Origin of the sequence: Rhodopirellula europaea 6C (genome assembly GCF_000338295.1) — a bacterium.
In the GTDB taxonomy this organism is placed as follows: domain Bacteria; phylum Planctomycetota; class Planctomycetia; order Pirellulales; family Pirellulaceae; genus Rhodopirellula; species Rhodopirellula europaea.
This window is the reverse complement of sequence record NZ_ANMO01000011.1, coordinates 1-57,671: the sequence shown is the minus strand read 5'-3', so window position 1 is coordinate 57,671 and position 57,671 is coordinate 1. Positions and strand designations below refer to the sequence as shown.

34 protein-coding genes (1 of these 34 running past the window's edge) are annotated in these 57,671 nt (G+C 55.5%); 25 read left to right on the top strand and 9 right to left on the bottom strand.

What is annotated here, in order from left to right; all coding sequences use genetic code 11:
* Both nqrF and RE6C_RS00800 read left to right on the top strand, forming a co-directional pair.
* Positions 1-359: the end of an NADH:ubiquinone reductase (Na(+)-transporting) subunit F gene (gene nqrF, locus RE6C_RS00805; protein WP_008652918.1), read on the top strand. 901 nt of this gene lie to the left of the window's left edge; only the last 359 of its 1,260 coding nucleotides appear in the window; the start codon falls outside the window, past its left edge; the stop codon is at positions 357-359.
* 451 nt (positions 360-810) lie between these two features.
* Entirely contained in the window at positions 811-2,019 is a 1,209-nt protein-coding gene (locus tag RE6C_RS00800; RefSeq protein ID WP_039960876.1) for an FAD:protein FMN transferase, read from the top strand.
* 61 nt (positions 2,020-2,080) lie between these two features.
* Here RE6C_RS00800 and RE6C_RS00795 read toward each other — a convergent pair whose 3' ends face one another.
* Positions 2,081-2,893, bottom strand: a complete 813-nt coding sequence (locus RE6C_RS00795; RefSeq protein WP_236617837.1) for a 4'-phosphopantetheinyl transferase family protein — start codon at positions 2,891-2,893, stop codon at positions 2,081-2,083.
* Positions 2,894-2,994: 101 nt separating this feature from the next.
* Here RE6C_RS00795 and RE6C_RS00790 point away from each other — a divergent pair, with 101 nt between their 5' ends.
* Positions 2,995-3,390 (top strand): hypothetical protein, encoded by a 396-nt coding sequence (locus RE6C_RS00790; protein WP_037254518.1) that lies wholly within the window; start codon positions 2,995-2,997, stop codon positions 3,388-3,390.
* 26 nt (positions 3,391-3,416) lie between these two features.
* Here RE6C_RS00790 and RE6C_RS00785 read toward each other — a convergent pair whose 3' ends face one another.
* A complete protein-coding gene (locus RE6C_RS00785; protein WP_008652913.1) occupies positions 3,417-4,418 on the bottom strand; it encodes a PEP-CTERM domain protein in 1,002 nt (333 codons plus the stop codon).
* 232 nt (positions 4,419-4,650) lie between these two features.
* Between RE6C_RS00785 and RE6C_RS00780 the strand changes: the two genes are divergently transcribed.
* The gene (locus tag RE6C_RS00780) at positions 4,651-5,034 is read left to right on the top strand and encodes a hypothetical protein (protein ID WP_008652911.1); all 384 of its coding nucleotides are present in this window, start codon (positions 4,651-4,653) and stop codon (positions 5,032-5,034) included.
* Between the two features lie 24 nt (positions 5,035-5,058).
* Positions 5,059-5,532, top strand: coding sequence for a hypothetical protein (locus tag RE6C_RS00775; RefSeq protein WP_039960875.1), 474 nt, complete (start codon positions 5,059-5,061; stop codon positions 5,530-5,532).
* Positions 5,533-5,694: 162 nt separating this feature from the next.
* Here the strand turns inward: RE6C_RS00775 and RE6C_RS00770 are convergent, their stop codons facing one another.
* The gene (locus tag RE6C_RS00770) at positions 5,695-7,239 is read right to left on the bottom strand and encodes a 3-keto-alpha-glucoside-1,2-lyase-like domain-containing protein (RefSeq protein ID WP_008652909.1); all 1,545 of its coding nucleotides are present in this window, start codon (positions 7,237-7,239) and stop codon (positions 5,695-5,697) included.
* A 197-nt stretch (positions 7,240-7,436) separates the two neighbouring features.
* On the opposite strand from RE6C_RS00770, the gene hemB reads away from it, so the two are divergent.
* From hemB to RE6C_RS00735, 6 genes are all read left to right on the top strand, one after another.
* The gene (hemB, locus tag RE6C_RS00765) at positions 7,437-8,468 is read left to right on the top strand and encodes a porphobilinogen synthase (RefSeq protein ID WP_008652908.1); all 1,032 of its coding nucleotides are present in this window, start codon (positions 7,437-7,439) and stop codon (positions 8,466-8,468) included.
* 84 nt (positions 8,469-8,552) lie between these two features.
* The gene (locus tag RE6C_RS00760) at positions 8,553-9,290 is read left to right on the top strand and encodes a class I SAM-dependent methyltransferase (protein ID WP_008652907.1); all 738 of its coding nucleotides are present in this window, start codon (positions 8,553-8,555) and stop codon (positions 9,288-9,290) included.
* A 629-nt stretch (positions 9,291-9,919) separates the two neighbouring features.
* On the top strand, positions 9,920-10,327 hold the full coding sequence (locus RE6C_RS00750) for a GntR family transcriptional regulator (protein WP_037254513.1): 408 nt from the start codon (positions 9,920-9,922) through the stop codon (positions 10,325-10,327).
* A gap of 85 nt (positions 10,328-10,412) precedes the next feature.
* Positions 10,413-11,420: an ABC transporter ATP-binding protein gene (locus tag RE6C_RS00745; RefSeq protein ID WP_039960874.1), complete on the top strand. Its 1,008-nt coding sequence runs from the start codon at positions 10,413-10,415 to the stop codon at positions 11,418-11,420.
* The gene (locus tag RE6C_RS00740) at positions 11,417-13,918 is read left to right on the top strand and encodes an ABC-2 transporter permease (protein WP_008652901.1); all 2,502 of its coding nucleotides are present in this window, start codon (positions 11,417-11,419) and stop codon (positions 13,916-13,918) included. Before RE6C_RS00745 ends, RE6C_RS00740 begins: the two co-directional genes overlap by 4 nt.
* Positions 13,915-15,315, top strand: coding sequence for a hypothetical protein (locus RE6C_RS00735; protein ID WP_173401755.1), 1,401 nt, complete (start codon positions 13,915-13,917; stop codon positions 15,313-15,315). The genes RE6C_RS00740 and RE6C_RS00735 overlap by 4 nt, the downstream gene beginning before the upstream one ends.
* 159 nt (positions 15,316-15,474) lie before the next feature.
* On the opposite strand, the gene folK is transcribed toward RE6C_RS00735, so the two are convergent.
* The 3 genes from folK to RE6C_RS00720 form a co-directional block, all read right to left on the bottom strand.
* Positions 15,475-16,551, bottom strand: coding sequence for a 2-amino-4-hydroxy-6-hydroxymethyldihydropteridine diphosphokinase (folK, locus tag RE6C_RS00730; RefSeq protein ID WP_008652898.1), 1,077 nt, complete (start codon positions 16,549-16,551; stop codon positions 15,475-15,477).
* 21 nt (positions 16,552-16,572) lie between these two features.
* On the bottom strand, positions 16,573-16,992 hold the full coding sequence (locus RE6C_RS00725) for a hypothetical protein (RefSeq protein WP_236617835.1): 420 nt from the start codon (positions 16,990-16,992) through the stop codon (positions 16,573-16,575).
* A gap of 134 nt (positions 16,993-17,126) precedes the next feature.
* A complete protein-coding gene (locus RE6C_RS00720) occupies positions 17,127-18,995 on the bottom strand; it encodes an AAA family ATPase (RefSeq protein ID WP_039960837.1) in 1,869 nt (622 codons plus the stop codon).
* 140 nt (positions 18,996-19,135) lie between these two features.
* Here RE6C_RS00720 and RE6C_RS00715 point away from each other — a divergent pair, with 140 nt between their 5' ends.
* From RE6C_RS00715 to RE6C_RS00695, 5 genes are all read left to right on the top strand, one after another.
* The gene (locus tag RE6C_RS00715) at positions 19,136-20,017 is read left to right on the top strand and encodes a class I SAM-dependent methyltransferase (protein WP_008652894.1); all 882 of its coding nucleotides are present in this window, start codon (positions 19,136-19,138) and stop codon (positions 20,015-20,017) included.
* Positions 20,018-20,032: 15 nt separating this feature from the next.
* Entirely contained in the window at positions 20,033-21,499 is a 1,467-nt protein-coding gene (locus RE6C_RS00710; protein WP_039960871.1) for an aldehyde dehydrogenase (NADP(+)), read from the top strand.
* A 106-nt stretch (positions 21,500-21,605) separates the two neighbouring features.
* The gene (locus RE6C_RS00705) at positions 21,606-24,824 is read left to right on the top strand and encodes a serine/threonine-protein kinase (protein WP_008652892.1); all 3,219 of its coding nucleotides are present in this window, start codon (positions 21,606-21,608) and stop codon (positions 24,822-24,824) included.
* A 240-nt stretch (positions 24,825-25,064) separates the two neighbouring features.
* Positions 25,065-28,286, top strand: coding sequence for a serine/threonine-protein kinase (locus RE6C_RS00700; RefSeq protein WP_008652891.1), 3,222 nt, complete (start codon positions 25,065-25,067; stop codon positions 28,284-28,286).
* A gap of 139 nt (positions 28,287-28,425) precedes the next feature.
* On the top strand, positions 28,426-31,650 hold the full coding sequence (locus RE6C_RS00695; protein WP_008652890.1) for a serine/threonine-protein kinase: 3,225 nt from the start codon (positions 28,426-28,428) through the stop codon (positions 31,648-31,650).
* An 8-nt stretch (positions 31,651-31,658) separates the two neighbouring features.
* On the opposite strand, the gene RE6C_RS00690 is transcribed toward RE6C_RS00695, so the two are convergent.
* The gene (locus RE6C_RS00690; protein WP_008652889.1) at positions 31,659-33,863 is read right to left on the bottom strand and encodes an AAA domain-containing protein; all 2,205 of its coding nucleotides are present in this window, start codon (positions 33,861-33,863) and stop codon (positions 31,659-31,661) included.
* Between the two features lie 35 nt (positions 33,864-33,898).
* On the opposite strand from RE6C_RS00690, the gene RE6C_RS00685 reads away from it, so the two are divergent.
* Entirely contained in the window at positions 33,899-34,219 is a 321-nt protein-coding gene (locus RE6C_RS00685; protein ID WP_008652888.1) for a DUF1294 domain-containing protein, read from the top strand.
* Positions 34,220-34,307: 88 nt separating this feature from the next.
* On the opposite strand, the gene RE6C_RS00680 is transcribed toward RE6C_RS00685, so the two are convergent.
* The gene (locus tag RE6C_RS00680; protein ID WP_008652887.1) at positions 34,308-34,958 is read right to left on the bottom strand and encodes a hypothetical protein; all 651 of its coding nucleotides are present in this window, start codon (positions 34,956-34,958) and stop codon (positions 34,308-34,310) included.
* A 141-nt stretch (positions 34,959-35,099) separates the two neighbouring features.
* Here RE6C_RS00680 and aroB point away from each other — a divergent pair, with 141 nt between their 5' ends.
* The 6 genes from aroB to RE6C_RS00650 all read left to right on the top strand — a co-directional run bounded on the left by aroB (position 35,100) and on the right by RE6C_RS00650 (position 41,971).
* Positions 35,100-36,263, top strand: a complete 1,164-nt coding sequence (gene aroB / locus RE6C_RS00675) for a 3-dehydroquinate synthase (protein ID WP_008652886.1) — start codon at positions 35,100-35,102, stop codon at positions 36,261-36,263.
* 101 nt (positions 36,264-36,364) lie between these two features.
* Positions 36,365-36,919 (top strand): transcription termination/antitermination protein NusG, encoded by a 555-nt coding sequence (gene nusG, locus RE6C_RS00670; RefSeq protein ID WP_008652885.1) that lies wholly within the window; start codon positions 36,365-36,367, stop codon positions 36,917-36,919.
* Positions 36,920-37,311: 392 nt separating this feature from the next.
* Positions 37,312-39,321, top strand: coding sequence for an FAD-dependent oxidoreductase (locus RE6C_RS00665; RefSeq protein ID WP_008652883.1), 2,010 nt, complete (start codon positions 37,312-37,314; stop codon positions 39,319-39,321).
* Position 39,322: 1 nt separating this feature from the next.
* Positions 39,323-40,708 (top strand): ammonia-forming cytochrome c nitrite reductase subunit c552, encoded by a 1,386-nt coding sequence (locus RE6C_RS00660; protein WP_008652881.1) that lies wholly within the window; start codon positions 39,323-39,325, stop codon positions 40,706-40,708.
* A 112-nt stretch (positions 40,709-40,820) separates the two neighbouring features.
* Positions 40,821-41,444, top strand: a complete 624-nt coding sequence (locus RE6C_RS00655) for a Tll0287-like domain-containing protein (protein WP_008652879.1) — start codon at positions 40,821-40,823, stop codon at positions 41,442-41,444.
* Between the two features lie 17 nt (positions 41,445-41,461).
* Positions 41,462-41,971, top strand: a complete 510-nt coding sequence (locus RE6C_RS00650; RefSeq protein ID WP_039960869.1) for a globin family protein — start codon at positions 41,462-41,464, stop codon at positions 41,969-41,971.
* 170 nt (positions 41,972-42,141) lie between these two features.
* Here RE6C_RS00650 and RE6C_RS00645 read toward each other — a convergent pair whose 3' ends face one another.
* Positions 42,142-42,420 carry a hypothetical protein gene (locus tag RE6C_RS00645; RefSeq protein ID WP_008652875.1) on the bottom strand — a complete coding sequence of 93 codons (279 nt, stop codon included), beginning with the start codon at positions 42,418-42,420 and terminating at the stop codon, positions 42,142-42,144.
* Between the two features lie 689 nt (positions 42,421-43,109).
* Here RE6C_RS00645 and RE6C_RS00640 point away from each other — a divergent pair.
* Together RE6C_RS00640 and RE6C_RS00635 are read left to right on the top strand one after the other, a co-directional pair.
* Entirely contained in the window at positions 43,110-56,876 is a 13,767-nt protein-coding gene (locus tag RE6C_RS00640) for an SdrD B-like domain-containing protein (RefSeq protein WP_236617830.1), read from the top strand.
* Positions 56,877-56,881: 5 nt separating this feature from the next.
* Complete coding sequence (locus tag RE6C_RS00635; protein ID WP_039960836.1) at positions 56,882-57,430, top strand: PEP-CTERM sorting domain-containing protein; 549 nt, start codon at positions 56,882-56,884, stop codon at positions 57,428-57,430.
* Positions 57,431-57,671 lie beyond the last annotated feature (241 nt).

The window sequence follows — 57,671 nt, the reverse complement described above, 5'->3', positions numbered from 1 at the left end:
GTCACATCTTCGAGTTGTTCAAACGTCAAAAGACGGACCGCAAGGTCAGCTACTGGTACGGTGGTCGTAGTCTTCGCGAATTGTTCTACATCGAACATTTCCGTGAGATCGAAAAGGACTTCCCGAACTTCAAGTTCAACATTGCGTTGTCCGAGCCACAACCGGAAGACAACTGGGACGGCTACGTTGGATTCATTCACCAAGTCTTGCTGGACAACTACCTCAGCAAACACCCCGCACCGGAAGACATCGAGTACTACATCTGTGGTCCACCCATGATGAACGCAGCCGTGTTCCGTATGCTGGATGACTTGGGCGTGGAACCTGAAAACATCGCCTACGATGACTTCGGCGGCTGATCAGGCAGTGAGTGGCTTACATTGCCAGCCAGTTTGAAGGCAACTGAGGGCCTCAGTTGCCTACGAGATTGATGCGACTGAGAGCCTCAGTCGCCTACGAGTGAGCCACCGTCCGAGTCTCTCGGTTGCGACGCGTTTATGTAGACAACCGAGGCCCTTCGGTTGTCATGTTTCACGTCGGCAACCGAGGCCCTTCGGTCGCCTTCCTGATTGCGAGTGCAAACGATTGTATTCGGGATGGTCACCAATCTCGTTGGCCAAACCGCTCACGCAACACGGACTGATCGCCGAACGGATTCTTCGCTCAGGACTCCAGCTCCAACCCAATGCGAATCTTTCGATGAGAACTCATTCCAGCGTTGTCGCTTTCTTTGGAGGTTGGTTCCTCGCAGCGTGTTGTTTGGCGGCGACCGCACATGCCGCCGATCCACTGACCTTTCGCGGTGCAACGATGGGCACGACCTACATGGTCAAAGTCCACTCGCCGCCGGAGCAACCGGATTGGGCGTCGGAGACCGAAACGGCGATCGACCGTGAGTTGCGTTCGGTCAACGATCAAATGTCGACGTATTTGAAGTCGTCTGAGTTGAGCCAATTCAATGCATCCGAATCCACGGATTGGTTCGAGGTCAGTGCCGACACCGCTCGTGTTGTCGCCGCCGCGTTGGAACTGTCTGAAAAAACAGATGGGGCGTTTGACGTTACGGTGGGACCGCTGGTGGATCGATGGAGCTTTGGCGCCGGCGAACGCAAAAACGACGTCCCCAGCGAAACGGAGTTGGACGAGTTGCAGAAGAGCGTTGGCTATCAGCATTTGGAAGCACGTTTGGATCCGCCGGCACTGAAGAAGGACATCGCGGATCTGCGAGTTGACCTGTCTTCGATTGCCAAAGGCCATGGCGTGGATCGGATCGTCGATTTGTTGGCTGGTCGTGACGCTGAAAATGTGTTCGTCGAAATTGGCGGCGAGGTTCGTGTGACCGGCGACAAGTCCGGTGAATCATGGAAGGTTGGGATTCAACGACCCGACGCGGGTGGGCAAGAATTGATGGTCGCTCACAAGATTCGCGATGCTGCGATGGCAACCTCCGGTGACTATCGAAACTTCTTTGAGGTCGATCAGCAGCGTTACTCTCATACCATTGATCCACGGACCGGACGCCCCGTCACCAATGGACTGGCGTCAGTCAGCGTGATCACGGATAGCTGTATGCTTGCCGATGGTTGGGCGACGGCGCTGAATGTTGTTGGGCGCGAAGAAGCGATGCGTTTGGCTCGTGAGAACGACCTCAGCGTGTTGATCGTGCAGCGATTGAGCGACCGCTTAGTATCCAGTGGGACGGGCGAGTTGGCTGAATACGCCGATGTTGATGTTCCTGCTGATGTGTCCGTCGTGGATGACGCTGCCAATAAGTCCGAGAAGGCCGAGGCGAAAACGTTCGCTCAGCGAATGGCACCAGTGCTGTTGATGACCGGGATCACGTTTGGCGCCGTGTTGTTGGCGATGGCGGTCGGGGTGATCTTCGGCCGGCAAGCGATCAGCGGATCCTGCGGCGGCTTGAATGCCAAGGTTGACGAAGACGGCGTTTCTCGCTGCACGATGTGCAGCACCCCTTCGGAAGCCTGCCAAGAGCTTCGGGACAAGATGGCTGCGAAGTAGGCTGGCTTAGAAGTAGGTCGTAGGCGAGATGCCGATGCCTCGGCTGTTCGCCGAGCTGGAGCTAGCAGTCTTGCATTCGTTTTCGGAAATCGGAGAGTTCGATTTTGGGAACGATATCGCTGGTTTTGGTGCCGAGTGCGACCGCGGCGATGTAACCTTGCCGAGGAATCACGTTGCGGATCTGCCAATGACGACCCTGCGCGAGTGATTCGTCTTTCAGGACCAAGCGTGGGGAGTTGGACGACGCGTTTACAAACGCAAATTGGTCCAGCGGTGTGTTCAGGCCGGTACCGATCGCTTTGATGAACGCTTCTTTCAGCGTCCAGATTTTCAGGAACAAAGCTTGTTTTGCGTCGTCGTTTTTGACTCGGTCGAGCTGCTCGATTTCTTCCGGAGCGAAATACCGCTGAGCGAGTCCGGGATCGGTTTTTCGGTCCAGGCCTTCGATATCGACGCCCAGCCATTCATCCGCTGCTTCGGCACCGATTCCGCAGATCACCAGGCCTTTTGTGTGTGCGATGTTGAACGGCCGACGCAATTGCTCGGGCGTTTCCACGATGGGTTTGCCGTGGTCCAAGTTTCTGAATTGGATCTGATGCGGGGCGGTGTTCGTGTCGGCGATCAAGAAACGAGCCATGCCCCGGCCGATCACGTGTTGATGCCGTGCCGAGGCGACTCGGAATTTGGCGGCCGATTGATGTTCTTCTTGCGGCAGCCACCTCATGCAAAATGATTCGATTTTGCCGGGTGTGTCGTGGGCCGCCGAGGCGTACCAAAGCTGGATCGGAGATTGTTTGGTCAGCGGGCGATTCGGCGCAGCAGAGGGCTGTTGCGAGTCGGCGGCGTTCGATTGTACGGGGGGCGTTTTCGTCATGGCTGCCATGATCGACAAAACTGGGCCCACCCGTCAATCACGCTGACGGGGATCTGCAGAATCGTTGTTCGCAAGTGCGGCGATCACACGATGAGAACAATATGATCCGCCACCCACTTTCAGTGCCGCGTTTGCTCGCCGAAGACGCTCTCGAAGCGATTTCGTTTGACCGAGGGACGTTGTGGTTGGTCGCAGGATTTTTGCTGTTGGGTTGGGTTTTGGCGCGAATGACGATTTCGCGAAAGAAGAAGGCCATTCAGCAACGGGGCGAAAGCCGCGAAACTCAGCGGCGTTTGGATTCAGAGGTCAAAACAGCTCTTCCGCTCAGCGACGCTCCGATAGAGACCCAGCGTTGGCAGGTCGCGATGTTCGACTTGCAACGCGAATTGACCGGCGACCTGGATACCCGCATCGCGGTCGTTCAAAACCTCATTCGACAAGCCGACCAACGAATCGCGGTGCTGCAGGAGTTGGAGCGTCGCCAGCAGGCGGGGTGAGCGTCGGATAGCGGGCAATGAACGGTTCAGGCTGCAGTTTTGGCCAGAGGAAAGCTGCGGTTGGACCGTCGCCAGGCAAGCACACAAAATAGTGAGGCGAGGACCAAAACAAGTGATGTAGGTTCAGGTACCGCGGTCGCGCTCGCGTTTGCGTAACCGATGTCCTGCAAAATCCCAATCTCGATTTCTGAGTAGGTACGTCGCGTAACCTGGGGGGCGATGCTGAACTGCATCACGCTGTTCGAGTCTAAAATGTGCGAAATACTTGAGCCATCATTGAATGTCGCTGGGGAATAGATGTCGACGACGGAGGCTGCATTGGCGACAGAGGCATTCACGCCATCAAAAACCACTGAGTTAGAAGTGAGGTCCGCGGGAGTTCCGATGAATTCACCGGATGCGTTGAAGAGTTCAGTACCGTCGTCAAGTCGCAGAAATTGATCGTAGGTGGAGTAGGTATTGCTTGTTGAATCTGATACGCCAATCGGGCTAGTTCCGTCCGAGTTCATCAGGCTTGCAAAACCGATTGCGTGACTGATTTCATGAAGCGAAACGCTAAACAGGTCAAATTCGCCAGCATCGGGCGCCGCCAGTGATTCATTCCATGAATACCCAAAATCAAAACGTGCTGAGCCATGCGATCCTGTGATCGAGGTTCCGGGCCCGACATTCAGAATGTTCTGCTGGACGATCCCCTGCTGAAATCCACCGCCAAAGAAATATGAGGAGCCTGCCGATGCGAGAGAACCGGTGCCAGATGTCAGCGACTCACGGATGGTCAGATTGACCGTTCCAGATTCATTCAATACATCGGATACGTAGCTCAGTGCTGATTCAAAAACTGAACGACGGGCGGCACCGGTAGAGCTGTCATCAAAGCCAACACCCGAGTCATTGCTGATGTCTTCGTAGGTGAGGTTCCAGGTAATTGCTGCGAAAGACGATTGTCCAATTACCAGGCAAAATACGAAAGTAGCACCTGCAATGCATCGAAGAGAGAAGCTGTTCTGGGTGTAGATCTGCTGCATCCACCTGGCCACTGACTGAATGTTTAGAATAGCAGTGCGAGTTGTATGCACCGCTTGCTCGAAATGCACTCAGCAACCTTAGCCGCACGACGTTTTGAAAACAATGAATTGGGAAGAATGAGCCGGGTGCATATTGCAGCGAAGGGCGTCATTCGGGGGATGGTGTCGGGATGGTTTTGAATTGTCAGTCCTGAGTCATGGCAATCATGGTAGGCTCTTTTCGGAGAATCGCTTGTTTCGCTTCAGTCTCGCCACGCTGATTGCTTTGCCGATCGTGGTGGCGTCGTTTGACTTTGCGGTCGTTCATCCGGTGATCGCGACGGTTGTTTACTTCGCCATCGCAGCGATGTTGTTTCTCTACGGGGTGACCGCGAAGCAGGTTGAAACGCAATTGGACGTGAAGTCCAGGCCCGGGTTCGTTTTCGCGACGGGCTGTTTGATTGCATGTGTGTTGGTTCTGATGTCCGTGCAAACCCTGAGAAAAACGTCTCGGAAGTTTCGTGAATGGTCGGTGGCACATCGCATGGAACGCTCGGGCTATCGAAAGGTTTGGGATGAGCCGACCTACGGGCGGAACGGGCAGGTCCTTTCACGAGGGTACCGTTGGGAAAAGTGATGTTTGCGAACGCTCAGTGGAGCCATGACGAATCCATATGAGAATCAGTCGCTGATTGAAGATCGCTATCAGGTGGATGTCGTTCGCACGCCCCTGACGTACATGCATGCACTGTCGGTCGGAGTTGGGGTGTCGATCATCACCCCGGTCTACTTGTCCGTGAGTTGGCATGTTCGATCGGGAACCCTCTGGGTTTCCGACATAACTTTCTTGCTGCGTGAGTTCACGATCCCGGTGACCTTCGGAATCGCCTTGGCGTTGTTGGGGGCGTGGTTGGTGCCTTCCCGTGTGAGCCGATGGCTGACGGCCTACCGCCTCTTGGTGCCATTCATCGTGCTCACTGCATTGTTCTCCACGATGTTCACGTTGCTGGGCTACGGTTACCTCAACCAGTCCATCCAGATAGGCCGTATTTACCTGACGTCGCTGTCGGCGTTCCATGCCGTGATCGTCGCCACCGCCGTGTTCTTGCACCTCGCCTGCCGCCCGCGACCTTGATTGCGTAGGTCAGGTCCTACCTGACGATCATAGAAGGCCGGTGATTGATGGGCTTGTGAGGGGACGGGGTGTCGCCTCGCTTTGTTCCAAAGCATCGGCTTGATCGCCAGGTACAACCTGGCCTACCGATGCTGTGTCGATTCTGCGTGATGCAAACTGTGACTAGTTCAGGTCGCGAATTTTGATGTCGCGCCAGCTGACTTCGTAGGGGCCGGTGCCGGCTTTGATGCCGTGCACCTGCAGACCAAGGAAACCGTTGGTGGAGGACTCGGGATCTTGGATGTCACTGATCTTTTGATCGCCGATCCAAACTTGAATACGGTTGCCATGGGCTCGAACCAAGTAGCGGTTGAATTTGCCGTTCTTGTACGCATCCTTGATCGGTTGTTCTTTGGTGATCCAGCCTCGGCCCGTGGCTTCCGAGTAGATGTAGCCGGCTTCACCTGGAGCCGACTCAATTTCGACTTGTGGCCCGTAGACTCGTCCGCCCTTTTCACGTGACTGCGAACGAATTTGAACGCCGCTGTTGAGGCCTTCGTCCACGTTGACTTCGAAGGTCAATTCGAAGTTGTCGTAGTTTTCGTTGCTGCACAGGAACGAGTTTGGGCTGCCTTCGGATGTTGTGCCGACGATCGTGCCGTCTTCAACGCGATATTTCGCGGTGCCATTTTTGCGGTTCCATCCGTCCAGGCTCTTGCCGTCAAAAAGTGATTTCCATCCTTCTGCTTTCAAGTCCGGTGCAGCGTCGAAATTGACGTTGCTGTTCGACGAGGCAGATTGTCCGTCGCCTTCGACATCGGACGCGTTTGCAGGGGCACCGGTCGCGGCTTCGTCGCTGCCCATCTTCGCAGCAGGAACGGCTGGCAGAGTCACTTCGCCGTTCGCGGCCCATTCGGTTCCGCGGCGAAGCGACGTTTGGAACGCGAGTCCATTCATGGCGGCAACGTCGTGTCCAAGTGTTGTGTGAAAGACTCGGCCCTTTCCGAATTCGATCGTCATCAAGATGGGCTCGTGTTCGCCAGTGCCGCCCGTTGCCGGGTTGCTGTAGGCGGTCGCCAGCACGTTCATGTTCTCGGCTGGGCCACGCAGTTTGCCGTACAGTTCGTCAGCGACTTGCAAGAACGATTTGGGCAAACCAGCGGTGATTGGATGCGAAGCATCGCGAACGACCATCATGAAGGGCACGCGTTTGCCGTGTTGTCCGCCGCCACCTTTTGACATGTCGCGTGTGAATTTCTTTTGGTCTTCTTTCCAACGAACATATGGGCCGTCTTTTTCATTCCGACCGCCCCAGCCGCCCAGGCCGATCATGCGGTTGTAAGCGTCCCATTTGGGGAACGAATTGTCGGCAGCGTGAACGGTCACAAATCCGCCACCTTCACTGACGTAGGTCTCGAAAGCCTTTTCGGTTTCGGTCGACCAAGCTTCGCCGTTGTAGTTGGACACCACGACGTCGTAATCGGAAAACTTGGGTGCAAAGCCAGCCTTGTCTTCGCCCTTGCCCGGTGCGGTCGCGACGGTGACTTTGGCGAAGTCACCCGATTCCAGTGTGGCTTGGATCAGGGGTGTGGTTTCTTTCCACTTGTGATTGTTTTGACCGTCGATCAACAACACGTTCAGCGGTTTGGCTGAGTCTTGTGCGACGGCAATGGTGGACGAGGTGAGCACCGCGAAAGCGGCGAGGAGAGTGCAAAGTCGAAATTTCATCGGCGTTGAATCTGTGGGGTGGGTGGAGCTAGGTGAAATTCGAAAAACGTCCCTTTCCGGACGTGATTGAGCGGGGGATTAGTTTAGCAGATCGGTCGGGTAGGCTTGGCACGATCTGTGACGCAAAATGGAAACATCTCGCAGCGGACCAGTGACCAAGCATCGCGTCCGCCGCCGTTCCTCTATCGATTCCATGGGTGTTCGTTTTGTCCCAATTCTCCGGCTCTCCCGCTCCTCGTGCCGCTTTTCCCGCCACCCGATTGCGTCGCGTTCGTGCGACGGACTGGTCTCGCCGCCTCGTCCGGGAAACGACGTTGTCGGTGGACGATTTGATCTGGCCGCTCTTCGTGATGGATGGTTCTGGTCAGCAGCCTGTTGGTTCGCTGCCCGGTGTGAATCGGCTGGGGGAATCCGAGGTCGTTTCGGCGGCCAAGCGTGCCGTCGACTTGGGCATCCCCGCGATCGCATTGTTTCCAGCGACAGATCCGAAACTCAAATCCGAAGACGCGGCCGAAGCTTACAATCCGGACAACTTGGTCTGCCGAGTCACACGGCAGATCAAGGATGCGGTGGGCGATTCGCTGGGCGTGATTTTGGATGTCGCCTTGGATCCCTACAGCAGCCATGGGCAGGACGGGTTGGTGCGGGATGGACAAGTCATCAACGACGAAACCGTCGATGTGCTGTGCAAGCAAGCGATTGTGCAAGCCGCGGCGGGATGCGATGTTATCGCGCCAAGTGACATGATGGATGGACGCATTGGAGCGATCCGATCGGCTCTGGATGGAGCCGGGCATTCGGGCGTGCAGATCATGTCGTATGCGGCCAAATACGCCAGCGCGTTTTATGGACCGTTCCGAGATGCGGTCGGATCCGCGGCCAATCTTGGGGCGGCGGACAAGAAGACTTACCAGCAATCACCGGCTCAGTCCGATGAAGCGATTGCGGAAGTTGCATTGGATTTGGCCGAAGGCGCCGATAGCGTGATGGTGAAACCGGGAATGCCCTACCTGGACATCGTCGCTCGAGTGAAGCAAACCTTTGGTGTGCCAACGTTTGCCTATCAAGTCAGCGGCGAATACGCGATGCTGCGTGGTGCCGCCGATGCGGGGTGGCTCGACGGTGACGCCGTGATCCTGGAAAGCTTGCTTTCGTTCAAGCGTGCTGGTGCCGATGGCGTGCTGACTTACTTTGCCGCCGATGCAGCGGAGTTGCTTCACCGCAGTTGATCTTGCTCAACAACTTCCCCCGTAGGATGGTCTTCCAAGACCGTCCTGCAAATTCCGCAAGTCGATCTTCCAAGACCATCCAAGTTGAACGCGACGGTCTTGGAAGACCATCGTACGGGCGATAAACCGCTTCTTTCTTTATTCGATCTTTCGCAAACACAATTCAGCATGGCCGATTCACTTTCATTCGCTTGGCACTGGGAAGACACCTTGATCGCCGGCCAGGAACGACCTTTGGCGGTGGCTTCCGATCCCGACGCGATGTTGATCGAGGCTTGCGAGCGACAAGACGCTGGTGAAGAGGGCGTGATCGATCCCTTTTGGGCGACGACTTGGCGGGCGGCGTCGGGGCTCGATCGTTTTTTGGATCGAGTTCCCATTCACAACCAAGACGTGTTGGAAGTTGGCTGCGGGACCGGGCATGCTGGGATCGCGGCCTTGCTGCGCGGGGCTCGTGTGACGCTGACTGATGGCGTCGAGGACCCGTTGCAATTGGTGCGACTCAGTTTGTCTCGATTGGGTTTGCACGCTGACGTCCGGGTCTTCCGGTTGGGAGAGGATTCGCTGGCACCGAAGAAGTTTCCGTTCATCCTGGGCAGCGATGTCACCTACCTGAGAACGCTGTGGCCGGAGTTGTTGCAGTCCGCCGCCGAACATTTGACCGAGGATGGGCAATTGATCTTGAGTGACCCTCAACGATTGATCGCGACCGAGTTTTCTCAGTGGGTGAAGGACAAGCCATGGGATTACACCGAGCACACGGTGGAGATGGATGATGATCCAGAGCATCCCATTCGCATCATGGTTTTGACGCAAGGATAAGGTGCTGTTTCGGGGGCGGTGTAGCCGGATTCGCCAGAATTCGGACTCACCTGATTCAACGCTCAGTGCGGATGCGTTCCCCTTTTGACACAGAGGCGGAGAGACGCGGGGGCGCAGAGAGGTTCTCCCGGTTTTTGGCATCCTCCTGCCGACCTTCGAAGCCACGCACTCCCGCAGGTCCCACTCGAACTTCTCGGTAGGCCCCTGCGTCTCCGCGTCCTGGCGTCTCTGCGTCAACAAATTCCCGACCGAAGACACGGGCAACGTCCTGCGTTTTTCTGCAAAGCAACAGAGTAGAACAGTTGTCCCCAACTGTTTGCGTGCCAGGGACGAAAGCTTCGAGCCGCGCAAAGCGAACGCGGTAAATCTTTGACATTGGATGTGGTCCCGCGAAGTCATGCGTCATGACGGAACGATTGGGGGTCAATCGTTCTACTCTGGTGACGTCTCGTGGTCGCCTCGCTTTGTTCCAAAGCATCGGCTTGATCGCCAGGTACAACCTGGCCTACGGCAGCGTACGCATCTCGGCCTACCAAAACTTCTTTTGCAAATTCGCTTGACTCTCTCTTGTGACCGCTGTACCGTGTAACCAGTACACCAGTTAACCAGGTTTGGGCATCGGTGCGAATATGTTTTTTACAGTCGACCCTTCCAATGGCGTGGCGATCTATTCCCAGATCGTTCGCCAAGTGAAATTCGCTGTCGCGGAGCAAACACTGCGTCCGGGGCAGCTTCTTCCCAGCGTTCGGCAGCTTAGCCAGCAATTGGCGGTCAACCCAAACACCGTGGCTCGGGCGTTCCAGGACCTGCAATCCGAGGGCGTGATTGAAACGCTTCGCGGACGCGGGGTTGTGGTCTGCAAAGGCGCCGTCGAGCGTTGTCGCAAACAGCGGCAGTCGCTCCTTGCGGAACGCCTATCCGCGGTATTGACCGAAGCTCTGCAAGCGGGGCTGTCAGCCAAAGAGGTCCGCAAGCTCGTCGATGAGCAACTTCGGACTCTCGACGGAACCATCGAAGCGATTGCCGAATTGCAATGAGCTTGCCATGCGGGCGAGCAAGATGCCTCGGCCGCGTTTGATTCGACGCACACTGAACCCATCTCATCGAAGCAGGATCGTCATCATGAACCCCGTCATCTCGACCGATCAACTGACCATGCGTTTTCGAGGCTGCGACGCCTTGCTGGGCGTGGATCTGACCATCCAGCCCGGGACCGTGTTCGCCTTGCTGGGTGAAAACGGAGCCGGCAAAACAACCCTGATCCGAATCCTCACCGGGTTCCAGAAACCGACGTCTGGATCCGCCTGCGTCTGCGATTTCGATCCGCTGAAACAGCCCTTGGAGGTTCGTCGGCGGGTCGGCTACGTCTCTGACAATCCCGCGCTGTACGACTGGATGACCGTTGGCCAAATCGGCTGGTTCACGGCTTCGTTTTATCCCGATGGCTTCTATGACGCGTACCGTGAATCGGTCGCGAAGTATGAGATCCCCGAAGATCGTAAGATCCGAGTGCTCAGCAAAGGCCAGCGTGCCAAGATCGCGTTGTCATTGGCTCTGGCGCACGATCCCGAACTTTTGATCCTGGACGAACCAACGTCCGGCTTGGACCCAATGGTTCGTCGCGAGTTTCTTGAAAGCATGATTGGCAGGGCCGCCTCTGGGCGAACCGTGTTCCTTTCCAGTCATCAAATCAACGAAGTTGAAAGGGTCGCCGACACGATCGGAATTTTGCACAACGGCAAACTGCAAGCCTGCGAACCGCTCAACGATTTGAAAGGCTCGATGACGGAGCTGACCGTCTCACTGGACGATCCGCTGGTCCAAGTCCCCACGCTGCCCGAACCAGCCGAAACATTGTTGGAAGAGAACCAAGGTCGACAGCGGCGATTTCTGGTCCGCAATTTTGACCCGTCGATGATTTCGTTCATCGAGTCCGCCTCGGGCGTGGTCGCCGTGCGAGATCGAACGATGACGTTGGAGGAAATCTTCATCGCCCACACGCGAAAAGGTTTCGCTGGCCCGCCCGGACCGCCGCCTGAAATGTCTCGCGGACCGTCCGAGTCGCCGAAGCCATCCACCGGCGACGGCGGACGTGAATCCGAAGTTGTCACCTCGGGAGAACAGTCATGAACGAAACTCGTCTATGGCAGGGCCTGCTGTGGAAAGAGGCCAAGCAGGTCATCCCGCTGATCGGGATGTTGTTAGGAGTCTCGGCCTTATTGTTCATCGTGTGGGCAGCCACTTCGCGGCAATTGAATGTGACGCTGCAAGCCACCGGGGACATTGTTCCGCTGATCATGCCAGCGTTATTCGCGGCCGGTGCGGGGGCGATCCTGATCAGCCATGAAAAGGAAACTCGTTCGTTGAACTGGCTGGCGTCGCTTCCGATTCCTATACGTCCGATCGTGATGACAAAATTTGTCGTCGCGTTTGCTGGTTTGATGCTGATGTGGCTCGGATGTTGGCTGCTCGGAATCTTGGCCGGATTGGATGGTGGCAACGGTGGACCGCTGGCTGAATTGAAGCAGATTCACCCCGCCTTTTGGTTTCTGCATTCCATCTACGTCTTGCTCTGTGGGTTTTACACCGCATGGCGAAACAAGAATGCCTTTCCCGCCCTGGTCTGGATCATTCCACTGGCGTTGCTGCCCTTTCTCGTGGTGGAAATTTGGCATGCGATGCCTTTTATCGGGAGCTCGCAATACGCGGATGTGACTCAGAAGACTTGGGTGATGGGAATCGTGACGGCTTTGGCGATTCCCATCGCGGGATGGTTTGCGTATCGAGCTGGCCGGAGAGAGCTGCAGGCCGATGAACCGGAACGATTGCTCGGCCGTGACGGGTTGCATTCTGCCGATGCCTGGCGTCCACCGGAGACTTCGGCACCAAGCGAGTTGCCGTTTCGAAATTCGTTGACTTCGTTGGTTTGGCAGACCATTCACAGTTCGCGTTGGATGTCGATTGGCTTGAGCGTTCCTCTACTTGCCGGTGCTTTGGCTTGGTTGGTGCTGACCAATCACCTGGGGCAAATTTCAAGCTGGTTGATGGTGGCGATCCAAGTTTCGATCGGACTGTCGCTGCTGGCCGTGTCTTGGTTGGGCGTTGCGGTATTCACGGGAGACGGTTCCTCCGGGCGATTGAAGTTTCTGGCCGATCGCGGCGTGTCGCCTCATCGAGCGTGGGTTGGCCGTCACTGGTTTGGCGTCAGTCTGCTATGCGGGATTTCTTTGTTGATCCTTGTGGTTCAGGCCATCCTGGGAACACCACTCAGTCCGGATGCATACGATCGACCCGCTGTGCCGGAGGTTTCCCTGCTGACGATTTTGGCTGTGTTCGCGGTCGTGTATGGCGTGTCTCAGTGGACCAGCCAATTGGTACCGATGCTTGCCGCGTCTGCTTTCTTGGCTCCGGTGCTCTCGCTGGTCGCATTGGCGATGCTGATCAACGCGGGCGTGGGCAACGGGGTTCGACTGGGATGGTTGCTGCTCATTGCCGTGCTTCCGTTCGCTGCGACGTGGTGGACGATGCATGACTTCATGGATGGAAGACGCGGTTGGAAGTACTGGTCGACGATGGTGGTCGCTGGCTTGCTGTTTTCACTCTTGCCAAGCCTTCCCGTTTGGATCGCGAAATCACAGTTCCCGCGGATGCCCAAAGAACGCGTCGCGGAACTGTTGCCAGAAGCAAGAAGGCTCAGCAAAGCGAGTTCGATGAACTTTGCCTCGATGCGGATGGGCGATCTTGATCTTCGTGACGACTTCTCAAACAGGCTAGGAGAAGTGGATGGCGAAACCGCGGTGCAACGATTTCATCAGCGAAATTATGCCTCGCCGGACACCTGGATGGTGATCGGTAATCAAGACGACACACCGCTAAGGGCCGACACCTGGATCATTCAAAACAGCCTGGAGATGGCTTCATTCACCAAGCTGCGGTGGAAGCAGAATCCGAGTGAGACTTCAAAAGAGGAGTTGGCCGCTTTTATTGATCGATTGACCACGGCCGCCCGACGGTTGCGACTGAGCGTTCGCTGGTTCGACCAAGAGATGGCTGACTATGTGGAAGAGTGGCTTGTCAACAATCTATCTGACAAAGCCATGCAGCCGCTTCAGTCGGAGCCGTTCTTTCGGCGGGCGGCGGAACAAGTCGCAGCGTTTGACGACCGACAATCGGCTCGCCGGCGGGCGTTGCTGGTGAGCTGGCACGTGGATCTCGAATTGTCGGAACACAGCCAGTGGTATGGCGTGAGTGCGAACGACGATTGGTTTGCTCGTGTTCCGCTGAATTGGCGAGCGAGCATCATGCAAAAGGGATTCGGCGCAGTGGTGGATCGGTGCTTGCAAATCCAGGAAAAACAGAAGGCTGGCGGTGATCTAGAACCTGAGTTCCGGGCGCTGCATGAGTTGGTGGGGCGGCCAGGTGGCGACTTTGAAACCGGGCCCTACAGCGACAATGCGAGCTCTGGGCAAAACACTCTGCATCCTCGTCGGTTCTATGGGTATCCGGCGGTCAGTTGGTTTGAACCCTGGGAAACCGAGGGCCAGCTCATCTGGCAGCGTTTGCAAACCAAAGCACAGACCGAGACAGAGTCCGAATCGAATGTCCCCACTGAGGAGGAAGTCCAATGAGCCAACGAACATCTGATTTTCGATATCGCCTCTGGATGTGGTACCCACCGATCCTAGTGGTCCTGGCGATCGCTTGGGGTGTGGGGCGAGAGTATTGGGTCAAGGGCGAATACCGTTCCGTGGTCAACGAAATGGCCGACAGCGGTGTCCCCGTCACCACCACCCAAATTCACGATCGGTACACCGCCGCAGGAACGAACGAACGTTCAGCGGAATGGACCGAGCTATTTGACGCCGTGACTGCGTTGCGAGAAATGTCGCGAGACTCGGTGGAAGGACTGGAGGATCTCGTACCGCCGGATGAACCGTGGCCGGCCGAACCGTTCGCTGCATTGATGAGCGAAGAAGCTCAGCCACTCATTGATAAGCTCGAAGAGATGCTAAAAAGCGAGGCTTCCATCCCCGTCGAAGTATCGTTTTCTTCGCGTCGCTTGTGGATGTCTGGCAGCAACTCCGGGTCAGTCCTAGAGCTTTTAAAGGACGAGTTTCGATTGGCGTATCATTCCGGTCACACGGAACGGGCCATTGCGCTGCTGCGACAATGGAGACAGTTCATTGAACTGTTGGGACAATCGAACGGGTTCCAAGTATGGTCGCAATGGAATTTGTCGACGCATTGGCTTCGCCTGGTTCGCCAATCGGTTGCCCACGCATTCTGGAACGAGGAACAACTCACTGAACTCGTTGCTTTAACGAGCGAAATCCAGGGCCCCGATCTCGACCAATGGAACGAATCTCTGTTGTCGAGCTTTGTGGCTTGGGACCCGCTGCAGGATGAGGGATCCTGGGTTCGCTTCACCGATCCTGACCTGCGATCGATCCAGCCGTTCGGAGCATCGGCCATTCATGCGATGGCGGCTCTGGAATGGATGCAACCACGCAATGCCGCTGAATTCGATCGTGGCGGGCGACGCGATCGCAAGGGCGCACAACGGAACCAAGAGACGGAACGAGCAATTGCCGATGGGTCAAGGAGCTTGGTGTCCGTGCCCTTCGCAACGCTGAATCGCTGGATGCGACAGGACTGGGATGTCTCAATCGCATACGGAAAACAGCAGAATGACAATTTCCACGACTCCAGAAAATGGACGCTGACGGCTGTCTATGTGCGGAAATACCAAGTTGAGAACGAACGCTTTCCTCGGTCGTTGGACTCGTTGCGATCAATGGGGGCAGACGACCGCGATTGGACGCTCAGTACCAGAGAACGCCTTGGGTACCGAGCGGATGACGGGTCGAAGAAAGGGGATCAGGCTGTCGCGGTCCTTTGGACAGACGACAAAATGCACCAAGGTGAAGACGATGAACCCGGAGTTGGCCGCATCCCCTATAGCGAGCGGAAATGGGGATCCGGTCGCGCCGAAAAATTTGAAATCTGGTTTGACCGAACGATGTAGACAGGCTCGGCATAGAACAGTTGTCCCCAACTGTTTGCGTGGCTGGTTGGAGTTGCCGGGTAGCGTGATGCGATCGCGGATGAAGCTCGAAGTGCGGTGCGGTTCGACGATGGAACGCTGTGCGACGGAACAATTGGGGGCAATTGTTCTACTCTGGCTTCACCACCAGTGGCCGTCTTCCGTGATGGGGTGAATCTCGCATCGCATGGAGTCAATCGCGGAGGCGAGTTCGCCGATGGCCCAATCCAGGTCGTCGACTTCCAATCGGTATTCGGGCCACTTCCATCCGGCCGGCCAAATCTGATGCGGTGCCGGCCATCGATCTTTTTCGGTTGTGTGCTGGATTCGAGCGAGCAACCTGGGCAGGCACTGCGACGTCGGCGAAGTGTCTTGGTCGATCTCCTTTGAATCACGCAATGCGATTGGTGGATCGGCCGCGACCCATTGCTGCAAACCCTTTGCGGCATCGGGGCGATCTGGATCGATGACCGTGATGCCGTGTTCGGAAGCCAAACGCTGGCAGATGATTTGCCGAAGCTGTGAATCGCCGCCCACCAAAGCGATGGACGGCACATCCGCGGCAATGTGATCTCGCAAGTCCCGAATCGTCCATCCAAAACGCGGGTCGCAGAAGTCGGCGGCGACGTCGCAAGCCGGTTCCAAGACGAATCGTCGGGCGGTGTATCGAGGATGCGGGACGACCAATGCTTTTGCCGATCCGGCTGGGCCGCGGCCGCCGATCAGACCTCGACGTCCAGCTGAACTGGCGGGACCTGCCAGGCGACCGTGTAGGACAACGTCCAGGTCGATCACACGGGCGCCCCATCGAACCAAACGCTTTCGGCCCAGGTCGATCTCCAGATGTTGCAGCACGTCCAAGACTTCCGCCGCGGAGGCTTCCGTCGCAAACGCGGCGACGGCGTTCAGAAAGGGCGATTGGCCTCCGGGGCCGCCGATTGGCGGGGTTTCGAAAAGGCGGCTGGTTCGAAGACGCTGAACAGGTTCTTCGGAGGATTCGCCTGATAGCTCGGAACAAGGCTTGGCGACGACGCCCGACTCAGCCACCCGGCGTGCCGCTTCCGCGATCACCACGCGGCGATCGCCCAGGTTCGATCCGAAGCTGATGAGGCACTGCGTGGGCATGAACGAATCGGAGAATTTGCGAGGCTGGGACGAGAATGCTCGCGAATGATAGCTGGAACCCGCTCCGACACCAACGATGCGGACACGCGGCATTGGATCGGCAATACGGTGATGTTAGCGTTGCATCGGGACCGCGGTGGTCCATTCGGGAAGCTCAGTCGCTTCGGAAGTGATGCCCAGCACGATCGTCGAAGGGTGCTGAGACGCTTTGCCGATCAGCAGGCACTGCGAAAGCTGGACACAATCGCTCAATCGTTCTCGCTGAAGTGTCCGCTCGCAACGACGAGCGTGCCACTTGTTTTGCAAGGTGCTCCACCCGAAGCCTTTGGCCGGGGCACACCAATCGACACGCAGCCGAGGCATCGCGGATTGCTCGCCCGATTCCGGTTGGTGTGACGCGTTGGCTTCTCGCCAAGCATGCCCCAACGCCACGAAGAAGGCCGGCTGCAGTCGCAGTTCATCCGGCGTGACCAATACCAACGTCTTGCCGTATCGAACGGCTTGTTCAACGGTTCGATGGAGCAAAGTTCGCAAAGTTTGATCCGGTTTGAACATTGACCACGTTGGGATTCAAAGCCCGAGAAATGATTCAAGCTCGAACAAAACGGCTCGGGAATTCCGAGCCGCTGAAATGTCTGGTGCGAAAATCTGGCGACCTTCGCGAACGATCAAGATTGCGGCGAACGCATCTTGGCCAACATCGCTTGGAAGTCGACGGCGACAGGACGTCCGGCGGACAAGTCCGCGGATTCGTTGTGCAATGCTGCCGTTTCGACTTGCACGTCGTCTTCGATGACCAGCATGTCTCGGTCGTCGTGGTTGACGGCGATGTCGTCGCCATCTTCTTCCATCCACAACACGGGAGCCGAGGCTGCCATGGCGGATTGGTTTTGCATGGCACCCATGTCTTCTTCTTCGCAGATCTCTTCCGAGCCATTGGCTTCATCGCCGACCAATGCCAGTGGCGAGTTGGCCGCACCACGCATGCTGAGGATTTCCTCATGCAGCGAAGTCTCCAGATCCGAGGCCACTTCGTCTCGCTCGGCGACTGTTTCGACTGTGTCGATCAACGAATCAGCGGTGGGTTTGATTTCTTCTTCGTCATCAAACTCGCCAAACAATTGGTCCGCCGTCGGGGTTGCTGCGACCGGTGTTTCAACCAATTCTTCTGATTCGGTTGTTTCGGGCAAGTCAGCGGCCAGAGCCGATCCGACCACGTCGGAGACCATTTCGTAGTCACCTTCGTAGGATTGGCAGTCGATGCTCAACGAACCAAATTCGATGTCGCTTTCGGAAGCTTCGCACTGAGCGGTGGCTTCTTCGCAGACGAGTTGCTCATCGATCGTTTGCTCGGTTGAAGCAGCAAATTCCAGTTCGCTTTGTTCGGCTTCCGCCGTTTCGCTTTGGCCCTGGTTTTCGCTTTGGCACTGGCCGGTGCTCTGGCAAGCTTGGTCTTCGCATTCCGATGTGCTGCAAGCTTGGACGTCGCACTGGGTTGCTTCCGCTGCGACGGGTGTTTCGGTCTCTTCCGGCAACGGCTGGTCGTTCCAGCGTCGGCTATGTTCGTTGGATTCTTCGAACTCGAACGACGCGGTCGCTGGTTGGTCTTCCGAAGCGGAGTCATTCCAGCTCGAATCGTCGAGAGCACCGAATTCAACGTTGGATGCTTCCGCACTCGGGACGGCGATTTCTGGTTCGTCCATGACGGGACTGGGCAGTTGTTGCAACATTGCCCAAGCGCGATCGACGATTTTGTTGTCGATGATGCTTTGATTGAGTGACGCGGCACAATCGATCGCGGCGGTCATCATTTGGTTGATCAAGCGAGGCGTTCCGCTGCAAGCTTGATGGATTGCACGAATCGCTTCGTTGGTAATCGCTTCGCTTGGGTTCGATCCGCAGCTTTCGATGACGCGGCGCACATAGGTTTGTGCTTCGTCGCCATTGAGTGGGTGCAGGTAGCATCGTGTCGCGACGCGTTGCACGAGAGCTTCGAGCGATGGCAATGCCAGGGTCTCGTCCAATTTGGGGCCGCCCATCAGAACGGCGCTGACACGTGGTTGGCCTTCGCTCATCGTGTTGGTGATGATGCGGATGGTTTCCAGGACTTCTGGTGTCAACGCTTGAGCTTCATCGACCAGCAAGAGCAAACCGGGGAATTCCGAGGTGCTGCGAGCGAGTCGCTCGACCAAAGCAAACTGAGGGTCTTCGTTGGGTGCCAACGGCGTCGAGTGAATTCCCTGGACTCGGTTGAGGCGAGTCAGCAGGTGCCGTTGGAACAACAGTGGGTTGTCCAGCATCGCGTCGCCAAACACCACGACTTCGCGGCGATCGCTGAATTGCTTGAGCAACAGTTGGCACAGCATCGATTTGCCGACACCGGGCGGGCCGATGACCAGCGAAATTGCTTCCCAGGCTTCAATTGCACGTTGGATTCGCTGCAGTGCCTCGTCCTGCGAGCCAACTGGAACGTATCGCTCCGCGCTGGGGAAGGGTGGGAATGGAGGCACGTGAAAAGAGTGTTCAACCGAAGACATGGTCGAAGTTTCCTAGGCGGAACAAGTGGGAGAATGCGGACAAGCCGTCTAATCGTTACAGTCGTCACCCAGACCGCAGGGTCTGAAACAAATTTCATCCATCTCTGACGAATTCACCTCATGCCCCCTCGATTCGCCCCGTGACAAAGAGCACCGAAATCCCTCGTTCGCCGACGAAAACCCCCGTGAAGAGAAATTCCGCGAAAGAGAGTCGAGCGTCAAAGGCACGAAAGCCAGCCTCGACTGCGACGATCGATTGGTACGACCGGCCTCAGTACTTCGACATGGTGTTTCGTGACGAAACGGCAACCGAAATGGCATTCCTTGACGAGGCGTACCAGCGATACGCGACCGGAACCGTTTCGCGAGTGTATGAACCCGGATGTGGCAGCGGTCGTTTGGTGGCCGCCTCAGCAGCCCGCGGGTACGACGTCGTCGGTTTGGATAACAACGATGCAATGCTCGCCTATCTACGGCGTCGATTGCAACGTCGAAAATTGTCTGCCGAGCTGATCAACGGAGACATGACCACGCATGTTTGCTCGCCCGCTGTGGATGCCGCGTTTTGCACGTTCAACACGTTCCGACACATGATGGACGAAGCCTCGGCGACCGCGCATTTGCGATCCGTTGCGGAATCGTTGCGTGAGGGTGGAATCTACGTGCTCGGGTTTCACTGCATTCCTTTGGACGCCGACCCGGACTGCATCGAACGCTGGAAAGCCTCCCACGGCGGGACAAACATCAGCGTCACATTGAAGGTCATTGATTTTCAGCGAAGAAAGCGGCGTGAAACTCTTCGCGTGTCCATCAAGGCAACTCGAAAGAACGGAACCGTCGAGCGTGTACGCAGCGAATTCCCGTTGCGGCTTTACACTCCCGCCCAAGCCTTCAAAATGCTGGAGTCCGTCAGCGACGTGTTTGAAATCGTCGGCGTCCATGACTTCGACTACGAGATCGAAGAGCAGCAAGAGATGGATGACGACCTGACCGACGCTCTGTTTGTGCTTCGAAAACGATAGTCTTCTTCAATGAATGTGATCATGAATTGTTTCCAAGCCACCTGTGCCGCAACCGGCGAGCTGCTTCCTGGCGAATTTGCGGAAGCGACTGCCAACCAGATCGATAGCGCGTGCGAGCGTGCTGCGGACGCGGCATTGAAGCTTCGCGAATTTTCGCCCGAAAGGTTGGGGGAATTTCTGTCGGCGGTGGCGTCGGAGATTCAATCACGCCGAACGGAAATCGTCGCTCGTTGCGAACTCGAAACCGGCTACATCAACGCTCGTGTGGAAGGCGAGTTTGATCGAGCGGCCGGGCAATTGAATTTGTTCGCTCGGTTGGCCGCGGAGCGACCTTGGGATCGGGTGACAACCGAGCCTGCGGATCCGGATCGCAAACCGTTCCCCAAACCACGAATGTCACGGCGATTCGTCCCTGTTGGTCCGGTCGCCGTTTTCGGTGCGTGCAATTTCCCGCTGGCGATTTCGGTCGTCGGGAACGATTTCGTCTCCGCGATCGCGACTGGCAATCCGGTGATTGTGAAATCTCACCCCAGCCACCCGGGCACGTGCGAGTTGCTTGGTGACGCTGTCATAGAGGTGGTGAAGCGGTTGGGTTTCCCCGCGGGGACGTTCGATCTTTTTCACGGGATAAGTCCTGATACGTCGATCCGTTTGGTTTCGCATCCTGCCATTTCCGCCGTCGGCTTCACCGGCAGTCCACAAGGCGGGCGAGCTCTCGCCAAAGCAGTTTTGGAACGTGAAAACCCAATCCCAATTTTCGCGGAGCTGGGCAGCACCAATCCGGTGTTCATTGGCCGAGATGCGATGGCCGCGCGAGTTGAAGCGATCGCGGATGGCTTTGCTGCTTCACTGAGATTTGGCAACGGGCACATGTGCACCAAGCCTGGAGTGGTGGTTGTTCATGAAGCCGATGCCGAGTCGTTTGTTCAAGCGACTTGCAAGTCGTTCGCCAAACAGCCGAACTTGCCCATGCTAAGCGGTCCGGTGGCGGATGCATTTGATCGCGGCATCGAGCAGCTGCAATTGGCCGAGGATGTGGATGAGTTGTTCGTTGCCAAACGCTCTCATTCGGACGGCCCCTGGCATCGTGGGGCCCACTGGTTTGGAATGACAGCCGAAACCGCGATTCGCGGCGGGTGGCTGCACAGCGAAACGTTTGGGCCGGTTTCGATTTTGGTGCGGTGCCCCGACGAGGAGACAATTTTGCGGGTTGCGGGTGAATTCCATGGTTCTCTGACCACGACGTTGCACACGGAAGCGTCTGATAATGATTTCGCCCGCGGTTGGCTCAAGGTGTCAGAGCGTTTTGCCGGCCGAATCATTCTCAACGGTTGGCCGACCGGGATGGAGATCGGAGCGGCGACGCAGCATGGTGGTCCGTTCCCTGCTAGTCTTGACGGTCGCAGCACATCGGTTGGTCATGCCAGTTTGGAACGTTTTGTGCGCCCCGTTTGCTACCAGAATTTGCCTGAAAATCAGTGAAGCTGCCTTCTCAACCGAAAATCAGGTGAACTGACTAGGATGCAAGTCGACTTTTGATACGATTGGTTTCGCTTCTCATTCGAGTTTTTGACTGGCCCCAAAATTCGTGCCAAGCCCCAACGAAGATCCCACCGAAGTTCGCACTTCGATCTCCGCTGAAATCGTCGCCAAACACATTGGCGACTATCAAATCGTCCGAACACTCGGCACCGGCGGGATGGGCGAAGTCTATTTGGCTCGGCACACCGAAACGGATCAAACCGTTGCCTTGAAGGTGTTGCGAAATCATGTGGCGGACAATCCGCGGTTTCGTCGGCGATTCGAACGTGAAGCGAAGCTGATTCAAACGCTGGACCACGACCACATCGTGCCGTTGTTGGAAACCGGTGACGACAATGGTGTGCCTTATTTGGCGATGCAGTTGGTCGATGGTCAGACCCTCGCGGATTTGATTCTCGAGCAGCGTGGGATCGATGATGCGGATCGCTCAGGCGTGGATTCTCAGACCGACACGGCCATTCTGTCGCATGCCTCGGCAACGCCCGATGACAGCGGGAAATCATACGAGTTCATTGCAAACGCGATTGCTGATGTTGCTGAGGCGTTGCACAGTGCTCATGCGAACAAGGTGATTCATCGCGACGTGAAACCGTCGAACTTGATCATCGATCGCAAAGGCAAGTTGTGGTTGACGGATTTTGGATTGGCGTTTTTAGAAGACGATCAAACCGCATTGACGATGACCGGTGATCTGGTTGGAACGCCGGCCTACATGAGCCCCGAGCAGACGATCGGATCGCACTCGGAGGTGACGCGTCGATCGGATGTCTACAGTTTGGGAGCGACCCTTTACGAATGGGCAACGTTGCATCGTCCGTTTAGTGGCAACCGGGAACAGGTGTTGGTCAACGTTGCGAATGGAAGCTTGGCGACGCCTCGCAGTCTGCGCAACGATTTGCCCGTCGCATTGGAAGCGGTCATTTGCAAAGCGATGTCACGTTCGCCGGACGGTCGCTACCCGACCGCGGCAGCTTTCGCCGAGGATCTGCGACGTTTCGCGGCGGGAAAGTCCGTTCACGCGAGGATGCCAGGGTGGAGCGAACGACTGTTCCGATGGAGCCAGCGAAATCCGTTGGTCGCGTTGGCTTCGTTTATCGGAGTGATCACCACGATCGTTGCCGTCTTGAGCATGCAAGCGATTTATTCGGGTCAGCTGGTTCTGATCAATGAACAACTCGAGAAGAGCAACGATGACCTCATCGCTTCGAACTTGCAGTTGGAAGCTCGTGAGGCGGAGCTGAGCAACCAGCTTTTTATCTCGGACATGTCGCTCGCTTTCAAAGCTTTTGAGGCCCGGAACCTTTTCACAACCAAGCAGTTGGTTGATAAGCACCGGACGCAAGCATCTCCGTTTGGGACCAATCGATTCGCATTTGAACTTTTGAATTACCTCGCCTCGCCGCCATCTTCGACCTTGCTGACTCAGCATGATTCGCCGTCCACCGGGATCGCTGTTTCCAATGATGGGAAGTTGCTGGTGTCTGCTGGTGAAGACGGCTCAGTTCACGTGGTGGACCTGCAGACAAACCAACGATTGCACCAGTACCAATTGCCGGGGCGGCTCGATTGCATTGCCATCAGCCCTGACAATCAGTTCTTTCTGACCGGGCTGAACGAGTCCATCGGGTTTTGTCCCATCAAGGTCTATCGAATCGACGACGGCGAAGAAGTGTTGGGGTTGCTGGGGCACTGGCATTCGATGGAGTCCGGAACGTTTTCATCCGACGGCAAATTGATCGCGACGGCGGATCGATATCGCCAAGTCCAGATACACGATATAGATGGCAATGTGATTAAGTCGTTGGACGCGACGACTCGGAATGAATCTTTGGCATTCATCGAAGGCAGCCACCGATTGGTTTACGTGCACGAAAAAGAATCCGGCCGTGAATTGCGGGTGCTGGATCTCGATACCAAAAAGCACACGGTGATTCCTACCGACGTGCTCGTTGCGCAATTCGCAATTTCGAAGCCTCAAGGGAAAAAGGATGCATTCCGAGTTGTGTCGCAGGGGTATGGTTCCCTGTCGGTGTCCGATTTTGGGCAGCCGTCACCATTCATCGAATTCGATTCGTTTGGCGTTTCATTTCGTTGCGTCTCAATTAGTGACGATGGCAGCCTGATCTACTCCGGTACCGATGAGGGAGCGGTGTATGTTTGGCGTCTGAGTGACCGGAGTTCTTCCAACGAATTGTTTCGGCCGTTGATCGTGCCGGCTGCCACAGGGCGAATCTACGATATCGAAACCGTGGCAGGACAATCGGAAACGCCAGGTTTCATCACCGCCGCCGAAGATGGCAAAGTGACTCTTTGGGAAACCGAAGAAAAAATGCCGATTCGACCAAGCAACCAGACTGTCGCATACCGGAACACGCGAACGAGGTCGATTACGACACCCTATCAAGGTTCAGCGGATGTGTTTTTTGCACTCAGAAGCGGCGAGATCGTTCATTACAATCCGCAGGAAGGATTGCACAAAATAGCGGTTATCACCCAAATTCCTGGAAAGGATACGGTTGAGCTTGCTGTCACCGAAGACGCATCAGTGATCGCGGTATGCTCGGACAAAGACCTGAAAATCTATGACGTCCAGACGACAAAGCTTACCAACACAATTCCGAGTCTCGATCTAGAACGAAGCTGCCGTAGCTTGCAGTACATGGGAGATCGACTCTACCTCCTCTACACGGATGAAGTGCTTGTTTACAGCGTTCCCGATTATTCATTGGAAGGTACGATCAAACTCCCGTCAGACAACGCCAGTGCGATTCACCGGTTGCCAAAGGATGATTCTTTGTTGATCGTGACCGATAAAGCACTTTGCGTCGTGGATGGAATGTCCGCGAGTATCTATCAACAGGCAGAATCCGCGGCCGACCAATTTCGTGGTGTCGCAATCGATTCACGCGGTAAACAAATGGCTGTCATACGATCCAATCGATTGATCGAAGTATGCTCCATTCCCAAATTCGAAACGGTTGCAGTTCTGAGAGGACACGTTCAAATACCGAGCGATTGTCAATTTCTGGACAACGACTTATCTCTCGCGACCACTTGCGAAGATGGGCTCATTCGTTTTTGGGACATCGCCAGCGAGCGGGAAATGGGATCGTTGGTTGCAGGCAAAAGTCTACACAATCGTCTGCATTATTTTGACGACTTTGACATGCTGCTTTCGACTTCCGATGCAATTCCAATGGATTTATGGGTGACCAAACGGAGTCAAACAGGATTCGCCTCCGCTGAACAAACAGAAGAAAATTGAGCGGATGAAAAAGACATTGGTCTTGTGAGACAATGCTTTCGCGATTGAGGTATCTTAGAGGTCCGGAACGATCAAACGTTTCGCGTCGACCTTCGCTCGCACGGAGGTGCCGTTTGTTGAGCTGGGCAATCGGCAGCGACAGTCCCGGCGGTGTTGATCCGCCCGGTGTTCAATGTTTGTGCGATGAACCTGTGGTTATCAAGCACTCCCAAACCTTTGATTGATTGAGTTCAGCACGAAGTGAGTTCTCGAAACGATGCCCCCACGGAAGCCGCCCGTATCGAGGACGATCAGGCAGACCCGCCGGCCCAGCACTTTGGTCGCTACCGAATCATTCGAACGCTCGGCACCGGCGGGATGGGCGAGGTCTATTTGGCCGAGGACACCACGACGGGGCAGGAGGTGGCTCTGAAGTTGTTGCAGCATCAGGTTTCAAAGCAGTCTCGAATGCGGCGTCGATTCGAACGCGAAGCCAACCTGATTCAAGAACTTCGGCACGATCACATCGTCCCACTGTTGGATTCTGGTATCGAACAGGGGACGCAGTACCTGGTGATGCGTTATATCGATGGCGCGACGCTTGCCGACCGCATCTTGAAAGCCAATGGCGAGCAAGACTCCGGCGAGTTTTCCATTGATGCTGGTCCCGCCGCCACGACGCTCAATACTGAGGAAAATGGAATTGCGATTGAGACGGATTCGTTTGAGCTGGTTGCGAAATCGATCGCGGACGTCGCCGACGCGTTGCAGGTGGCTCATGACGAACGAGTCATTCACCGAGACATCAAACCGTCGAACCTAATTTTCGACAGCGATGGAAAGATCTGGCTGACTGATTTTGGATTGGCATTGATCGAGGACCAGAACACGGCGCTCACTTTGACCGGCGACATCCTTGGCACGCCGGCTTACATGAGTCCCGAGCAGACGATCGGTTCGCAAACCGATATCACCCGACGGTCTGACATCTACAGCTTGGGAGCAACGTTGTACGAATGGGCAACGCTGCAACGTCCCTTTCAAGGCAACCGCGATCAGATTCTGGCCAACGTTGCCAACGGAAGCCTCGCGACTCCGAGACAGATTCGCGGCGACCTGCCACGACCGCTCGAAGCAATCATTTGCAAAGCGATGTCACGGTCACCCGACGCTCGCTACACCACCGCGGCGGAGTTTGCTCGGGATCTTCGCAGGTTTGCCGATGGCAAGCCGGTTCAAGCGAAAATGCCGGGCTGGCCCGAAAGTTTTTTGAGATGGAGCCGGCGCAACCCGTTGGTTGCCGTCGCGACATTGATCGGTGTGATCACTCTTGTCATGACTGTGCTGGGAATGCAGGCGATTCACTCGGGGCAACTCACGCGAGTAAACGAAAAGCTTGCGGAGAGCAACGATGAGTTGATCGCCACCAACCTGGAACTGGAATCTCGTGAAGCTCAATTGAGCGAACAGTTGTATGTGTCGGACATGTCGTTGGCATTCCAGGCATTCAACGGGCACAATCTGAAAGCCACGAAGCAACTGCTCGACAAACATCGTCCGAAAGCGGGCGAGCTCGGATCAAGTCGTTTTGCCTTTCAAGTCCTCGACTACTTGATCACGCCTCCGCCGTCCAACCTGCTGACCCAGCACAACAGTCCGGCGACTGAGGTCGCCATCTCGCGAGATGCACGAATCGCAATCTCCGTCAGCGAAGACGGTGAGGTCCATGTGATCGATTTGCAATCGGGAAAGTGCACGCATCGCTACAAGCTTTCCGGACGTCTTGATGCGATTGCGATCAGTCCAGACAACGAGTCTTTCTTGACCGGTTTGAACGGCGACGTCGGCTTCAACACGATCTCGATTCACGAGATCGCCTCGGGAAAACAGACTCTCGAGTTGCTTGGACACTGGCACAACATCGAATCCGCCGCGTTCTCCTCCGACGGAACACTTTTCGCGACGGCGGGACGCTACCGAGACATTCAGGTTCATCGACGGGATGGAACGGCGGTCAAGACCATCTATGGTGGATCACGAAATGAATCCCTGCAGTTTGCTGGTGATGGTCATTCACTCGCCTACGCGAAAGAGGTTGGCGAAGAACGAGTGCTGCACGTTACCGACCTTGATACTGAGCAGGAAATCCGCAGCCCGATTGCGGGGGAATCAATTCATTTTTCAATTGTGCAGCCGGAAGGTGGTCCGTATCGCATCGTGAGCTTTGGTGGAAAGCATCTCAAGGTTGCGGATTCCACCAACACAATGCATTTTGCTCAAGCCTTTGCGTTCAACTCCCCAGTGCGTTGTGTTGCCATTTCCGCTGATGGCGAAGACTTGTATGCCGGAACCGATGACGGGCTGATCTATGCATGGACGCTTACCAACCGATTTGAGTCGGGCGATTTACAACCGCCGATGATCTTTCAAGCTGCGGAAGGTCAAATCAGCAGCATTCAGGTGATCCCCACGAACGACGAATCAGTACGGATTGTGACAACCGGAGAGGATGGGCAGGTTCGGCTTTGGGATTTGGCCGACAAATTGCCGGTTCGTCCCAACCCTGTGGGACGCACATTTGTGACGGCTCACATTATCAATGTGTATTCGCACTCCGAGCGACCATTCGATGTCTTTGTGAGGTTGGACGACGGCAGTGTTTGGCACTACGATCCCCGACGCGATCTGCGTCGAATGCTACCGATCAAGTGCGAGTTAGCAGAATGGGGATTTCAGCTCGGTTGCGATTCGCAGGCATCCAAAATCGCGATTGCGAGCAGCAAAGAAGTCGAAGTCCGCGATGTGGCGTCGTCTGAATTGCTCGCTCAGATCACTCCGCCACACGAAACAGAAGAAATTGCCGATGTGAAGTTCGTCGACGGAAAACTGTGTGTTCTTTTGAGCAAGCTGTTGCTGGTCTATGACGCGGAGGACTATTCACTCGTTGAGACCCACGCTCTGCCAAGTGACAACAACACTCTCCTGCTGAATGTTCCAAATAGCGACGCGTTGATGATCAAAGCATCCAACATGCTTTCCATCTATCAGGACTCGACCGTCGCGATCTTCGAGGCCTCTACCAGTGCCGCGGTGCGATACGTTCGGGTCGACTTTGATGCCGCTGCCAGCCGGATTGCGGTGGTGTTTGACAATCGATTGGTGGAAGTACGAAGTTATCCAGAGAACGAGACAATCGCGGTGTTGCGAGGGCATTCCAAGCCCATCGCCGACAGCATTTTTCTTGATCGCGGTCGGACGCTTGCCACAACCGGTGAAGACGGATTGATTCGGTTCTGGGATCTATCAAGCGAACGTGAGATGGGGTCGCTTCCGACTGGAGAGCACCTCGAAGGCGATCTGCACCGGTTTGTTGACACAGATCTATTGATGGTCACTTCGACAAAGTCACCCGCGGAACTGTTACTTACCAAACAGTCTCGGGATAAACTGGACGAACAACGACGAGCCATCGGATTGGATTGATCTGACCGGTTCGCAAGGCTAGTTGAGATCAATCTCAGTCAAACATCAAAACCGGTCGTTTGTCCATCGTTGGATTTGAGATCGGATCAAGCATTTCCATCCGCCAACACTTCGTTTCGCACTGACGGCTCAGCACGACGTGAATTTTCCTCCTGACAACCCAACGGAAACTGTCAACACGGAAGCGGACGACCAAGACGGTCAGCGGCACTTTGGCAAGTACCGCCTGCTCAGCACGTTGGGCACCGGAGGGATGGGCGAGGTGTATCTGGCGGAGGATGCTGAAACTGGGAATCAGGTCGCATTGAAGTTGCTCCGTCAACAGGCGTCCAGTCGACCACGATTGCGTCGACGTTTCGAACGTGAATCAAATGTCATTCAAGACTTGGAGCACGATCACATTGTGCCGCTACTCGATTCGGGGATCGAAGACGGCACGCAATTCTTGGTCATGCGGTACATCGACGGTGTCACGTTGGCAGATCGAATCGCTCAATTGAGTGGTGGGAACGAGGATGACACGGCTTCGTTCTCGTCTGGCTCGTTGAATGGGACGACTGATCGTGCTGCAGGCAGGACTGCTGGAGGTTACAACTCGGATTCGTTCGAATTCATCGCTAACTCCATCGCGGATATCGCCGACGCTTTGCAAGAAGCACATGACAATGGCGTGATTCACCGAGATGTCAAACCATCCAACCTACTGTTCAGCAGCGATGAAAACATTTGGCTGACGGATTTTGGGTTGGCATTTGCGGATGATGAAAAAACTGCTCTCACGGTCACGGGCGACATCCTTGGCACGCCGGCCTACATGAGTCCCGAGCAGACGTCGGGTGTTTCGTCCAATGTCACCGCCCAGGCCGATATCTACAGTTTGGGCGTGACGCTTTATGAATGGGCGACGCTGCAACGGGCATTCAGTGGGACTCGGGAGGAAATTCTTAATCAAGTCGCATTGGGAAGTCACACTCCGGCGGGCAAGTGCCGAGCCGATTTACCGAAACCGCTGCAGGCGATCATTGGAAAGGCGATGGCGCGATCGCCGGAACGTCGATACGCGACGGCGTTCGAATTTGCCAGCGATCTTCGGCGGTTTACCAACCACCAACCGGTGTCGGCAAAGCTTCCTGGCTGGAGCGAACGGTTGTTCCGTTGGAGCGAACGCAATCCGTTGGTGGCACTAGTATCTTTGATTGGAATGGTGACCACGATCGTTGCGGTCATTGCCACGATCTCGATCTATTCCGGTCGGTTGATGACCATCAACTCGGATCTGGAAGCAACCAACGATGAATTGTCGCGAACCAACTTGGAGCTTGCCACCAGCCAGGAAGAGTTGAGGAACTATCTGTATGTCGCCGACATGACGTTGGCCTATCAAGCTTATGCCTCGCATAACTTTTCGGAAGCCAGGAAACTGCTTGAAAAGTACAGTCCGAACGCGGGTTCCTCTCAAGACAAATCAGCCGCGAATGTAAAGCCATATTTTGCTTGGCAATTGCTTGATCGACTGACGAAGGAAGCGCCATCGGTTTTGTTGACGACGCATGAGGGCGAAGCGAATGAAGTGGCCGTTTCCAGAGACGGCAAGCTGGCTCTTTCTGTCGGCGAGGAAGGTCAATTGCATGTGATCGACCTCGAAAACGAGAAGGTCCTGCATCGTCATCAAGTCGGCAATCAACTCAATGCTGTCGCGATCAGCCCAGACAACCGGCGTTTTGTCACGGGGCTGAACGGTAGTCTAGGGTACAACTTCGTCTTTATTGGCGATGTTCAGACAGGCGATGAAGTGGTCTCGATGGTCGGACACCAGAACACCATCGAATCGGTGGCCTTCTCGTCAGACGGGCATTTGGTTGCCTCCGCAGAACGATATCGCAGCGTCCAGATTCACAACATCAATGGTGACTTGGTGGAACGCTATGAGGGCGAATCGCGAAACGAGTGCTTGGAGTTCATTGGGGACGGCGGGAACTTTGCCTTCCTCGAAAACCCGGAGGACGCTGAGGCACGGGTGTTGGTCTGGGACGAAGATCCAGAGAAGACCTATGTCTTGCCAACCATTGTGGCACCAACATCGTTCACCTTTTCAAAGCCGCTTTCCGACAGCGGCGAGCTTCGGCTGGTCACCTGCAATTCTGACATGATTCATGTGGTCGATGGGAAAGAACGCAAGTTTGTTGCATCTTTCAAAGACATCCCAGGACGCATCCGCTGCGTCGATATCTCCGATGACGGTCGTTATGTTTGCGCCGGAGTCGATGAAGGAATGGTTCTGTTGTGGGATCTCTACCAGAGAACCAATGGCAAGAGACTCATTCACGCCAATGTGATTCAAGCGAGCGAGAAAGGGATCTCAAGCATCAAGATGATCGCTGGCGATCGGGGCGTTCCGCGGATAGTCACGTCGAGTTTGGATGGAACGGTGCGGTTGTGGGATGTTTCGGATCTGGTCTGGAAAACGCCGGGCAGCGATCTGGTCGCGAGCGAGAAGTATCGACTGCATGAGACCAGGGCATTGCACCATGGAAGTTCCGATGTGTATGTCCGATTTCAAGGTGGTGTTGTCGGGCACTACCGCAACCAAAGGGATGTCGGCGAATTTCGAAAGATCGGAGACTATCCTGCCGAAGTCGGACTCGCTATCTCGCTCGCTCCGGACGGTAAGCAAATGGCAATCGGACGCTTGGATGAGGTTGTGATTGCGGATTCAATCACGGGCGAAATTGTGACCACCATTCCGGTGCCTGGTGAAAAATCGACGGGCTGCCGAGATCTGCAATTCACAAACGATTGGCTTGTTACACTTTTTAATGACCGACTGCTCGTCCACAGCAAGGATGACTATTCTTTTGTAAATGAGTTGGATCCGGACGAAGACAATTTGAAGGTGCTTTGCCTTGTTCCGAATGAAGATGTCTTGATCGTCATGGGGGAAAGCCATCTATACCGTTTCGAGGATCAAGAATTGACGCTGTTGGAACGGTTGAATGAGTCCGAAGCTTACGCTGGGATTTGTTTCGATTCGAAAGGGCGGCAGCTGCTGACTTCACATCACAACCGAGTCATCCGGGTCAGATCCTATCCAGATCTTGAGCCGATCGCGACTTTGAAGGGGCACCGTCACAACGTGGTCGATCAATTGTTCTTAGATGACGACCAGACCATCGTTACGTCGATGGTTGACTCGACCATTCGGTTTTGGGATCTCAAGACCGAGCGGCAATTTGGGAGCATTGGTCTTGCAAAACCCACTTACAACAATCTCCGGTTTATCAAAGATCAGAACTCGCTCTTCGTTGGCCACGTGGATGCACCCGCCATCGTTTTGGAAGCTTCAAACGCCGAGACCGACGACTGATCCGTGGATCAGTGTCCTTCCAGCGTGAAGACGCTGTGATAGGCACCGGCGTCTTCGAAGTAGCCATACAGGTCCGAGTAGAAATCGTGGCTGCAGAGCGTGGCGCTGTCTCCAACGACAATCAGTTTCCGTTTGGCTCGCGTGAGTGCCACATTGCTGCGGCGTTGATCGGATAAGAACCCAATTTCACCGTCTGGGTTGCTGCGAGTCATAGTGATCAGCACCACCTCTTTTTCGCGTCCTTGGAATCCGTCGACAGTGTCGATTTCGATCCCGTCCAGATCCAACCGCATGCGGAGGTTGCGGACTTGCGCGGCGTAAGGTGCGATGACTGCGATTTGGTCTCCGGTGACTCCCATGTCGGCGAGTTGTTTGACGAGCTGCAGGATGACCTTCGCTTCCCCGTGGTTCAGTTTGCTTTGGCCGTCCGGTTCCAATTCTTCTTCGTAGCCCGCACCCGCGGTGTCAATCAACAGCAATGGTTCGGTCGTGAAATCGTTTTCCTCGACGTTGGGCAAATCGCACAGGCGATGCCGTTTGACGGAAGCGTCTGCGATCAAGGTGCTGTCGTAGAAATGGTCGCTGCTGAACCGCATGATCGATTCGTTCATGCGGTACTGCACGGTGAGTCGGCGATAGATCCGCTCGCCGTAGCGATGCACTAATCGCTGCATCAGAGAGTCTCGCATGCCGATCTTGGCGGCATCATCGGATAGGACCGTTGGAGGCAATTGGCAATGATCGCCGGCCAAGATCAACCGATCGGCTCGCAGGATCGCTTGCCACATTCCTGGTTCGGTGCACTGGCACGATTCATCGACGACGACCAAGTCAAACGATTGATCGCTGAGCAGTTCTTCGTCGATGGTGGTTGTGGTGCAGATCACATCGGCTCGATCGATCACCGAACGCACAATGCCGCGTTCTTGCGACCGGATCATGCCGCGAAGTCGTCCGGCTTCGTTGAACAGTTCGGAGCGTTGTTTGCGTTCTCGACCGCCACCCGCTCGGATTGGCCGGTTGGCTTCTCGCAGGATTTGATCGAGTTCGCGACGGAGGTCTTTGATGACGGTGCTGGTCGGGTCTGATTCAACCAGAGCGTCGAGCGTGTGTTCTTGCAAGGATTCGAAGACTCGAGCCGGGTGACCGACGCGAACCACGTTGGGCATCAAACGAACGAGGCGTTCCAACAAATTGTCGACGGCGGTATTGCTGGCCGCACAGGCGAGGACACGTTCGCCACGTTCAACGGACTGAGCGATGATTTCGGCGATGGTCGTTGTTTTGCCGGTGCCGGGAGGACCATGAATGATGGCGACATCATCGGCCATCATCGCGAATGCGACGGCGTCGCGCTGCGGCGGGTTGAGCTCGGTGCGAAAGTCGATGTCATTGAGTTCGAACTGGAAACTCTCGGGATCAATTTCATGTGTGTCGATTGGGTTGCCGTCGACGCGAGGCGTTTTGATTCCCAGTAACACATCACGAAGCTTGCCTGAGCGGCCGCGAATTTCTTGGGCTTTGGCCATCGCGGCGAGCTGTCGAAGCCGAGTCGTCTCGTCCGGTGACATGTCCAAGCGGAAGCGGTCCGAAACGACGGCGGGGCGTTGGCCGGATTTTCCGTGTTTGCCCACGCCCTTCTTCTTCAGGTCGTCTTGGTCGCGGACCGGAAAGGTGTCAGTCGCGATTTGGATTGAGTGGTTCTTGCGGCGACTGACCACACCCGCGATGCCTTCGTCCGACGGATCGTCATCCATCGACAGCACGACTGGCGAGCCGACTTTCAGCCGGTTCATGGGCAGGTCTTTGCCGCCCGGTTTGGCCAAGTCCAATAGATAACGTCCCGCCAATCCGGTGTGGTAATCGACCATGTCGAGTCCCACGATGGCTTGGCCGGTGCTTTCGACGTCACGTTGAGACCGAATCTGACGCAGTTTCGCGAGGCGGGCTCGTTCGGCTTCAGCTTCCAGATCCAGCCAAATGGCGAGCTGCTCGAAGTAGTCTTCTTGGTCGAGCGGGCGATCGGTCGGCAAACCGGCAGGATACGGAACGTTCAGATTTGCCAAGCCAATCTTGGATGAATTGGCGTCGCTTTTCTTGCCACCAGAGAGAATTCCATCGCCAAACGAGCCGGCATCGGAATTTTTGAACGCGGTTTTGCCTTCTCTTTGGGACTTGGCTTTCGAGCGGGCTTTGCGCGAACGTGATGACATGCGAAGAACAATCTTAAGAACGAACCCGCGGCAAGATGCAGCGGGAATGGAACACGCCTTCGGAGAAACGGTCCGTGACGCTCGCACTCATCATCGCCACTGAGACGTTTTTTGCCAGTGTGTTGACCGCGGTTTTGTACTGGAAGGACAAACGTGCCGCTCGAGGGAAAACTCAGCGGATCCCGGAGAAGACGCTGTTGCTGGCCAGCTTGCTGGGCGGTTGGCCCGGAGGCTACCTCGCCGGTCAGAAGCTGAGACACAAGACGTCCAAGGTTTCCTACCGGATCTCGTTCGTCGTCGCGGCGGTCATCCACGTCGTCTCGGTCGTCGCGATACTGTGGTGGGGGTTCCGCTGAGAGGGGCGACCACTGAGACAAGCGAGCGTCGGACGCTCACAGTTTTGATCACGAAGATTGGCGAGTGGAGCAAGCCGTTTGCGCCGTATCACTCGTCGGTTTGGTCCTCTTCGTCTGCCGCGTGAGTGCGCTGGCCATAACGCAACTCGCTGACTTTCATTAGCAACTTCAGTTGGTGCCTCAGTGCCGGGCGGACCCGATCGGTCACCTTCACTCTTTGCGATCCATCGGCGGGCCCAACTGTTCCGCTTGCCAGTTCCACGTCGATCAAAGCCGGTGGAACGCGTTGATAGTGCGGGTCAGAAAACTCCAAGCGGACGACCATTGGTTGGTCCTTTGCCTCGCCGGCATAATCTTCTGAAGCAGCAGCTTCCGCCAAGGCTTCGACCGAATCTGCCTCGACCGTCGCCCATTGGTAGTGGCTTTGTTCCAACAACGCTTTGCGAAGGTGCCCCAGCCCGGGGAAGGCGGTCAGTTCCACTTGGGCGAAGTCGGCACCAGGGCCAGGGATCAGTTCCACATGATCACCCAACTGGATCGCGGTGATGACGTCTGGGCCCCAAAACTCGGTCGTTTTCTCCAGCTTGGTCCGTCGAGCCGCGATGCTGACCACAGCGGCAATCGCACCGATCACGACAATCGCCACCAACGCCAACACTTGGTATCGCGTGACGACCACTCGCGGATCGTTGTACTTGTCCGCATGAGGGTCGACGGCGGGCGATTCGTTTTCGTTCATCAAAGAAACACAAATTTGGAAGTGGCAAAAGTGCGGTGACAATGTCGAAACGCCGGGCTCGATTGACTTTCACTGGACCGCGGCCAAGTGGGCCACCGTGGCATGCCGCAAAAACAGGCCAACGGCTACACTATCCTAACCGTGCAACCAACTTTGCCCCAACCCATCGACCTCATGACCGAACCGATTGAATCGATCGAAGTCTCGCTTGGCGATCGCAGCTATCCCATTTGGATCTCCACCGGATTGACCGAATCCGCCGAGCAACCTCATTTCGCGAAATACTTTCGAGCGGCCGTTGGCGACTGCACGCATGTAGTGCTGATACACGATGCAGCGGTGTCAAATACGATCGCTAGCAGAGTGGAGCAACAACTCGATCAGGCCGGCATTCGCATCACCAATGTCTCGATTCCATCGGGTGAAACGAGCAAGTCGGTTTCGATGCTCGATTCGATTTGGAACACGATGTTGGAATCAGGGACAGATCGTCGCAGCGTCGTCATCGCGGTCGGCGGTGGAGTCGTCGGCGACTTGGCCGGGTTCGCTGCCGCTTCCTTCACACGCGGATTGAGGTTTGTGCAGGTTCCCACGACGTTGCTTTCGATGGTCGACAGCAGCGTCGGTGGCAAGACCGGAATCAATCTGCCTGGCGGCAAGAACATGGTCGGCAGTTTCTGGCAGCCTCAGATGGTTTGGATCGACACGCAGTCTCTTTCGACGTTGCCCGATCGCGATTTCATCAGCGGCATGGCGGAAGTGATCAAGTACGGCGTGATCGAAGACGCCGAGTTCTTTAGCTGGTTGCAGGACAAAGCCGCACGCTTGATTGAGAAGGATGCCGAGACGCTTCGGTACGCGATTCGAAAAAGCTGTGAATCCAAGGCTCGAGTGGTTGCCGAGGATGAGCGTGAAACATCGGGACGGCGTGCAATCCTGAATTATGGCCACACGTTTGCTCACGCGATCGAGGCGACCGCGGGCTATGGAGTCTGCTTGCATGGTGAAGCGGTTTCGATCGGAATGCAAATGGCCGCTCATTTGGCCATCGACATGGAACTGTGCGACCGATCTTTGCTAGAAGAACAAACGGCGGTGTTGTCCGCCGCGAAATTGCCGCTGGCATGGAAGGATGCGGATCCCGAAAAGATGCTTCCCGTCATGTCTCGCGACAAAAAAGTTTTACACGGGAAGTTGAGGTTTGTGTTGCCGGACCGAATCGGACATGTTGCCATGGTCGGCGATGTTCCCTCCGAGAAAGTCATTGCCGCGATCCTTGCTTGCCGTGACGAACCCAAAGGATAGCGAGCAGTTCGCTCGGTTTCGCAAGCAGCATTGCTTTTTCATGATTACCCTCGACGGACTCACAACGGTTCATCTCTGACTCCACGGACGCTGTCACATCGATGCCCATTCTGCCTTTTGAACCCGACTGCTACCCGGACGATCTGATCGACCAGGAAGAATCACTCGATTCGCCGTGGTGGTTGCTCTACACCAAATCTCGGCAAGAGAAGGCGGTGGTTCGCAAGCTGCGTGACGCTGGTGTGCCGCACTACGCGCCGATGATCAAACAGCGTTTTCGTTCGCCAGGTGGGCGGATGCGAGAATCGTTCGTTCCGCTGTTTTCAACCTACGTCTTCATTCGAGGCGACGATCAAGCTCGTTACGAAGCGATCTGCACCGGCTCCGTTTTGAAGGCTTCGGAAATCGTTCAAGTCCCGGATTTGATCGAGGATCTGCAGCAAATTCGCAGCCTGATCGTGATGGGCGTGCCGCTGACGATCGAAAGTCAGCTTCAACCTGGTGAGCATGTTCGAGTGAAGAACGGCACCTTCGCCGGTTACGAGGGCACTGTCATCCGCCGCGAAAACGAAACTCGCTTGCTCGTCTTCGTTCGATTTATGGAGCAAGGCGTCAGCGTGAAACTCGAGGATTGCCAGCTCGAGAAGATTGCCTGAACAAGTGATCGTGCTCAGAACGATCGCCGGCGACGGAGCCTTTCGCTCGTCCCATCAAACGCTCTTTTTGAACGTCGCTTAAACGACGGGCACCGATGCCCGCTTGCTAAGCATTGATCTGCCTTTCTTTTCAACGGCAGAATCCGCTCCGCCGTCATACGCGAAAGATGCGCCATTACCCATCGCTTCAAAAGATGCCCGAAGTGTGCATCTTTTGAGGGATGCGCACCCTTAGCGACTTGCTAGGGGCCATCCGTGCGTTCCGGCACGCTTTCGTGCGGACATTGGAATGGTGTGTGCTTTGACTCGACGACCAGCCCCGTTCCGAGCACTCGATTGATCGACTGCTGCGTGAACTACCTGTTCCACGTTCGCACGCCGCTTGTCTGTCTATGCAAGGTGCCCCTCAACTCGCCGCTCCTTCCGTCGTCGATGTCACATCGGCGGAGCGGTTGGTGATTGTTGGGGGCGGGATGGCCGCACACGGTTTTTGCAAACGAGTCATCGGCAGCAGCCAACGTTCGCGGTTTGCGATCTCGGTTTTCGGCGAAGAACCCCGTCCGGCGTACGATCGGGTGAACCTTTCGTCGTTGTTGTCGGGACGAGCCGAATCGGAATTGTTGCTCTCGCCGAGAGACTGGTACGAAGCGAACGATATCGAACTGCATACGGGACGTCGCATCACGCGAATTGATCTCGATCGTCAGCAGATTTACGATGATCGGGGAGGCGTTGAATCGTACGACCATCTCGTATTGGCGACCGGGTCCTATCCCTGGGTGCCACCGATTTCGGGTTCGGACAGCCCCGGAGTGTTTGTCTATCGCACGATCGATGATTTGGAAGCCATCCAGCGATACGTTCGCGAACACGATGCCAAGACTTCGGCCGTCATCGGTGGTGGATTGCTTGGTTTGGAAGCCGCGAAAGTGATCACGGATCTTGGGTTGGCGACCACGATCTTGGAAGTTGCCCCCGGGTTGATGGCACGGCAGCTGGATGCGCAAGCCGCGAAGGTATTGCGGGAGAAGGTCGAGTCGTTGGGCGTCAATGTTCATGTCACTCGGCGCACGAAAGCAATCTTGCCGCAAGACGGCCGCCTAACGCTGCAGTATGAAAACGCGGAACCGACCGAAGTGGATATTGTTCTGGTCGCCGCAGGGATCCGACCTCGCGACGAGTTGGCCCGCGACGCCGGTTTGGAGCTCGGTCCGCGAGGTGGCATCGCGGTGAACCGGAGATTGGAAACCAGCGACCCACACGTTTTCGCGATCGGAGAGTGTGCCGCGGTTGATGGACACATTCACGGCTTGGTGGCTCCTTGTTATCGTATGGCCGATGTATTGGCCGCACGTTTGGCCGGCGAACAAGCTGAATTTGTCGACAGTGAAGAATCTGTCGAACTGAAGTTGCTTGGCGTTCCGGTCATCACACTTGGTAAAGCGATTGGTGAGTCGACTTCAGGGGTTGTTGTCACCCATGATGGCGAAAACGGCTATCGAAAGTTGATCTTAGAACAAGGCCGCGTCGTTGGGGCGGCATCGGTCGGTGAGTGGGACGATGTGAATTTGATTCGCATGTCCGTCGCCCAGCACAAACGGTTGTGGCCAACCCAACGTGTTCGTTTCCAGCGGACGGGGATGCCTTATGCCGGTGGGACCGGGCTTCAGATCCATCAATGGCCGGGACATGCGACGGTGTGTTCTTGCATGGGAATCACGCGTCATCAACTCGGGTTGGCAATCGCTGATGGACATTCCACCGCGTCGCAGTTATCCGCCGCGACTGGTGCGGGAACGGCTTGCGGAACCTGCACCAACTTGCTGTGTGAATTGGTTGGCGAAGGACCTGAGCAGGTCAACGTCCGTGGCAGCAAAGTTGTGCTGGTCGCTTCGGTTCTCGCTGCATGCTTGGCGTTGGCCTTGTTTTTGATGCCTCCGCTTCCGTTTGCGACCAGCGTTCAGGATTCCTGGCGGAAAATCGATTTGTTTTGGCGTGACGGATTCATCAAACAAGTCAGCGGTTTTTCGTTGTTGTTTCTAATGTTGGCCGCGCTCGTCTTTTCGCTACGAAAACGAGTCAAGCGAATCAGCTTTGGCGACTATGGATGGTGGCGAGCGGCTCACACAGCAATCGGTACTGCGATGCTGTTTGGACTGATTGTTCACACCGGCGTTCGCATGGGGAGCAATCTGAATTTTGCTCTCAGCCTGACGTTCCTGTTGCTGGCTCTGGTTGGTGGTTTGGCGGGGATAGCGTCATCGCTTGAATCAAAGTTGTCGGGCGACTCCGCGATGTTCATGCGAGCTTGGCGACCCAAGTTGACTTGGATCCACATCGCTTTATTTGTTCCGCTGCCAGCTTTGTTGGCCGGTCACGTCTTCAGCGTGTATTGGTACTGACATGACAGCGGCGAAACAATTGTGGCTGAGTTTGATCGGCGTCAACGTGCTGGTGGTCGCTGGCATCGCGTACTCTGCATTTGCGCCGGGAGCGTCGACCAAGACGATGTTGTTGCCCGGCAAGACATCGCACGGACACTATCAAATCGAGATGCGATGCGATCTGTGTCACACCGAGGGCAGCGGACTGCGGGAAGATGCCTGCACCAGTTGTCACGCGGAAGAACTGCGACTTGCGAAGGACACGCATCCGTCAAGCAAGTTCAATGACCCAACCAATGCCGAGTTGTTGTCGGTTTTGGATGCCACCAACTGCGTCACTTGCCATCGGGAACACGTTGACGAACAGACGCTACCGATGGGGCTGACAATGCCATCAGACTATTGCTACCACTGCCATCAGGAGACTCTCGAGACACGTCCCAGTCATGCCGAGTTCAAGTTTGACTCGTGCGCAACGGCCGGTTGTCACAACTATCACGACAACCGGGCTCTCTACGAGAACTTCCTGTTGAAGCACGCCGATGAAGATGACTTCCTCGACGAGATGGTAGGGCTGGCTCGCGAGCCGATGCTGGTTGATTCTGAGAAATCATTGTCTGCAACCGATGCCGACGCACCTGAGGAATGGTCCGGCACGGATTTCGACGCCGTCAATGTTTTGAATGATTGGGCGTCCACGGCTCACGCATCGGCAGGAGTGAACTGCAGCGGTTGCCATCTGCAGACGCCTAGCGACGAGACAGAGGCGGATTCCAAGAGCGACCCAGTGTGGAACCGTGAGGTCTCCGTGCAAATGTGTGGCACTTGCCATCCGGGACAGATGGAAACGTTTTTCCAAGGCCATCACGGGATGCGGTTGGCGGCGGGTTTGTCTGCAATGACACCGGGCGATGCTCGAATCTCGATGCACGTGGATGCGGCGCACCGCCAGCTTGATTGCAACGCGTGTCATTCCGGGCACCGCTTCGATACCGAGTACGCATCCGTCGATGCTTGTTTGACATGCCATGCCGACGATCACAGCCAGGCGTTTCTGACGACCAGCCACTATGCCGCTTGGCAGAACGAGATCGCTGGGACGGCACCCGCGGGAAGTGGCGTTTCATGTGCGACCTGTCATATGCCACGAGTGGAAGATGACGACGGCAACGTCTGGGCCAACCACAACCAAAACGACAACCTCCGGCCCAATGAAAAAATGATTCGTGATGTGTGCATGCAGTGTCATGGACTTGGTTTTTCGATCGATGCATTGGCCGACCCGCAACTGATCGAAAACTGTTTCGCCGAGACCCCTGCGGTGCATGTTGAAAGCATTGACCTCGTGAAAGCGAGATTCGAAGAAAGACAACGTAAGAAGGAGGCACGTTCGAAGAAGAAGTGACTCAAACAATCGATTCGTCAACTGGTGATCTTTGTCACCGGATATCCCGCGACGTTCTATTCAGCCGTTTCGTTCGGCTTTTCCAAGGCACGCCCAACCCTAGGACCTTTTCATGTTTTCCAGATTCACACCCAACACGTTCCTTTTCAGTCTGCTTTGTCTGCTAGTTGCAACCTCCACCGGATGTGGCGGTGGTGCAAACGCGTCGGCAACACCTTCGGAGCCATCTGAACCCGGCATCCCGTACAAGAAGTTTGCCGATGCGGTTCATGCGGTGATGATGGCTGACCGCACGGTCTACGCATCCAAAGTTGTCACGCGACTGAAAAAGCAAGAGGCCCCGGTCGAACCCAGCGAGTACTGGGAAGACGAAGAACACACGATCCCGCTTCCGGCGCAAATGTTCCGAATGGGATCCGAGTTGGTGTTCGACAATCCGGAAGCCGGATTCACGTACGCGTTGAAGAGCAAATGGCCTCTCAATGAACAGAACAAACCAAAGAGCGATCTCGAAATCACGGCTTTGGATTTCATCGCTGAGAACCCGACCGAAAACTTTTACGGCGAAGAAGAGCTCGGTGGTGAGAAGTATTTCGTCGCCGCGTATGCCGACAAAGCTGTCGCGGAAGCGTGTTGGAGCTGCCACAACGATCACCCCAATCGCGGTGATGATTACCCCGAATTCGTAAAAGACGACGTCATGGGTGGCGTCATTGTTCGAGTGCCCATGAAGTAGCAATCGGCACGGTGACGCTGCCGCTACCGAAAGACGCGACCCAGAACCAATTTGTGGGAATCTCGTTCCCAATTCATTTTAACTTCACTGATTCAAAGAGCACACTCGACATGACTCCAGAACAAGTCACTCTCGTCAAAGAGAGTTGGGAAAAGGTCAAACCAATTTCAGAGCAAGCCGCGGAATTGTTCTACGGAAGGTTGTTCACTCTCGATCCGAGCCTGCGGGCTTTGTTCAAGGGCGATATGAGCGAACAAGGCAAGAAGCTGATGAGCACGATCACGCTGGCGGTGACTTCTCTCGATCGACTCGAAACGATCTTGCCGACCGTTCAAGCGTTGGGACGGAAGCACGCGGTCGAATACGAGGTGCCTGATTCCAGCTATGCAACCGTGGGGGAAGCATTGATTTGGACACTCGGGCAAGGCCTCGGTGATGACTTCACCGAGGATGTGAAGGAGGCTTGGCTGTTGACTTACACCACGCTATCCGGCGCGATGCTGAGCGGCAAATCCGCCGCCGCATAAGCCGTCCGGTTTTCGCTGCGATCCGACAAAGCCGCGTCACCTGGTGACGCGGTGTATTGTTGATGGGACAATGTGCTGTGGCAGTTGGGTTGACGCTCGGAAACGCCAGGCGGCGTCCGCTCGCAACATGATTTGGAGGGTGGGGCGTCTTTGGCCGGAACGCTCTGGCGTCACATGCGGCGGCGCTTCCAGGCCAGGTAGTTGGCGAACGCTGGGTTCGCTTTCAGTCTCTCGATCGTGAAATAATCGCGGCCCAACTCCTTTTCGTCGGGGATCAAGTTGTGAATCGATCGATGGCACATCTTGCAAACTGAAATCGTTCGCTGCATCTCTTCTTTTGCAAAACGTTTCTTCCACCAAGTCTTCCGGTGGCAATGACGCGGAATCAAATGATGCTCATTGAAGGCAGGATCGACTTCACACAACACGCATGGCTTCTCTGCTTTCATGCTTTTCTTCTGCGGCAAATGACAAGCTGTAAGGTGCCGGCTGAGCTGGATGGATTCAAGTTTGCCTCTCTAAATCGATCTTTCATGGTATCTCATTAGGGCAGGTAGCCTTTCTGCGAAATCGTTGCTCCACCGATGTGCGGCGCTGCTGACTTTTAGGCAAACCTCGCAGCCAGCGGCATCCCTCACGAACTGAATTTCAACAAGTTTTCGTTCGGTTGCTTGGATGCAGATTGGGACCATATCGGGGAAAGACTGGGAATCAATGAACCAAGCTCGCATCCCAGATTTGTGCCAATTTAGCGTGCGTCTACAGACGTCGATGGATCCCACCTGAGATGCTTGTTGAGTCGAATCGTCGTTCTAGAAAATCAGTCTCTGCGGCCACACCTGACGCAGCTATCGACTTAGCCGCGAGGAGGGGTGCTGGATCCCCTCGCAAGGCCTCTTTGCCGCCCATTATATCGGCTTAGTGGTTGGCCACGCCCCAATCAGTGGAACTGCTTCGCTATTCTGGAGCCCTGAGCAAACGCAGAACGTGCATCCAAGCGTCGGAGTCAATGCTGATGAGATCGTGGCTGACCAACAAATTGGGACGACAGCGTAGCGATCGAAAGTCCCGCAATCGTAAACGTGCACAGCGTTACCGACGACAGCAGCTTCGGATGGAGATGCTCGAGGAGAGGCGGGTGCTTGCAGGGCCAGGGCCAGAAGTCTTGTCAATCGTGCGAGCAGATGCGAATCCGACCAATGCAAATAGCGTTGCATTCACGGTGACATTCGACGAAGCCGTAGCTGGTGTCGACGCTTCCGACTTCATCGTTGATGCGAACGGCCCCACATTAGCCAGCGTCGAACCGGTTTCCGGATCGGGAGCAGTTTACACGGTGAACGTGGCAACTGGATCGGGCGATGGATCCTTGAGCCTCGACTTGATCGACGACGATTCCATTAAAAGTGCCACGAACGCCAATAAACCTTTGGGTGGTGCTGGAACGACTGGCAACAAAGACGGTTCATTCACTTCCGGTGAAAGCTACACGATCGACAAAACCGCGCCCGCGAGTTTTGCTGTTTCAGCTCTCGATCCTTCTCCGACCAATCTTCCGCAGGTTCGCTACCGAATCGAGTTTGATGAACCGGTAATCGGTCTTTCGACCGACAACTTACAGCCGTTGATTTTCAGCTCAAGCTCGTCCGACCCTATCTCCGGCGTCTCTGTAACCGAAATCACTGGATCGGGTGACACCTATGATGTATTGCTGAATACCGGAACGGGAACCGGCAATTTTGGATTGAGGTTGGTCAATGATGGCAACTTCAGTGATCTTGTTGGCAACAGTCCTTCCGTTGTCAGTGGCATCGGAGCTGTTTATCAGATTGACCGTATCGCCCCAACAGTGCAAACCGTTGCGTTGGAGAATGCGTCTCCAACGAATGCTTCCTCACTGAGTTTTCTGATCACGTTGAGTGAAAGCGTCACCGCATTCGGACTGGGAGATGTCAGTATCGATCAGTCCGGCTTTCCCGCCGCAGGGATTGCGTCGATCCAGACGGTATCGGGCACTCAAAAACGTGTCTTTGTCACGCCGGGAGTAGGCGAAGGGACGATCTCAATCGATGTCACGCCGGGACCGTTGGCAACCGATTTCGCCGGTAATCAACTATTCACTCCCGCGAATTCCTTCGATGCGTACGTGGTTGATACTCGTGCTCCCCAAGTGGAATCGATTACCAGAGCATCGGCGTCGCCTACATCCAGTCGGTCGTTGGATTTCAATGTTGAGTTCACTGAATCCGTCGTCAACGTTGATCTCGAGGACTTCGAAGTGGCGGCATCGGGGGTGAGTGGCGCCGCGGTCAGCCAGGTTGCCGGCTCAGGGGCGTCCTACGTGGTGACGGTGACTCACGAGGGCGGAAATGGAACTTTAGGACTCAACGTTCAAGCCGCGAATTCGATCAGCGATACGGTGGGCAATTCGCTCGATGGTGGGCAAGTGACCGGGCCGCTCTATACGGTTTCGTCGGCCGCATTCAGCATCGCTGCGAACCAGGCGGACAACAGCGAGGGGAATGCCGGGGCGTCACCGTTCACATTCACCGTGACACGATCGAACGATACCACTGGAACGATGACGGTGGATTACGCAGTGAGCGGTTCAGGCGTTGACGCCGCAGATGCAGATGATTTTGGGGGAACTTATCCGACCGGCACGGTCAGCTTTGCTGACGGCGAAACAACGCAAGTTGTCACCATTGACGTTAGCGGCGATTTGATCGCGGAGACGGACGAAACCTTCACGGTCACTCTAAGCAATCCAAGCGCGCCCGCAGCGATCTCGATTGGGGCGGCAGACGGCACGATTCGGAACGATGACGTGACGGCACTGAGCGTCACAATCGATGCCGCAACGGTGACGGAGGGTGGAACCAATGCGACGGGCACCGTCCAACGAATCGGACCGGTCGAAGAGGATCTGATCGTGACGCTGAGATCTGATCCTTCATCACGTTTGGTGATTCCCGCGACGGTGTTGATTCCATCCGGTTCCGCTTCAGCGACCTTCTCCGTTGGAGTCGACGACGACGACTTGGTGACAGGCGATGAGACCATCCTGGTGACCGCATCGACGGGACCGCCGATCGAGTTCGACTCGACCTATGGTGATGCCGGAGCAGCTTCGATCAGTGCGGTTGAAAACGAATCCTTTTATCTTCCCACGTTTGGCGAGCATTTGGTCCAAGCGGACGGCAAAGTTGTCACCAGCTACAACCGCCAGCGGGATAGGTTCAACATTGTGCGTTTCAATGTGGATGGAACACCCGATACCACCTTCGGCGACAACGGAATCGTTCGATACGACTACGAGTATTTCGTCGGTCTTGACGAGTCCCCAGGAGACATCGTTCAGCTACCAAACGGGAAGCTTGTTGTTTCCTTCGTGCGTGGACCCACGGCGCTCTCGCCCCCGAACAAACAATACCTGTTGCGACTCAATGCAGACGGCTCCATCGACACCGGCTTTGGTGCGTCAGGGGTTTTGGAAATCGATGCAACCGTGTGGGGACTTCACAACGACTTGGTCGCCCTGTCAGACAATTCGGTCGTTGCGATTTCGACTCGACGTGTGAATTCGGCCGTCACGACCTATGCAAAGCGAATCCTAGCAAACGGGACCATCGATCCAAACTTTGACGACTCAGCGGTCACCCCGTTGCAACAAGGGACCATGATCGTCGCGTTGCCAGACGACTCCGTTCTGCTGGCCGGAAACGTAGCGGATGGGGAATCACAAGTTGTGAAATTAATGCCTGGCGGTGGTGCAGACCCCAGTTTCGGAACTTCGGGAGTGGTAACAATCTCTGGGCCCAGCAATGTCCTTGTCAAAGACGTTGCGGTAGATGAATCCGGTCGTATTCTTCTTTTCGGTGGTCGGTCAGATATTACGGGCGATCAAAACGCGGAAGTGACACGGCTATTGCCGGATGGATCCGTGGATACATCTTTTGGCATCCACGGCTTTGCGAACCTTCCGGGAGAAAACGCCAATGCGTTCATCCAACGAGGTGATGTGGATTCGCAAGGACGGATCTTAACGGCTGTCTATGACACCGATCTGCTGCAGCTGATTGCACTGGACAGCGACGGTTCGGAAATCGCACGCAGCAATGGACTGGTCGATCACCTGTATTCGTATAGCGTTTTTGATTTGGACTTCGACGATCAGGACCGAGCCTATTTCTCCACTTACGACAGCGACTTTCGCGTCTATCGGCTCGAGCAGCTGAACTATTCGGAAACCATTCCATCTGACACACAGTTAGATGTTCTCGAGAACGACGTCGCAACAGTGAGTCTTTCTGGCCTCACCGATGGCAATGAAACAGCCACATCAAATGGTTCGTTCACGGTGACGCAAACGCTCGCCGCCGCCACCGACACAACGCTGGCGTATTCTGTCGGGGGCACCGCCGCTTCGGGTGATGATTATTCGGCGTTGGTGGGTTCGGTGACGATTGCCGCGGGGACGACGAGTTCTACTATTTTGATCCCGGTGATTGACGACCTGATAGTTGAGGGCACGGAGTCAATCACCGTGACGCTGACAGGAATCACCAACGGTTCGCCGGGCGTGTCGATTGAAGCGGGGGCAGAAACTGCGAGCATCAGCATCGTCGACAACGACACCGCAACGGTTGGGTTTGTTGGCAGTGGGCCATTCAGCTTTGAGTCGGCTGATGGAACATTCAACCCAAGCCTGTTCCAATCGACGGTTGTTAACGATGATTTTTGGCAATCCCATCGATTTGAGGTGGTGGGAACCTCCACGACAATTGCCGATGTTGGCGGCTTTTTTCGAAACACCGATCCAGCTCCAGTCACTTTGTTCGCGGCGATCACTGCGCTGACCTCTGAGACGGACTATCCGGATTCAAACGATCTATCGGCGACAGATGTCGTCGCGTCAACCACGTTCTCGGTGCCGGGAAACCTGTCTGGTGGTGATGTGATGACGCCTTTTTCGGCCACGCTGGATCCGGGCTGGTATTCCCTCAGCTTCGGAACCGGAGCTTTTGGCGCTCCCTCAGTAGGCCCGGAAACGTCGGACGGAATCGGGATGATTGTGCTCTCGAACGATCTGGCACCCAATCAATTTCCGTTCAGCATTCAACCGGGGATTCGTTTCAACAACACGAATGCTGCTACGCGGTTCGTCGTCACTGGAGAGGAATCAACCAGTGCCAGTGAATCGGGGCCCACGAACGGTATCGTCCACCTGACGCAGTCAGCAGAAGCGACCGCGGACACCGTTGTGACGTATTCGGTTGGAGGGACAGCCAGCTCAGGAAGCGATTACGCGCCGGTCTCGGGTACAGCGACAATTCCCGCCGGCAGCACTGGCACTACCATCACGATTCCCGTGATCGATGATTCCTTGTTGGAAGTATCGGAGTCCGTTTCATTGACCCTAACAAGTATCAGCAGCATTTCGCCGGGGGTGACAATCGACTCGTCGGCCACCAGTAGCTTGGTCAATATTCTTGACAACGAAGACGCCAACGCAACCTTGTCCGCAACAACAGACGGTGACGAGGACGGACCCGCGAGTGTCGTTTTCACTGTCACACTGGACACCGTCAACACCACAGGTGCGCCGATCACGTTTGAGTTCGACGATCTCGGCACGGGCACCGCCACACCGACCGCTGACTACGTCGCCATTGCAGCAGACGCTCAAATCATCGTTCCTGATGGTTCAACTACTGGAACGATCACGATCGATGTCGTCGACGACGGAATCTTCGAATCAACGGAGACATTGGTCGCGCAGATATCCTCGCCAAGTCTTGCTTCGGTGACGATCGGCACGGCAACCGCAACGGCGGACATCATCGACAGCACACCGGCGACATTGTCGATCGCCGCCACCGACGCATCCAAGCCAGAAGGAAATGGGGGAAACACCGCCTTCACCTTCACTGTGACACGGTTTGGTAGCACGACCGGAATTGTGAGTGTTGATTACGCAGTCACAGGATCGGGGGCTTTGTCAGCCAACCCGGATGACTTTACAGGGACATTTCCCAACGGCACGATCGAATTTTCCGATGGTGAATCTGCAAAGGTCGTCATGATCAATGTCAGCGGTGACACGGATGTGGAAGCTGATGAAGGTTTTACGGTCTCGCTGAGCAACCCAAGTTCATTCGCATCGATCGCGGACTCGACGGCCGAGGGGCTGATCGCGGATGACGATGCACCACCCGTGGTCCAATCAATTATTGCTTCCCAAAGTTTCATTTCGGGAGCCGACCCTTTCTCGTTCACTGTGACGTTCAGCGAAAGTGTTGCAGGCGTCGACGTGGATGATTTCGACGTGGTTCAGTCAGCCGGTGTGACAGGGGCGCAGGTCAGCAGCGTGAGCGATCAGGGGGATGGAATCTCCTACACCGTCGTCGTCCAAACAGGATCCGGTGATGGAACGCTGCAACTGCGTCTCAATGACAACGATTCGATAGCCGACCTGTTTGGCGTTGTGCTGGGCGGGAATGGTGCGGGCAATGGTGACGCGGTCTCGGATGTCCTAACGGTGGAACGTGACCCTCGGCGTACGGTCCGCGGTGTCGTGTTCGATGATGCAAACGACAACGGCATCAAGGATCCAGGCGAGCCCGGTGCTGAGAACGCAGGGATCTATCTCGATTACAACCAGAACGGCTTTCGTGAAGCGAATGAGCCCGAGATTCGGACTCCCGATGATGATCCTGCGACTCCGGAGATCGACGAGGGCGGCGTTTTCTCATTTGCCAACGTTCCCCTAGGCACGTTCGATCTCGCGGTGCGAGATTTTTGGTTCAGTTATCTGAGTTCGCCGGGGCGGCTGATCTCAGTGACCTTGGAGTTTGAAGACACCGAATTGGATGTCGACGTGCCAGCGACACGCAACCGCGCGTCCGTTCGTGGGTTTGTCTACGAAGACCTGAATTCCAATGGCATGCGTGATGACGGCGAACCCGGTATCGCTGGGCAACGCATCTATCGCGACAACAATGGAAACGATTCGTTTGATTCGTTCGAAACCAACGCAATCACCCAAACGGACGATCCGACGACGCCGGAAGACGAAACCGGCGTTTACGAGATTGTGCCGGTTCCGTTTGATTGGGACCCGCTGTCATCGGACTTCTTTTGGTTCCGCTACGACGAAAATCCAAACTGGTTTGCAACAAGTCCCATTGAAACGGGGCGGTCTTATTCCTCGCCCGATCAAGTCGAGGTTTTTGATGTTGGTGTAACATCAAATCAGTCGACGATTTCCGGTGTCGTTTACGACGATGTGAACGCAAATGGCGTTCAGGAATTTGGTGAAGAACCATTGTCAGGATGGATCGTTTTTCTCGATGCAAATGACAATGGCGTCAGAGAAGTTGGCGAACCGTCCACGACAACGCTGACGGACGACCCTGCCACAGGCTTCGATGAAACGGGCACCTATCGTTTCGAGCAGTTGTTGATTGGAACCTATCAGGTCGCCATTGAATCGCAGGCGGGCTATGTCATCACCAGTCCCGTTCCCGTCACAGCACAAATCGATTCGGGCGATGACCAGATTGTGGCCGACTTCGCCGTTCATGTGAATCAAACTCGCGTCGAAGGCGTCGTTTTCCAGGACAGCAACCAGAACGGCATTCAAGACGCGGGCGAAGAGGGGATTGGCGGGGCAACGGTTTACGTTGATCTCAATGAGAACGGCGCGTTTGACCCTGACGAACCCAGCGTCGTGACGCCAATCGACGGCTCTTATGTGCTGGATGCTGTGATGCCAGGAGAATCGGTCGTGCGAGTCTCGCTTCCTTATGCTGCCGACATCACGTCACCCAGCATCAGTGAAGAAGTTCTGTTTGCGATGGATCAGGATAGCCTCATTGCTGAGATTGACCCGAGTACAGGCAGCATCATTCGCCAGCAGTTTGTTACCGGGCCTTTCGAAGGTCTTGTTGACTCGACCGCGCTGGCATTTGACGGAACCTGGTTGTACGCGGCTGGACGTACCCCGCCGGGAGCTCCTGCGGTCGTTGTGATTGACCCGAGTGATTTCTCTGCGGTCTCATATTTCTCGGTGTCCACCGGCAATTCCCCTCCTGGTGGTGCAGCGGTTCTTGGCAACGAGCTGTTTCTGCTGAATGACATCGATAATCTGATCAAGGTCTATGACATCGATTCTCGTACGCTAAGCCGAACACTTAACGTTCCGGCGGTGAACTCCGGAGGATCCTACAGCGGTTTGCAACTCGATCTTGCCTTCGCGATGGGCGAATCAGCGGACGGAGCTGAGTTATTGGTTCGCAATGCGGCAGACGAAATCCTCGTAGTGCATCCGCAAACCGCCACCATTCTGAATGTCCTTTCCACTCCGCCTGACTCTCTGCGTCACCAGGGACTCGCCGGCGCCGGTGGCTCAATCTTCATCAGTCATGATGCTGGCGAGCTATCCACGTTGGATGCCACGGGGAGTGTTCTGCAGACCGAAACACTTGCGATCTCTCCGGATTCGCTAGCCGCAAGAGTCTTCGAAGACAACTCGCACCGATTGACGCTTCTGCTGGATGCGGTTTCCACTGGGAACGACTTCGCCGTGTTGCCTCTTTTGCGAACGGTGTCTGGGATTCAGTTTCAGGACGTCAACCAAAACGGGGTGCAAGACGCCGGCGATTTGCCACTGGAAGGGGTCGCTGTCTACGCGGACCTGAACAACAACGGACTACTCGACAATGGAGAGCCCAGCACAGTCAGTGGGACGGATGGGAGCTTTACATTGACCGATGTTTCCATCGGGGACCAATGGATTCGACGGTCTTGGCCATCGGGTTACCGCCCCACCACTTTCGAGTCTGCTGCAGACTACCTGGTTGCAACGACTGATGTTTCTGATGCGGCAAGTCCGACTGGTGAATCACTTCGAATCCGCTACTTGGACCCGCAGAACGGTTCCATTTTGGATGAGATCTCAACAGCAATTGAGGTTATCGACCCCAGCAGTGCGACAACGGATGGACAGTACATCTATACGATTGACAACGCTCGAGATGTGCTGATTCAGTTGAACGCTCGAGGTGGTCTGGTTCGTGAAATTCCAATACCACCGTTGAGCTGGGGCATTCCTTACAGCCAAGGACCGGCCGTTGTTGGTGGCACGGTTTACTGGATCACTGGAAACGAATTCAAAATAAGGACGCTTGATCCGGAGTCCGGAGTGCTTAGCAATGAGCGTTCGATCACGATCGCCTCGAATCTCGTTGGGCAACTTCCATCGTTGCCGCCGTCTGGGAACATTGTCGAATCGCCTGATGGTCAATCGATCTGGTTCTTCGCCAACGCTGACGACCGAGTCTTTGTGCTCAACCCGTTCACAGCGCAGATCGAGTCGTTCTTCAACTTCTCTGACACTGGCAATGGAGTTTGGTCAGCGGCAACATTGAATAATCAGTTGTATCTACGAGGAACGCAATCGCAGGGTGCCCTGCGAGTCTACGACGAAACGCTCGCCCAAATCGGTACGCTGCCTAATCCGGACTCACAGGGACTGAGCGCTGCGAATTTTGTTCAATACGGTGTATTCATCAGCGGCGTCGAGGATGTCGTTGTAAACCAAGGTTATGCTGCAACCGCGGGATCGATTTTGGGGCATGTTGGTGAGGATGCGAACAACGATGGCATCATCGATGGCAGTGAGTTACCCATTGAAGGCGTGACGGTCTACATCGACACGAACGGGAATCATTGGCCGGATTCCGATGAGTTTGCCACCACTTCTGCTGCAGACGGTTCCTACTCGCTCGAAGGTTTGGACCCCGGAGCATATTTGGTCAGCACGCAACCGCCGGTCGGCTACCGGCCCAGCGACGCATACACATCGACCGGACGTCTGTTTGGTGCGGAACTCTATTCAAGTCCGAGTTCGCAAACAGGATATTTCGCGGAGTTGTGGGAGTTTGATCCTGACACAGGTACGGTCGTTGATCGTTTTTTCACCGATATTCCACTGACGACCGGTGCGATCGGTTTAGCCTACTATCGAGATCGTTTGATCCTAACCGATGACTTTGGTGACATGATTTATGAGTTGACGCTTGACGGACAGCTCATTGATAGCCGGCCGTTGGGCGAAGCCTTCACCAATCCGACGAATGGCCAAACCGAGTATTCGCCGGTAACGGATTATGGTCCGGCAGTGTTCGGCGGGACGATTTTCTCCGTTCGCGACGGCCTGCATGGCCACTTGAATCTCGTCGAGTACGATCCAGCGACCAACGACTTTATTCGCGAACGACCGCTGACCTACGACTGGGGATTGACGGAGCCACCTGGAACATTTAATCCGGTCGCCCCCACCGCGCGCAACTCCTTCTCAATATCGCTCGATGGTCAATCACTGTTTCTCGATACTGACGACGGTTATCGTTTCACGATTGATCCGGTGACCGCGGTGGCTTCGTTGCCAACCCCAGCCGATTCGGTGTATGGAAACTTACCGAATGCGTCGACCGTTCTGGATAACGAACGGTACCTTGCAGTTGCCGGGGGCATCGAGGTAGTGGATGCGAACTACCAATCAATTCGCGGTTTTGGCACTGTGACGCAGTATGGGCTGGCGTCCACAAATCATCGGGTTGCCAGTGCGATCGTGAGCGTCACAACCAGCAACGCGACAACGCAGGACTTTGGTTTCACCAGGATGCTTTCGTCGATCTCAGGCCAAGTGGTGCTTGATTCCAATGGCAGCGGTTCCGTTGATGGAAGTGAAAGCGGCTCAACTGGGCATACCGTTTTTGTGGACCTCAATGACAACGGATTTTTGGATACCGGTGAACCGACTGAGATCACAGGCTCGGAAGGACGCTACACGTTCTCCGGCATCGCTCCCGGTGAATACATTGTTCGAGTCGTTTCTCCATCACAATCGAATGTGGTCGCTTGGGGGGATTCTGTTACTCGCGTGTTCGTTCATCAAAACTTCAACGGCGAGGATTCGATCATCCAGGAAATTGATCCTGGAACCGGCGAGATTTTGAATTCTTTCGCAGCACCGCCGGATCCGACGGACGTCGCGATTGGATTCGCTTCCGACGGTCGTTGGCTGTATCAGTCTGATAGTGACGGAATCGACATCCTATCGCCGGAAACGGGACAGGTCGTTGATTCCATTGCTGGCCCGAGTGGCAGTGGTTTGGCAATCGTTGGGACGAAGGCATTCGTGGCGGACCCGAACACCGACACGATTGCCGTCTTTGATCTGACGCGTCGCCAATACTTGGAGTCGTGGGAACTTGGCGATGTTAACTTCGATGCACCAGGTTCGATTCAGATTCGTGATTCGCTGACCGAAGCACCTGATGGCGTCAATGTGATTGTTGGCTTGGAAAACAACAATGCGCTTGTGATCGATGTTGAAACGGGGCTGATCGTGGCGGAATGGTCGCAAGTTTTCTTCAACGCAGCCGCGGGTGGCGCCGGCGGGGAAGTCTTCGAACCTAACATCTACAGTGGTCAAGATTTGGTCAGCCTGGGCGTGCGCGACCACATGGGGTTGAAGATTCGGGTCTTGCCAGCACTTGGTAGCGGCGTACCTCACGGAATTGCGGCGGCTGAGTTTGAGTCGACGTCGCATCGAGTTCGAATTTTTGAAAATCAGACAACGGTCGACTTGGACTTCGGCATCGTCGCAGATACTCAGTCGATTTCCGGACGGCAATTCATCGATGCCGATGGCTCAGGAACGTTTGATATTGGCGAGGATCCGCTGGTAGGCACGACCGTTTTTGCGGATTTGAATGCCAACGGATTTCTTGATGCAGGCGAGCCATTTGATGTCTCGGCCAACGACGGTTCGTACACGCTTGCAAACGTTCCAGTCGGCCCCGTGATCGTGGACACATTGCCGATAGAGGGCATGCGGCAAGTGGAGGCTTTCGAGAAGACCGAGGGGCTTGTCGGGATGCGTCGCATCAGCGACAGCAATTCTCCTTCGGGCTATCGGTTGCAACTCCTCCTGCTGAATCCAAACGGCACGAGCGTCGGCAATATTTCCACGGACGTTCCGATCCTCACTCCCGGTTCGCTCAACAAGTGGGGCAATCGGTACTTGGTCATCGACAACGGTCGCGATTTGTTACTGCAGTTGAGTCTGGACGGATCGCTCATTTCGGAAACGCCGCTGCCGTCCACCTCTGGCGGAACTCCTGCATTCGCGTACGGAATGGCAGTCTTGGATGACGCGGTTTATTTAAGCGTGTCGGGACCGAACCGACTGATGCGTTTTGATCCGCTCTCCGATAGTTTCCATGGCGCGACCCCGATCACTCCGCTATGGGATCCGGAGTTCGCTGGTTACCCCTTGATGCCGGCACTGTCCGAATCGATGACGACCACCGTCGATGGCGAGGCTTTGCTGCTGTTCTCTCGCGACGACGAACGCGTGTTTCGTCTCGATCCGGTCACGGGACGGGTGGTGGATGTCCAGGCCGTTCCCACGACGCAGGGTTTTGTCTACGCATCGACCGTGTTGGACGGCCAATATTACATCTATGGTCAGAACACAAATGGACTGGAGGCGTTTGACGCGAACTTCAATTCCGTTGGACAGGGGATCACTCCGTTCGTGAGTGGGCTGACCAGTTCTGTTGCGCCCGTCTCAGGTAGCATCGTCGAAGTCAGCTCAGGAGCATTCGCACCGCTCGACGTGGCCCACCGCTCAACGACTTCGATGATCAGTGGAAGCGTCTCACGTGATGCGAATGGAAACGGCGTCTTGGACACGGGTGAGGCAGCCGAAAACATCGTGGTTTATTTGGACGAGAGCCGCAACGGAATTCGCGATCCAGAGGAAGCTTGGACGCTCACGGATGCGGCCGGCAGCTATGTGTTTATGGATGTCCTGCCCGGCGACGTTGTGGTTGCCGTGGACGATCTCGATCGCGCTTTGGCAAACCAGGATGAGGTTTGGCTTTACGGAGTCGAGTTCGACAATGGTATTGGCACGGTCCATCGTCACGACCCCATCACGGGTGAGGTTCTGAACTCGTTCCCAACCCCCGGACTTCAGCCATCTGCGGCGGGGCTAGCTATAAACGCCGATTCGCTTTTCTATTCAGAGGACAACGGTGTCTGGAGTCTTGATCCGATAACGGGTCAATCGCAAGTCTTCTACGACCTTCCCGACGGAAGCTATCATGGTTTGGCGGCGGTGGGCGACAATGTGTTTGTACTCGATGCAAATGCCGGAACCATCACGCGAATCGACACGCGGCAAGGACTTGTTGCGGCACCGATGGACATCAATTTCATCAACGGCACTTCATACGCATTTGGATTCAACCTCAGTCCATGGACCGATGGATCCCACCTGCTGACTCGCACGACTTCAGGCGATGCGTTGGTAATCGATCCCGTCACCGGATTGATTGTGGAAACCTATTCTTGGTCAGGTTCGTCGCGTGGCGTCGCGTTTGCAGCCAATGAGTTTTATCGTGCGTGGGGTGACACAATTCGCGTCCAGAATGATTTGGATATGGATTTGCGTGAACTTCCGATTGGCTACGTGGCGTTTGCCCTCGCCGCCATCGACATGCCCGGTGCTTCGATCCATTTGCAAGTATCACCGGATGTGGACTTCCAGGATCAGAACTTCCATCTAATCTCCTCACCGATGCAACCGTCCGCATCGATCACGGGCCGTCTCTTTTGGGATGTGAACAGTGACGGAGTCGAGGACTATGGCGAGCAAGGCCTCGCGGGGCGAACGGTCTACATCGACAGCAACGGCAATGGTCAGTGGGACGTTGGAGAACCATCGCAACTGACATCCGACGATGATCCGCAAACCCCGTTCAATGAAACAGGCGGCTATCGCTTCACCGAATTGGCATCCGGTACACCATTGACGCCGGGGGCCTACACGATCCGCCAGGTTGTTCCTGAATTTTGGCAATCAACCACTCCGGGAGACTCGGTTGTCGTAACATTCGCAACCGACTCGGTGGTTGCGGCGCCTGGACTGGGGAGCAACCCGCCTGACGCACCGACGGACATCGTTCCTTCCGAGGATTCCATCAACGAGAATCTGGATACTTCCGCTGCGGATTTGCTTTTCTCAACGTTGTCGGCGGTGGACGCCGACGTCGACGACACACACAGCTATGAGTTGGTGTCCGGCGAAGGGGATACCGACAATGCTCGTTTCCTGATCAGCGCGGACCAGCTTTATTTGCGGCAAGACGAAGTGTTGGATTACGAGTCGCAATCCACGTACGCCGTACGAGTCCGCGTGACGGATGCGGCGGGATTGGTATTTGAGAAGTCGTTGACGCTCGGGGTCAACAACTTGGTGGAGGTCACCAAACAAGACATCACGGTGGGTGACGGCACCGCCCAGCGATCGCGCGTGGAATCACTGTCCATCCAATTCGACGCTGAAGTAACGATTGCCCCCGGCGCATTCACCGTTGTCAAACGCGGCCCAGACGGCGGCAATGTGGACGTTGCCTACACCACCCGTCTGGACCAGAACGGCCACACCATCGCCGACCTCACCTTCAGCGGAACCTTCGTCGAATATGGTTCGCTAGTAGACGGAAATTACCAACTCACGATTGATGGGACTAAGATCGAGAACCTCAATGGATTTGGGTTTGATTCAAATGGTGATGCAGCCGTCGGCGACTCGTTGACATTTGGTGATACCGCGACGGATGCGTTCTATCGTTTGTTCGGGGATTCCGATCGCGATCGAGACGTTGACCGCCGCGACTACGTTTCATTTCGACGGACGTACGAACAGCCGAGCGACGACGAATTGTTCGATTCATCATTTGACTCGGATTTGGACGGAGACGTCGACCGTCGCGACTACACAGCCTTTCGACGCAACTACGAACAATTGTTTATATTTGAGTAAAGACAATGGCGAAATTCTTATTAAAGCCGATCGCAATCGTGTCGCTGGGCATGTTTGCATATACGGCAAATGCGAACGCGGCGGTTGTAACAAACTACACCGGAACCAGTTTTGATTTTTTTGCGGACCCACCGTTCACGTCGCTTGACAGCATTTCGGGATTCGCAATTTTCGACAACGTAGGCGATTTAATCGCGCAATCAGTAACGCTATCCGTCACCCTAAATGAGGGTCCCGGATTTGCTATTACTGAGTCAAATGTCAGCGGTTTCTCATGGACAGGAGACACTCCGACAGGTTGGAACCTTGTTTTTTCCGAGGACGTGTTCGGAGGAAGTGATGCTGAGGAATTCTTCGTTGCGGCCGGCATCGGCGACCTGGCTGTGATCGATGACGCACCACTGTCAACAGAAGCGTCAAGTAGTTTGCCCGGACAATGGTCTTCCGCAACCGCAGTTCCAGAGCCGTCATCCATGGCCGTACTTGCGCTAGGCTCAATCGGTCTGAGCATCACTCGGTTGCGTCGCAAGAATCCATTTCGCAAACAGAAGTAAACACCACACTTTTCGGTGAACGCCATCGCCAACGAACGATTCAACAAGAATCAAAATTCGTAGACACGGGTTAGTTGCAGCAAAACCCGTGCAACCCGACGTCTCATCCCTCCGCTTGGTTCGTTTTCTCAGTGGTGGCACTGCATTTACCGCCGGCTAATTTTTTCACCACTTCGTGGAGGGAAATCGTGCAGTTTTTAAGTACTGTGCCTGCACTGCCTTAAGAACCCGCCCGTGCAGC

Coding starts and splice junctions, on each gene's coding strand:
- RE6C_RS00800 (WP_039960876.1), top strand. CDS start 811: ATGGGCACGACCTACATGGTCAAAGTCCACTCGCCGCCGGAGCAACCG.
- RE6C_RS00795 (WP_236617837.1), bottom strand. CDS start 2,893: ATGACGAAAACGCCCCCCGTACAATCGAACGCCGCCGACTCGCAACAG.
- RE6C_RS00790 (WP_037254518.1), top strand. CDS start 2,995: ATGATCCGCCACCCACTTTCAGTGCCGCGTTTGCTCGCCGAAGACGCT.
- RE6C_RS00785 (WP_008652913.1), bottom strand. CDS start 4,418: ATGCAGCAGATCTACACCCAGAACAGCTTCTCTCTTCGATGCATTGCA.
- RE6C_RS00775 (WP_039960875.1), top strand. CDS start 5,059: ATGACGAATCCATATGAGAATCAGTCGCTGATTGAAGATCGCTATCAG.
- RE6C_RS00770 (WP_008652909.1), bottom strand. CDS start 7,239: ATGAAATTTCGACTTTGCACTCTCCTCGCCGCTTTCGCGGTGCTCACC.
- RE6C_RS00750 (WP_037254513.1), top strand. CDS start 9,920: ATGTTTTTTACAGTCGACCCTTCCAATGGCGTGGCGATCTATTCCCAG.
- RE6C_RS00745 (WP_039960874.1), top strand. CDS start 10,413: ATGAACCCCGTCATCTCGACCGATCAACTGACCATGCGTTTTCGAGGC.
- RE6C_RS00740 (WP_008652901.1), top strand. CDS start 11,417: ATGAACGAAACTCGTCTATGGCAGGGCCTGCTGTGGAAAGAGGCCAAG.
- RE6C_RS00735 (WP_173401755.1), top strand. CDS start 13,915: ATGAGCCAACGAACATCTGATTTTCGATATCGCCTCTGGATGTGGTAC.
- folK (WP_008652898.1), bottom strand. CDS start 16,551: ATGCCGCGTGTCCGCATCGTTGGTGTCGGAGCGGGTTCCAGCTATCAT.
- RE6C_RS00720 (WP_039960837.1), bottom strand. CDS start 18,995: ATGTCTTCGGTTGAACACTCTTTTCACGTGCCTCCATTCCCACCCTTC.
- RE6C_RS00690 (WP_008652889.1), bottom strand. CDS start 33,863: ATGTCATCACGTTCGCGCAAAGCCCGCTCGAAAGCCAAGTCCCAAAGA.
- RE6C_RS00685 (WP_008652888.1), top strand. CDS start 33,899: ATGCAGCGGGAATGGAACACGCCTTCGGAGAAACGGTCCGTGACGCTC.
- RE6C_RS00680 (WP_008652887.1), bottom strand. CDS start 34,958: ATGAACGAAAACGAATCGCCCGCCGTCGACCCTCATGCGGACAAGTAC.
- nusG (WP_008652885.1), top strand. CDS start 36,365: ATGCCCATTCTGCCTTTTGAACCCGACTGCTACCCGGACGATCTGATC.
- RE6C_RS00665 (WP_008652883.1), top strand. CDS start 37,312: ATGCAAGGTGCCCCTCAACTCGCCGCTCCTTCCGTCGTCGATGTCACA.
- RE6C_RS00660 (WP_008652881.1), top strand. CDS start 39,323: ATGACAGCGGCGAAACAATTGTGGCTGAGTTTGATCGGCGTCAACGTG.
- RE6C_RS00655 (WP_008652879.1), top strand. CDS start 40,821: ATGTTTTCCAGATTCACACCCAACACGTTCCTTTTCAGTCTGCTTTGT.
- RE6C_RS00645 (WP_008652875.1), bottom strand. CDS start 42,420: ATGAAAGCAGAGAAGCCATGCGTGTTGTGTGAAGTCGATCCTGCCTTC.
- RE6C_RS00635 (WP_039960836.1), top strand. CDS start 56,882: ATGGCGAAATTCTTATTAAAGCCGATCGCAATCGTGTCGCTGGGCATG.